At 68.3% G+C, this 57,671-nt stretch carries 52 protein-coding genes (2 of these 52 only partly in view); 33 read left to right on the top strand and 19 right to left on the bottom strand.

The genetic code is table 11. The annotated features are described in order from the left end of the window. Together OG474_RS14655 and OG474_RS14650 are read left to right on the top strand one after the other, a co-directional pair. A protein-coding gene (locus tag OG474_RS14655) for an amidohydrolase family protein (RefSeq protein ID WP_405062827.1) crosses the window boundary here: on the top strand, positions 1 to 570 show its 3' portion. It extends 348 nt beyond the left edge of the window; the window shows 570 of its 918 coding nt (coding positions 349-918); its start codon lies off the left edge, out of view; it ends in the stop codon at positions 568 to 570. Then, the gene (locus OG474_RS14650) at positions 567 to 1,127 is read left to right on the top strand and encodes a cysteine dioxygenase (RefSeq protein ID WP_405062826.1); all 561 of its coding nucleotides are present in this window, start codon (positions 567 to 569) and stop codon (positions 1,125 to 1,127) included. The genes OG474_RS14655 and OG474_RS14650 overlap by 4 nt, the downstream gene beginning before the upstream one ends. Here the strand turns inward: OG474_RS14650 and OG474_RS14645 are convergent. The 5 genes from OG474_RS14645 to OG474_RS14625 form a co-directional block, all read right to left on the bottom strand. Further along, on the bottom strand, positions 1,097 to 2,092 hold the full coding sequence (locus OG474_RS14645) for a GlxA family transcriptional regulator (RefSeq protein ID WP_405062825.1): 996 nt from the start codon (positions 2,090 to 2,092) through the stop codon (positions 1,097 to 1,099). The two genes, OG474_RS14650 and OG474_RS14645, sit on opposite strands and share 31 nt — an antisense overlap. 155 nt (positions 2,093 to 2,247) lie before the next feature. Further along, positions 2,248 to 2,883: a class I SAM-dependent methyltransferase gene (locus tag OG474_RS14640; protein ID WP_405062824.1), complete on the bottom strand. Its 636-nt coding sequence runs from the start codon at positions 2,881 to 2,883 to the stop codon at positions 2,248 to 2,250. 174 nt (positions 2,884 to 3,057) lie between these two features. Beyond that, on the bottom strand, positions 3,058 to 4,074 hold the full coding sequence (locus tag OG474_RS14635; protein WP_405062823.1) for a hypothetical protein: 1,017 nt from the start codon (positions 4,072 to 4,074) through the stop codon (positions 3,058 to 3,060). A gap of 635 nt (positions 4,075 to 4,709) precedes the next feature. After that, positions 4,710 to 5,801, bottom strand: a complete 1,092-nt coding sequence (locus OG474_RS14630) for a TIGR03118 family protein (RefSeq protein WP_405062822.1) — start codon at positions 5,799 to 5,801, stop codon at positions 4,710 to 4,712. A 73-nt stretch (positions 5,802 to 5,874) separates the two neighbouring features. Continuing rightward, the gene (locus OG474_RS14625) at positions 5,875 to 6,498 is read right to left on the bottom strand and encodes a hypothetical protein (RefSeq protein ID WP_405062820.1); all 624 of its coding nucleotides are present in this window, start codon (positions 6,496 to 6,498) and stop codon (positions 5,875 to 5,877) included. Between the two features lie 253 nt (positions 6,499 to 6,751). Here OG474_RS14625 and kdpF point away from each other — a divergent pair, with 253 nt between their 5' ends. The 7 genes from kdpF (at position 6,752) to OG474_RS14590 (ending at position 15,239) form a co-directional block, all read left to right on the top strand. Next, on the top strand, positions 6,752 to 6,841 hold the full coding sequence (gene kdpF, locus OG474_RS14620) for a K(+)-transporting ATPase subunit F (RefSeq protein ID WP_132405777.1): 90 nt from the start codon (positions 6,752 to 6,754) through the stop codon (positions 6,839 to 6,841). Further along, on the top strand, positions 6,841 to 8,502 hold the full coding sequence (kdpA, locus tag OG474_RS14615; protein WP_405062819.1) for a potassium-transporting ATPase subunit KdpA: 1,662 nt from the start codon (positions 6,841 to 6,843) through the stop codon (positions 8,500 to 8,502). The genes kdpF and kdpA overlap by 1 nt, the downstream gene beginning before the upstream one ends. A gap of 80 nt (positions 8,503 to 8,582) precedes the next feature. Beyond that, positions 8,583 to 10,595: a potassium-transporting ATPase subunit KdpB gene (gene kdpB / locus OG474_RS14610; protein WP_405064575.1), complete on the top strand. Its 2,013-nt coding sequence runs from the start codon at positions 8,583 to 8,585 to the stop codon at positions 10,593 to 10,595. Positions 10,596 to 10,609: 14 nt separating this feature from the next. Then, positions 10,610 to 11,239 (top strand): K(+)-transporting ATPase subunit C, encoded by a 630-nt coding sequence (kdpC, locus tag OG474_RS14605; RefSeq protein WP_405062818.1) that lies wholly within the window; start codon positions 10,610 to 10,612, stop codon positions 11,237 to 11,239. A gap of 13 nt (positions 11,240 to 11,252) precedes the next feature. Then, complete coding sequence (locus OG474_RS14600) at positions 11,253 to 13,814, top strand: DUF4118 domain-containing protein (RefSeq protein ID WP_405062817.1); 2,562 nt, start codon at positions 11,253 to 11,255, stop codon at positions 13,812 to 13,814. Further along, entirely contained in the window at positions 13,807 to 14,484 is a 678-nt protein-coding gene (locus OG474_RS14595; RefSeq protein WP_405062816.1) for a response regulator, read from the top strand. Before OG474_RS14600 ends, OG474_RS14595 begins: the two co-directional genes overlap by 8 nt. Continuing rightward, positions 14,481 to 15,239 carry a class I SAM-dependent methyltransferase gene (locus OG474_RS14590; RefSeq protein WP_405062815.1) on the top strand — a complete coding sequence of 253 codons (759 nt, stop codon included), beginning with the start codon at positions 14,481 to 14,483 and terminating at the stop codon, positions 15,237 to 15,239. The genes OG474_RS14595 and OG474_RS14590 overlap by 4 nt, the downstream gene beginning before the upstream one ends. Before the next feature lie 1,654 nt (positions 15,240 to 16,893). Here OG474_RS14590 and OG474_RS14585 read toward each other — a convergent pair. Then, positions 16,894 to 18,078, bottom strand: a complete 1,185-nt coding sequence (locus tag OG474_RS14585; protein ID WP_405062814.1) for a hypothetical protein — start codon at positions 18,076 to 18,078, stop codon at positions 16,894 to 16,896. 107 nt (positions 18,079 to 18,185) lie between these two features. Here OG474_RS14585 and OG474_RS14580 point away from each other — a divergent pair, with 107 nt between their 5' ends. Further along, complete coding sequence (locus OG474_RS14580; RefSeq protein WP_405062813.1) at positions 18,186 to 19,028, top strand: hypothetical protein; 843 nt, start codon at positions 18,186 to 18,188, stop codon at positions 19,026 to 19,028. A gap of 61 nt (positions 19,029 to 19,089) precedes the next feature. On the opposite strand, the gene OG474_RS14575 is transcribed toward OG474_RS14580, so the two are convergent. From OG474_RS14575 to OG474_RS14560, 4 genes are all read right to left on the bottom strand, one after another. Further along, positions 19,090 to 20,511 (bottom strand): aromatic amino acid lyase, encoded by a 1,422-nt coding sequence (locus OG474_RS14575; protein WP_405062812.1) that lies wholly within the window; start codon positions 20,509 to 20,511, stop codon positions 19,090 to 19,092. 45 nt (positions 20,512 to 20,556) lie between these two features. Further along, complete coding sequence (locus OG474_RS14570; RefSeq protein WP_405062811.1) at positions 20,557 to 21,396, bottom strand: hypothetical protein; 840 nt, start codon at positions 21,394 to 21,396, stop codon at positions 20,557 to 20,559. Between the two features lie 63 nt (positions 21,397 to 21,459). After that, positions 21,460 to 21,705, bottom strand: a complete 246-nt coding sequence (locus tag OG474_RS14565) for a type B 50S ribosomal protein L31 (RefSeq protein WP_405062810.1) — start codon at positions 21,703 to 21,705, stop codon at positions 21,460 to 21,462. Next, positions 21,702 to 22,805, bottom strand: coding sequence for a CobW family GTP-binding protein (locus OG474_RS14560; protein ID WP_405062809.1), 1,104 nt, complete (start codon positions 22,803 to 22,805; stop codon positions 21,702 to 21,704). The genes OG474_RS14565 and OG474_RS14560 overlap by 4 nt, the downstream gene beginning before the upstream one ends. A gap of 74 nt (positions 22,806 to 22,879) precedes the next feature. On the opposite strand from OG474_RS14560, the gene rpmG reads away from it, so the two are divergent. Together rpmG and rpsN are read left to right on the top strand one after the other, a co-directional pair. Further along, positions 22,880 to 23,047: a 50S ribosomal protein L33 gene (rpmG, locus tag OG474_RS14555; protein WP_132405751.1), complete on the top strand. Its 168-nt coding sequence runs from the start codon at positions 22,880 to 22,882 to the stop codon at positions 23,045 to 23,047. After that, entirely contained in the window at positions 23,047 to 23,352 is a 306-nt protein-coding gene (gene rpsN, locus OG474_RS14550; protein WP_405062808.1) for a 30S ribosomal protein S14, read from the top strand. The genes rpmG and rpsN overlap by 1 nt, the downstream gene beginning before the upstream one ends. Positions 23,353 to 23,580: 228 nt before the next feature. On the opposite strand, the gene OG474_RS14545 is transcribed toward rpsN, so the two are convergent. From OG474_RS14545 to OG474_RS14535, 3 genes are read right to left on the bottom strand one after another with little or no spacing between them, the layout of a single operon-like run. Continuing rightward, entirely contained in the window at positions 23,581 to 24,339 is a 759-nt protein-coding gene (locus OG474_RS14545; RefSeq protein WP_405062807.1) for an IclR family transcriptional regulator, read from the bottom strand. 23 nt (positions 24,340 to 24,362) lie between these two features. Beyond that, entirely contained in the window at positions 24,363 to 24,560 is a 198-nt protein-coding gene (locus tag OG474_RS14540; protein ID WP_405062806.1) for a hypothetical protein, read from the bottom strand. Beyond that, positions 24,557 to 25,447, bottom strand: a complete 891-nt coding sequence (locus OG474_RS14535) for a GNAT family N-acetyltransferase (RefSeq protein ID WP_405062805.1) — start codon at positions 25,445 to 25,447, stop codon at positions 24,557 to 24,559. The genes OG474_RS14540 and OG474_RS14535 overlap by 4 nt, the downstream gene beginning before the upstream one ends. 171 nt (positions 25,448 to 25,618) lie before the next feature. Here OG474_RS14535 and hutH point away from each other — a divergent pair, with 171 nt between their 5' ends. The 9 genes from hutH to hutI all read left to right on the top strand — a co-directional run bounded on the left by hutH (position 25,619) and on the right by hutI (position 35,946). Then, complete coding sequence (gene hutH, locus OG474_RS14530; RefSeq protein ID WP_405062804.1) at positions 25,619 to 27,169, top strand: histidine ammonia-lyase; 1,551 nt, start codon at positions 25,619 to 25,621, stop codon at positions 27,167 to 27,169. Positions 27,170 to 27,185: 16 nt separating this feature from the next. Beyond that, positions 27,186 to 28,841 (top strand): urocanate hydratase, encoded by a 1,656-nt coding sequence (gene hutU, locus OG474_RS14525; RefSeq protein ID WP_405062803.1) that lies wholly within the window; start codon positions 27,186 to 27,188, stop codon positions 28,839 to 28,841. Positions 28,842 to 28,976: 135 nt separating this feature from the next. Further along, positions 28,977 to 29,978, top strand: a complete 1,002-nt coding sequence (locus OG474_RS14520) for an ABC transporter ATP-binding protein (RefSeq protein WP_405062802.1) — start codon at positions 28,977 to 28,979, stop codon at positions 29,976 to 29,978. Then, positions 29,975 to 30,634 (top strand): ABC transporter permease, encoded by a 660-nt coding sequence (locus tag OG474_RS14515; RefSeq protein WP_405062801.1) that lies wholly within the window; start codon positions 29,975 to 29,977, stop codon positions 30,632 to 30,634. Before OG474_RS14520 ends, OG474_RS14515 begins: the two co-directional genes overlap by 4 nt. Next, positions 30,631 to 31,341, top strand: coding sequence for an ABC transporter permease (locus OG474_RS14510; protein ID WP_405062800.1), 711 nt, complete (start codon positions 30,631 to 30,633; stop codon positions 31,339 to 31,341). Before OG474_RS14515 ends, OG474_RS14510 begins: the two co-directional genes overlap by 4 nt. 21 nt (positions 31,342 to 31,362) lie before the next feature. After that, positions 31,363 to 32,295, top strand: coding sequence for an ABC transporter substrate-binding protein (locus OG474_RS14505; protein ID WP_405062799.1), 933 nt, complete (start codon positions 31,363 to 31,365; stop codon positions 32,293 to 32,295). Then, on the top strand, positions 32,292 to 33,479 hold the full coding sequence (locus OG474_RS14500) for an allantoate amidohydrolase (RefSeq protein WP_405062798.1): 1,188 nt from the start codon (positions 32,292 to 32,294) through the stop codon (positions 33,477 to 33,479). Before OG474_RS14505 ends, OG474_RS14500 begins: the two co-directional genes overlap by 4 nt. Next, entirely contained in the window at positions 33,476 to 34,786 is a 1,311-nt protein-coding gene (locus OG474_RS14495; protein WP_405062797.1) for a formimidoylglutamate deiminase, read from the top strand. The genes OG474_RS14500 and OG474_RS14495 overlap by 4 nt, the downstream gene beginning before the upstream one ends. Next, complete coding sequence (gene hutI / locus OG474_RS14490) at positions 34,783 to 35,946, top strand: imidazolonepropionase (RefSeq protein WP_405062796.1); 1,164 nt, start codon at positions 34,783 to 34,785, stop codon at positions 35,944 to 35,946. The genes OG474_RS14495 and hutI overlap by 4 nt, the downstream gene beginning before the upstream one ends. A gap of 54 nt (positions 35,947 to 36,000) precedes the next feature. On the opposite strand, the gene OG474_RS14485 is transcribed toward hutI, so the two are convergent. After that, positions 36,001 to 36,876, bottom strand: a complete 876-nt coding sequence (locus OG474_RS14485) for a DUF559 domain-containing protein (RefSeq protein WP_405062795.1) — start codon at positions 36,874 to 36,876, stop codon at positions 36,001 to 36,003. Positions 36,877 to 37,261: 385 nt separating this feature from the next. Here OG474_RS14485 and OG474_RS14480 point away from each other — a divergent pair, with 385 nt between their 5' ends. Continuing rightward, the gene (locus OG474_RS14480; protein WP_405062794.1) at positions 37,262 to 37,711 is read left to right on the top strand and encodes a phosphoribosyltransferase family protein; all 450 of its coding nucleotides are present in this window, start codon (positions 37,262 to 37,264) and stop codon (positions 37,709 to 37,711) included. A gap of 75 nt (positions 37,712 to 37,786) precedes the next feature. Here OG474_RS14480 and OG474_RS14475 read toward each other — a convergent pair whose 3' ends face one another. Then, positions 37,787 to 38,272, bottom strand: coding sequence for a GNAT family N-acetyltransferase (locus OG474_RS14475; protein ID WP_405062793.1), 486 nt, complete (start codon positions 38,270 to 38,272; stop codon positions 37,787 to 37,789). Positions 38,273 to 38,487: 215 nt separating this feature from the next. On the opposite strand from OG474_RS14475, the gene dnaK reads away from it, so the two are divergent. The 5 genes from dnaK (at position 38,488) to OG474_RS14450 (ending at position 43,475) form a co-directional block, all read left to right on the top strand. Further along, positions 38,488 to 40,356 carry a molecular chaperone DnaK gene (gene dnaK / locus OG474_RS14470; protein WP_405062792.1) on the top strand — a complete coding sequence of 623 codons (1,869 nt, stop codon included), beginning with the start codon at positions 38,488 to 38,490 and terminating at the stop codon, positions 40,354 to 40,356. Next, positions 40,353 to 41,024, top strand: coding sequence for a nucleotide exchange factor GrpE (gene grpE, locus OG474_RS14465; RefSeq protein ID WP_405062791.1), 672 nt, complete (start codon positions 40,353 to 40,355; stop codon positions 41,022 to 41,024). The genes dnaK and grpE overlap by 4 nt, the downstream gene beginning before the upstream one ends. Positions 41,025 to 41,042: 18 nt before the next feature. Next, positions 41,043 to 42,221: a molecular chaperone DnaJ gene (gene dnaJ, locus OG474_RS14460; protein ID WP_405062790.1), complete on the top strand. Its 1,179-nt coding sequence runs from the start codon at positions 41,043 to 41,045 to the stop codon at positions 42,219 to 42,221. Further along, positions 42,221 to 42,691, top strand: coding sequence for a heat shock protein transcriptional repressor HspR (locus OG474_RS14455; RefSeq protein WP_405062789.1), 471 nt, complete (start codon positions 42,221 to 42,223; stop codon positions 42,689 to 42,691). Before dnaJ ends, OG474_RS14455 begins: the two co-directional genes overlap by 1 nt. 247 nt (positions 42,692 to 42,938) lie before the next feature. After that, positions 42,939 to 43,475: a GNAT family N-acetyltransferase gene (locus OG474_RS14450; protein WP_405062788.1), complete on the top strand. Its 537-nt coding sequence runs from the start codon at positions 42,939 to 42,941 to the stop codon at positions 43,473 to 43,475. Here the strand turns inward: OG474_RS14450 and OG474_RS14445 are convergent. Next, on the bottom strand, positions 43,421 to 44,620 hold the full coding sequence (locus OG474_RS14445; protein ID WP_405062787.1) for a glycosyltransferase 87 family protein: 1,200 nt from the start codon (positions 44,618 to 44,620) through the stop codon (positions 43,421 to 43,423). The two genes, OG474_RS14450 and OG474_RS14445, sit on opposite strands and share 55 nt — an antisense overlap. Continuing rightward, a complete protein-coding gene (locus OG474_RS14440; RefSeq protein WP_405062786.1) occupies positions 44,607 to 45,815 on the bottom strand; it encodes a glycosyltransferase 87 family protein in 1,209 nt (402 codons plus the stop codon). The genes OG474_RS14445 and OG474_RS14440 overlap by 14 nt, the downstream gene beginning before the upstream one ends. A 143-nt stretch (positions 45,816 to 45,958) precedes the next feature. Between OG474_RS14440 and OG474_RS14435 the strand changes: the two genes are divergently transcribed. From OG474_RS14435 to OG474_RS14425, 3 genes are all read left to right on the top strand, one after another. After that, positions 45,959 to 47,827, top strand: coding sequence for a sensor histidine kinase (locus OG474_RS14435; RefSeq protein WP_405062785.1), 1,869 nt, complete (start codon positions 45,959 to 45,961; stop codon positions 47,825 to 47,827). Beyond that, positions 47,824 to 48,486, top strand: coding sequence for a response regulator (locus tag OG474_RS14430; protein WP_405062784.1), 663 nt, complete (start codon positions 47,824 to 47,826; stop codon positions 48,484 to 48,486). Before OG474_RS14435 ends, OG474_RS14430 begins: the two co-directional genes overlap by 4 nt. Positions 48,487 to 48,576: 90 nt before the next feature. Then, the gene (locus OG474_RS14425; protein ID WP_405062783.1) at positions 48,577 to 49,800 is read left to right on the top strand and encodes a hypothetical protein; all 1,224 of its coding nucleotides are present in this window, start codon (positions 48,577 to 48,579) and stop codon (positions 49,798 to 49,800) included. Between the two features lie 265 nt (positions 49,801 to 50,065). Here the strand turns inward: OG474_RS14425 and OG474_RS14420 are convergent, their stop codons facing one another. Then, complete coding sequence (locus OG474_RS14420) at positions 50,066 to 50,452, bottom strand: winged helix-turn-helix transcriptional regulator (protein WP_405062782.1); 387 nt, start codon at positions 50,450 to 50,452, stop codon at positions 50,066 to 50,068. 97 nt (positions 50,453 to 50,549) lie between these two features. Here OG474_RS14420 and OG474_RS14415 point away from each other — a divergent pair, with 97 nt between their 5' ends. Beyond that, entirely contained in the window at positions 50,550 to 50,939 is a 390-nt protein-coding gene (locus OG474_RS14415) for a RidA family protein (RefSeq protein WP_405062781.1), read from the top strand. A gap of 80 nt (positions 50,940 to 51,019) precedes the next feature. Here OG474_RS14415 and OG474_RS14410 read toward each other — a convergent pair whose 3' ends face one another. Continuing rightward, complete coding sequence (locus OG474_RS14410) at positions 51,020 to 54,658, bottom strand: S8 family serine peptidase (RefSeq protein WP_405062780.1); 3,639 nt, start codon at positions 54,656 to 54,658, stop codon at positions 51,020 to 51,022. Positions 54,659 to 55,057: 399 nt separating this feature from the next. Here OG474_RS14410 and clpB point away from each other — a divergent pair, with 399 nt between their 5' ends. Further along, complete coding sequence (gene clpB, locus OG474_RS14405) at positions 55,058 to 57,637, top strand: ATP-dependent chaperone ClpB (RefSeq protein WP_405062779.1); 2,580 nt, start codon at positions 55,058 to 55,060, stop codon at positions 57,635 to 57,637. 29 nt (positions 57,638 to 57,666) lie between these two features. Then, a protein-coding gene (locus OG474_RS14400) for a hypothetical protein (protein ID WP_405062778.1) crosses the window boundary here: on the top strand, positions 57,667 to 57,671 show its 5' portion. It continues 391 nt past the right edge of the window; only the first 5 of its 396 coding nucleotides appear in the window; its start codon is at positions 57,667 to 57,669; its stop codon lies beyond the right edge, outside the window.

Raw genomic sequence — 57,671 nt, 5'->3', positions numbered from 1 at the left:
GACAAGGGATTCCTGGGCTTCCAGCTGCCCGCGCACGTGCTCACCACGCCGGCCGGCTGGTCGGCGTACGGGGAGCTGCTGGCGATCGCCGAGGGATGGGACCGGCCGGTGCTCGTGCACCCCGGGATCGCCGACCCGGCCGGCGACGTACCTGGCTGGTGGGCCCCGGTGGTCGACTACAGCCAGCAGCTGCAGGCCGCTTGGTGGGCCTGGCACGCGTACGGCGGGCGTCGTGAGTTCCCGCGGCTGCGGATCTGCTTCGCCGCCGCGGCCGGCCTCGCGCCAGTGCACCACGAGCGGCTGTCCGCGCGCGGCGGCCGCCTCGGCACCATCGACACCAACCTGTACGTCGACACCTCGAGCTACGGCCCGCAGGGAATCGACGCGGTCGCGCGGATCCTCGGTATCGACCAGGTCGTGCACGGCACCGACCGGCCGTACGCCGGGATCGTCGACCTTCGCCAAGGCGCCGCTGCGACCGCAGTGATCCGCCACGACAATCCGAACCGGTTGCTGTTCGGGGGAGACCCCAGCGCCGGCCATCCATCTCCTGAGAGGGGAGTGCAGTGACTGCTCAGCCCATCGACGCACCCGTCGTCCCGGCACGTCATCCAAGCCGGTTCGTGGATCTCAACAACTGTCTGTCGCTGGACAACCTTCCGGGCCGCGACCTCGACCAGCAGGAGCTGACCGAGCTGGCGTCGTCCATCGCCGCGCAGCCGCACCTGTGGGAGGACAAGGTCGCCTACAGCGACGACGAGCGCGTCTTCGCCTCGCTGCATCGCGACGCCAACGTCGATGTCTGGCTGCTCTGCTGGACCCCCGTCAACGACACCGGCTGGCACGACCACGACACCTCCTCGGGTGCCGTGGCCGTCGCCAGAGGCAAGCTCGTCGAGCACAACCTCGCCATCGGCGCGGACTCGATCGAGACCGAGGTGGTCGCCGGCGACGTCTACGGCTTCGGCCCTGACCACATCCACCGCATGGTCGGCCTCGACAAGGGCAGCGTCAGCGTCCACGTCTACAGCCCGCCCCTGTGGCGGATGGGCCAGTACTCGGTCAAGGACAACGTCCTGCGCCGGGTCTCGGTCTCCTACGCCGACGAACTCCGCCCGATCGACTGAAACGCTTTGCGATAACCGATCGGGGAGGTCCGCACCTGACGGGTGAAGTGCTGGCGCATGTTGATCGCCGTACCGAAGCCGCAGTGCTGAGCGATCTCCTCGATCGGGATCGTCGTGGTCTCCAGTAGCTCCTGCGCATGCTGGATACGCTGCCGCAGCAGCCACTGCAGCGGCGTCGTACCGGTCTGTTCACGGAACTTGCGGTTCAGGGTCCGCGGACTGACGGTCGCGTACGACGCCATGTCGGCCAAGGTGATCGGTTCGGCGAGGTTCTCGCGGATCCACCGCATCGTCGGCTCCAGCGAACCGCAGTCCGGGCCGGGCTCCGGATGCACGATGAACTGCGCCTGTCCGCCGTCCCGCAGCGGCGGCAGCACGATATGGCGGGCCACCTCGGCCGCGACGGCCGATCCGAAATCCTTGCGGACCATGTGCATGCACAGGTCGAATCCGGTCGCCGCCCCGGCCGAGGTCAGGACGTTGCCGCAGTCGGCGAACAGGACGCTCGCGTCCACCTGAACCTCCGGGAACCGCTCGCCCAACGCGTCCGCCGACGTCCAGTGCGTGGCCGCGATCTTCCCGTCCAGCAACTCGGCCGCGGCCAGCACCAGCGCGCCTCCGCAGATCGACGCGATCCGCACACCTCGCGCATGCGCCTCCCGCAGCAGCGCCACCACCTCGGCCAACGGATGGCTCACGTTGTATCCGCCCGGCACGATGATCGTGTCCGCGGTCCGGGCGTCGTCCAGCGTGTAGGGCGCCGAGATCTGGAACAGCTCCAGCCCGCCCGGCCCCCACAGCGCGGTCCCGGGACGCTCCGCACACACGATCACGTCGTACAGCGGCGCGCCCCAGAACTCACCCGCAGCCTTCTCCAGCGCCCGCGCCGTCCCGAACACCTGAGCCGGAATCGCCACATCCAGCACAGCCGACCGATCCGACACCACCACCGCCACCCGATGCATGACCACAATCTATCGAACAACGGCATTCTTGCCACTTTCTCGTCCGGCCGGCGAACAGAACGATGGAGCCATGCTGATGCTCCTGCTCCAGATCGCCGTCTACGTCATCGGACTCCTCTTCATTCTTCTCCTCGGCTACCTCACCGACCGCCTGCTCAATCCCGCTGACCGATCCCGAAGAGCAGCGAACTCGACTGCACCAGCTCGGGATGAAGATCGGCGAGCCGCGAACACTCGAGCGCAGTCTGCAGCGGGTCGGGTTCGTGCGGACTGTCCGGTAGCGCCAGTCCCTGGTAGTGATCGTCGACCATCGGGCTCAACCAGCCGCCGGCCACGGTCAGCCCATGGATCGACACGGCGCGCAGACCGGCTCCCGTCAGCTCGGACCGCAACTGTGCCACCGTGTGGTACGCCGCATGTGCCCGCGGGGCCGCCGTCCGATTGACCGCGACCGCCGCCACGAACCCGCCGTACTTCGTCACCCGAATCGCTTCCCGCAAGGCGGCCCGGCGATCCGCGGCATGCACCAGCGAGTGCATCAGCCCGGACAGGAAAGCCGCATCGAACTCCTCGTCCTCGACCTGCCGTGCGACCGGATTCAGCATCCGCACGTCGTACCCGTCCGCCCGCAACCCCTTCGCATGAACTCCTGGGCCGCCGCCGATATCCGCTACCTTCGCCGGCGGCTCCGGCACGTACCGGCGCAGCAACTCCCGCACCCGCGCCAACTCCAGCCGCCCCTCGGCACCCGAACCGAACCGGCTCGGGTCACGTTCGTCATGAATCGTCATGACGAACAAGCCTCACCACATCTGCCCTCCCCGGGGAGGGCAGATCGCGGGGCATTCAGGGGCATCCCGGGGCAGATCGCCAATCCCCGTTGATCTCTCACCAAAGGCCCGCTCGGCCTGCTCAATGATCCGCAGCAGGCGGTTCCTACCAGCCCGGCATGTTCGAGGCCCTCGTCAGCAACTGAGGAAGCCTTTGAGCAGTTCGACATCCATCTCGTGGCCGAGGCCCGCGGTGACATGCAACGTCACCTCATCGCGGGCACCGGCCGCGGCATAGATCTCCTGCAGCTGCGCAAACGCCTCCGGCGCAGTGCTGTTGTACGCCGCCGACCCGTTCCCTGGCCCCGGTACGTCGAGTGCGCCGTAGTGCACGGCCAACCGGCGCGGCGCGTTCAACCCAGCGATGTCCGCCCGGTCGAACCACTCCAGGATCCCAGGCACACAATGCGCCGGCGCACTCCCCGCCTCCGCGAACACCGCCTCGAACGATCCCAACGTCCCGCTCGCAAAGATCCTCCGCACCCGATTGCTGAACACCGGATACGCACACGCGAGATCCCCGCCCCACGAGATCCCGACGACATCGCATTCCGTGTCGAGCCAGTCCTCCCAGCGCAGCAGATCCTCGACGGTGTCGCCCAGCAACGTCCGACCGCGCTGGAAGGTATCCGTGAGCAGCGTGTAGACCATGTGCTCACCCCACCGCCAGTAGCTCAGGCTCTCGCTCTCCCGCTGCGCCGCGAGATCACTGAGCACCCCGAACCCCCGCAGCTCCGGCAACAGCACCATATGCCCGGCCTTCGCGAGCTCGATCGCGAAGTTGTGGTGGTAGTCCTCATGCACCCCGTTGATCCGCAGGCACTCATCCACCTGCCCATGCCCGTGCAACGCCAGCACCACCCGCTGCCCGCCCGGATTCAGCAGGTACGCCGGCACCGACAACCCGTCCCCGACCCCCATCACCAACGCAACAACCTCAACCCCCTCGGTCGTCGTACGCCGAAGCTCCCGCACCTCGCCCGCCCGCACCCCGGCATCAACCGCGAGCACCTCCCCAAGCCGCGCCGCAGCCGCCTCCCGCCACTCGGCCCAGGCCAACCCCGCCCGCCCAAACCCCAACCGCACCTCCGGCCGAGGAGCCCGATACTTCAGCTCCAACTCCTCCGCCCGCACCAAGAAGTCGTAATCCATCCCCTCACCCTCCTCCCCAACCACCCATCCCTCACCCCATTTACACCCGGCACCCGGTCTCCGAAGCACAGGACATATACCTGTGCCACACGCCGTCGCCACGCTCCCCGCCGCCCTCTGGACCAGCTCAGCAGCCGTATACGTCCTGTCGTTCAGACGATGCATGCCTTGCCGATCCGGCCCCGTGCCTAGGCGTGGACACGATCCGCCGAGCGACAGGACCTGTCGGTCTGCCGGTGCCCTCGCTCCGCTCAGTGTCGACAGCGCGGCCGCCCAGGCCTCCGATATGTCCTGTTCTTCGGAGGATTCGTCGCTAACGACACGTGGTGGTGGCTCGGCGACCGGGCGCCAGGCGTGGGACCAGGGTCCAGATCGTCGGAGTGGGGACTAGTACGTGTTCTTGGCGACGGTGAGGTGGATTCCGGCGGTGACGGCGGTGACGGCGGTGACGGCGGTGACGGCGGTGAGGGGGTGAAGGGCGTCCACGGGGTGGGCGCCGGCAGCGACACCACTCCCGCTGCTGGGCGTGCTCTCAGGGCGGCCTTGAGCGCGGGTCGATCGTTTGTGACGGGTGGTGATGGTTGAACGGTGCTCAAGGCCGGTTCGGCCGCCGGCCTTGGCGCCGTTCGGACGGTTTACGGCTTGCGGAGGAGGCCTACCAGGCCGTGGGTTTCGTTGTTGGGGCCGGCTGAGAACCAGAGGGCGTCGGTGCCGCCGGTGGTGGCGGTGGCTTGGGTCAGGGCCCAGAGGCCGTCGATGGCCAGGGGCTTCCCTGCGGGGGTGCGGACCTGCCCCGCGGACTTGTAGCGGTGGTGGGACTTGGGCTGGAGGATGTTGATGCGGCCGTCGCCGAAGTTGCCGACGAGGAGGGTGCCTGCCGGCTGGCCCCAGGCGGTGGGGGCGAGGGCGAGGGCCCAGGGCGCGTTGAGGTCGCCGCGGGACGCTACCCGGGCGACGAACTTGCCGTCGACCGTGAATTCGTCGACGTAGCCGAGGCCGTGCCCGGCGGCGCTGCGGCCGGTCTTCTTGTCGACCTTGGCGTAGCTGACGAAGATCCGGCCGTCCAGGGCCTGCACGTTGAAGGGTGCGTAGGCCGCGGGGAGCGCGAAGTCACGGAAGGCCCACCAGGACTGCTTGACCGGCTTGAACGTGCTGTCGAAGACGTCGATCCGGTGCTGGGCGAAGTTCGCGGCGTACAACCGATCCCCGGTGCCGGTCGTTGCCAGGGCCAGGCCGGTGTAGGCGGCGCCCGGTGTGGTCGCCTTGATCTCGGCGGCCCCGACGAGCGGGCTCACCGGCGGTCCCCAGGCCGCGATCTGGCCGGTCAGGGTGGCGAAGATGAAGCGGGCCGGGGCACTGGCCGTCCCGTTGGTCAGCACGAAGCCGGTACCGGCGTTCGCCACCTGGCCGGTCGGCGCGGGCACGTTCACCCGGACGGTCGGCACCTTCGTGGGCGCGGCCGTGTAGAGGGTCGAGGTCGACGTACCGGCGTTGGACGTCCACAACGGCGAGGCTGCCCCGAGGGACATGCCCCACGGGTTCACCAGGTCCGGGTCGGTCAACGGGGCCTTGCCCGGCTGGTCGGAGACCAGGTTCACCTGCTGTACGGCGAGCCCGCCATGGGGCCCGCCGTACGGGTGTGCACTTGCTACCGGGGCGACGAGCCCCAGTCCACCCACGAGCACGGTCGCCAGCACTACGGGGCGACCCTTCAGACGAAACGACATGTCACTTCCTGTCGATCGAGGGACGGAACATCCTCGATACGTCGGCAGGTGCCGGCCGGTTCAGATCAGAAGATCAGGCCCAGGACTCCGCGTGGGTCGGGATGCCGTTCGGGGCGGAGAGCTCGGTGGTGATGTCCTCGGCGTCCGGGTCGAGGGGCTCGAACGGCGCTTCCGGTACGACGTACGCGCGGGCGCCGGCGAGCATCTCGATGCCGGGGAGCTCGAACCAGGCCTCGCCGACCTCGCGGCTGATCTCGAAGATGGCCTGCTCGGCGGTCTCGACCGGGTCGGCCTCGCCGCCTTCCTCGAGCTCGGCGGGGTGCCGTTCCTGGGCGGCGCGGCCGGCCTCCAGGAGGGTGTCCAGGTCGACGACGCGCAGGTCGAACCGGGAGACGACGCTGATCACGTGGTCCTCGTCGGTGTCCTCGTCCTCGTGACCCTCTTCGTCGTCGTCGAGGAGCAGCGGCGTGGTGCCGGTGTGCTCGAAGACGGCGTCGTTCCAGTCGGCGACGAGCTCTTCGAGGGCGGCGTTCTGCTCGTCCAGGGTGTCGTGGTTCTCGGTGCCGGTCATCGCCAGCAGCGCTTCGGTGTGCGCCTGGAGGCGCTCAGCGAGCTTGCGGCTGGCTTCGGCGAGGGCCTCGCGGCTCTCGGCGGAGAAGAACTGCTCGGCGGGGGCGGCGATGTCCAAATCAGTCACGGCGTAAGTATGAGGGCGGCCCGGCCAGGCGCGAAGTCAGGTCCGGGTTCAGGGGGCGTGAGAGACCTGTGAGAGCTCTGTCGGCGGGTGTGAGAGAGCTGTGAGAACCCTCCTGACCAGGCAGCGAGCGGTGTGCAGTGGAGCCATGAGCAAGAAACCCGTGAGGTGCAGTCGTGGCTGACGTGATCTACCTCGCCGTCACCGTCGTCGTGTTCGCGGCCGTCTGGTTCGCGCTGCGTGGAGTGGAGAAGTTGTGAGCGCCGAGAACGTCGCCGGTCTGGTGGTGGCCGTGGCCCTGGTCCTCTACCTGGTCGCCGCCCTGATCTTCCCCGAGAGGTTCTGATGTCCGACTCCGCCGCCGGCCTGTTGCAGGTCGGCCTCCTGGTCGCGTGCCTGGCCGTGGTCTACCGGCCATTCGGTGGGTACATGGCCAGGGTCTACACCTCCGACTCCGACCTCCGGGTCGAGCGGGGCGCCTACCGGCTCTTCGGTGTGGACTCGAAGGCCGACCAGACCTGGGCTGTCTACGCCCGTTCGCTGCTCGCGTTCTCCGCGATCAGCGTCCTCCTGCTGTACATCCTGCAGCGGGTGCAGAGTCACCTGCCGCTGGCGCTCGGCCTGCCGAACGTTCCGTCCGGTCTGGCGTTCAACACCGCGGCGTCGTTCGTGTCGAACACGAACTGGCAGTCGTACTCGCCCGAGGTGACGATGGGCCACCTGGTCCAGTTCGCCGGCCTCGCCGTACAGAACTTCCTCTCCGCCGCCGTCGGCATCACCGTCGCGGTCGCGCTGATCCGCGGCTTCGCGCGGGCCAAGACCGACCGGCTCGGCAACTTCTGGGTCGACCTGACCCGGACCGTACTGCGGGTGCTGCTCCCGATCGCGGTGATCGGCACGCTGGTTCTAGTTGCTCTTGGCGTTGTCCAGAACTTCTCGGGTGGTCACGAGGTCACCTCGGTGGTCGGTCAGGCGCAGACCATCCCCGGTGGGCCGGTGGCCAGCCAAGAGGTCATCAAGGAGCTCGGCACCAACGGTGGCGGCTTCTACAACGCGAACTCCGCGCACCCGTTCGAGAACCCGAACGGCCTGTCCAACCTGTTCGAGATCTTCCTGATCCTGCTCATCCCGGTCTGCCTGACCCGGACGTTCGGCGTGATGGTCAAGGACAAGCGGCAGGGCTACGCGATCCTCGGCGTGATGGGCACGCTCTGGGCGGCCTTCACGTTCTCCGCGACCTTCTTCGAGAACCAAGGAGCCGGTACGGCGACGCGGGCGGCCGGTGCCGCGATGGAGGGCAAGGAAACCCGCTTCGGCGAATGGGCCTCGGCGCTCTTCGCCAGCTCCACCACCGGTACGTCGACCGGCGCGGTGAACGCCGCGCACGACTCGCTCACGCCACTCGGCGGCGGTACGACGCTCTTCCACATGATGCTCGGTGAGGTCTCGCCTGGTGGTACCGGAACCGGTCTCTACGGCATGCTGATCCTGGCCGTGCTGACCGTGTTCATCGCCGGCCTGATGGTCGGCCGGACACCGGAGTACCTGCGGAAGAAGATCACCGCGCGCGAGATGAAGCTGGTCTCGCTCTACATCCTCGCCACGCCGACCGTCGTACTGGTCGGTGCCTCGATCGCGATGGGACTGGCCACGGCACGGGCGTCGATCTTCAACACAGACAGCCCGCACGGGTTCTCCGAGGTGCTGTACGCGTTCACCTCGGCCGGTAACAACAACGGCTCGGCGTTCGGCGGCATCAGCGCGAACATCCCGTTCTACAACACGGCACTCGGCCTGGTGATGCTGCTCGGCCGGTTCGTACCGATCGTGTTCGCGCTCGCGCTGGCGGGTTCGCTCGCCAAGCAGCAGCCGGTCCCGGTCACCCAGGGCACGCTGCCCACCCACAAGGCCTTGTTCGTCACGATGCTCGTCGGCGTCGTACTGATCGTGACCGGCCTGACCTACTTCCCTGCTCTTACTCTCGGACCCCTCGCGGAGGGACTGTGACTACCGTTGTGACGACCCCACCTCCTGCCTCTAACAAAGGCACAGCGGAGAAGGCGGTCGAGAAGAAGGCACCGTCGGGTCTGTTCGACCCGAAGATGCTGCTGACCTCGCTCCCGGATGCCGTGCGCAAGCTCGACCCGCGGGTGATGGTGAAGAACCCGGTGATGTTCGTGGTCGAGGTCGGCGCGGTCGCGTCGACGGTCATCGCGATCACCGACTCCAGTGTGTTCGCCTGGTGGATCGTGGTCTGGCTCTGGCTGACCGTCGTCTTCGCCAACCTGGCCGAGGCCGTGGCCGAGGGCCGGGGCAAGGCCCAGGCCGAGACGCTGCGCCGGGCCAAGACCGAGACCACCGCGCGCCGCCTCACCGAATCAGGGGAAGAAGAAGTCCCCGCCACCCAACTGCAGCTCGGTGATCGGGTCGTGGTCGAGGCCGGGCAGATCATTCCCGGCGACGGTGACGTGGTCGAGGGTGTGGCCAGCGTCGACGAGTCGGCGATCACCGGTGAATCGGCTCCGGTCATCCGCGAGTCCGGCGGCGACCGCAGCGCGGTCACCGGCGGGACCAAGGTGCTGTCGGACCGGATCGTCGTGAAGATCATGACCAAGCCGGGCGAGAGCTTCATCGACCGGATGATCGCGCTGGTCGAGGGTGCCTCGCGGCAGAAGACGCCGAACGAGATCGCCCTGAACATCCTGCTGGCCAGCCTGACGATCGTGTTCCTGATCGCCACGGTCACGCTGCCGACCTTCGCGAACTACGCGGGGGTGAAGCTCAGCGTGATCATCCTGGTGGCCCTGCTGGTCTGCCTGATCCCGACCACGATCGGTGCGTTGCTGTCGGCCATCGGTATCGCCGGCATGGACCGGCTCGTGCAGCGCAACGTGCTGGCGATGTCGGGTCGCGCGGTCGAGGCGGCCGGTGACGTGAACACCTTGCTGCTGGACAAGACCGGCACCATCACGCTGGGCAACCGGCAGGCGGCCGAGTTCATCCCGGTCGCCGGAGTGAGCGACACCGACCTGGCCGATGCCGCCCAGCTCTCCAGCCTGGCCGACGAAACCCCGGAAGGCCGATCGATCGTCGTACTGGCGAAGAACGGCTACGGGCTGCGCGAGCGGCACACCGGAGAGTTGCCGCACGCAACGTTCGTCGAGTTCACCGCGCAGACGCGGATGAGCGGCGTCGACGTGGACGGCCGACAGGTCCGCAAGGGCGCGGCCGGCGCGGTGAACGCTTGGATCAACAACCACGGCGGTACGACGGATCCGCAGCTCGGTGAGATCGTCGACGGCATCTCGGCCTCCGGTGGTACGCCGCTCGTCGTGGCCGAGGCCGCCGGCGGCACTGCTCGCGCACTCGGGGTGATCCACCTCAAGGACGTGGTGAAGGCCGGGATGCGGGAGCGGTTCGACCAGATGCGCGCGATGGGCATCCGGACCGTGATGATCACCGGTGACAACGCGTTGACCGCGAAGGCGATCGCCGAGGAGGCCGGGGTCGACGACTTCCTGGCCGAGGCGACGCCCGAGGACAAGATGGCGCTGATCAAGAAGGAGCAGGAGGGCGGCCGGCTGGTCGCGATGACCGGTGACGGCACCAACGACGCGCCCGCGCTCGCGCAGGCCGATGTCGGGGTCGCGATGAACACCGGGACGTCGGCGGCCAAGGAGGCCGGCAACATGGTCGACCTGGACTCCAACCCGACCAAGCTGATCGAGATCGTTGAGATCGGCAAGCAGTTGCTGATCACCCGGGGCTCGCTGACCACGTTCTCGATCGCGAACGACGTGGCCAAGTACTTCGCGATCCTGCCGGCGCTGTTCGCGGCGGCCTACCCGGGCCTGGACAAGCTGAACATCATGCAGCTGCACTCGCCGCAGACGGCGATCGTCTCGGCGATCGTGTTCAACGCATTGGTGATCGTTGCCTTGGTCCCCTTGGCGCTGCGCGGCGTGCGCTACCGGCCGTCCTCGGCCTCGGCGATGCTGCGCCGCAATCTGCTCGTGTACGGCGTCGGCGGGCTGATCACGCCGTTCGTCGGCATCAAGCTTCTCGACCTGGTGATCTCGTTGATCCCGGGTCTCCGGTAAGGGAGTAGTTGATCATGGCAAGCAATCTGCCCGGCACTGTCCGGCAGTTCGGGGTCGCGCTGCGCGCCCTGCTGGTGTTCACGGTGGTGCTCGGCATCGCCTATCCGCTGGTGATGACGGGGGTGTCGCAGCTGGTGTTCCACGGCAACGCGAACGGCTCGATCGTGAAGGTGAACGGCAAGGAGGTCGCCTCCGACCTGATCGGTCAGGCGTACACGATGGACAGCGGCAAGAAGGACGACAAGGGCGACGCGATCATGGTCGCGGACCCGAAGTGGTTCCAGACCCGGCCGTCGGCGGCGTCGTACGACGGGAAGGCGAGCGCGGCTTCGCAGTACGGGCCGAACAACCCGGATCTGCTCCAGCTGATCAACGACCGGCGGAACGAGATCGCCCAGCTGGAAGGCGTCGACCCGGCGCTGGTCCCGCCGGACGCGGTCACGGCCAGCGGGAGTGGACTCGACCCGGCGATCAGTCCGGCGTACGCCGCGCTGCAGATCAACCGGGTCGCGCGGGAGCGCGGGCTGTCGGTCCAGCAGGTGCAGCAGCTCGTGAAGGAGAACACCAAGGGGCGCACGCTGGGCTTCCTCGGGGAACCGACCGTCAATGTGGTGACGCTCAACGCCGCATTGGCCGCGAGCTGACATCATCGGGAGCATGGGCAAGCGCGGGCAGTTGCGGGTCTACCTCGGGGCCGCGCCTGGTGTCGGGAAGACCTACAAGATGCTGGGTGAGGGTCAGCGGCGGCTGGCCCGGGGCACCGATGTGGTGATCGGGCTCGTGGAGACCCACGGGCGCGAGCACACCGCGGCAATGCTCGAAGGACTCGAACTGGTACCGCGGCGGATCGTCGACTACCGCGGTGCCAGCTTCACCGAGCTTGATCTGGACGCCTTGCTGGCCCGCCGGCCCGAGGTCGCGCTGGTCGACGAGCTGGCGCACACGAACGTGCCGGGCAGCCGGAACGAGAAGCGCTGGCAGGACATCGAGGAGCTGCTGGCTGCTGGGATCGACGTGATCTCGGCGGTCAACATCCAGCACCTCGAGTCGATCAACGACGTGGTCGAGAAGATCACCGGCGTACCGCAGCAGGAGACGGTGCCCGACCGGGTGGTCCGGGCCGCGGACCAGATCGAGCTGGTCGACATGACCCCGGAGGCGTTGCGCCGGCGGATGGCCCACGGCAACGTCTATGCGGCCGACAAGATTGATGCTGCCTTGGGCAACTACTTCCGGGTCGGCAACCTGTCGGCCCTGCGCGAACTCGCGCTGCTCTGGCTGGCTGATCGGGTCGACGCGGGCCTGCAGCAGTACCGGGCTCAGCACGACATCGACTCGACCTGGGAAGCCCGGGAACGGGTAGTCGTCGCCCTCACCGGCGGGCCCGAGGGCGAGACGATCATCCGGCGGGCCGCCCGGATCGCCGCCCGCTCCTCGGGCGGGGACCTGCTCGCTGTTCACGTCGCCCGCTCCGACGGGCTGACCGGCGCCGACCCGAAACGGCTGGCCGAGCAACGCAATCTGGTCGAATCGCTCGGTGGGACCTATCACCAGGTGGTCGGCGATGACGTCCCGCTGGCTTTGCTGACCTTCTCCCGGGCCGAGAACGCGACCCAGCTGGTGCTGGGCGGTTCGCGGCGCTCACGGTTCGGGGCGCTCACCGGGCCGGGGATCGGTTCGTCGACGATCCGGGATTCTGGCGATATCGACGTACACATCGTCACGCATTCGCAGATGGGACGCGGCCGGTTGCCGCGGCTGCACGGCAGCCTGTCGCGGCGGCGCAAGATCCAGGGGTTCCTGCTGTCGATTCTGCTGCAGCCGATCCTGGCGCTCGCCCTGGACCTCGGCGGCGACCGGCTGAACCTGACGAGCGACGTACTGGCGTTCCTGCTGGCCGTGGTCGTCGTCGCGCTGGTCGGCGGGCTCTGGCCGGCGCTGGTGACCGCGATCGGCGGGTCGCTGGTGATCAACTACTTCTTCACTCCACCGACCAAGACCTTCACGATCGCCGAGGTGAACAACGCGCTCGCGCTGGCGATCTTCGTGCTGGTGGCAGCGCTGGTGAGTTCGGTCGTGGACCGGGCGGCACGCCGTACCAGACAGGCTGCCCGGGCGGCGGCCGAGTCCGAGACGCTGGCGACCCTCGCCGGGTCGGTGTTGCGGGGCGAGACCGCGTTGCCGGCGCTGCTCGAACGGGTTCGCGAGGCGTTCGGGATGACGAGCGCCTGCCTGATGGAGCGCATCGACAACGACGAGCTGACCGAGATCTGGCGACCGATCGCCTCCGCCGGTACGCCGACCTGCCGGCGACCGGAGGATGGCGACGCGGAGATCCCCGGCCGGGACGACCTGGTTCTCGTCCTGCAGGGACGGCAGTTGGCGGCGGACGAGCGGCGCCTGGTTGGAGCGTTTGCTGCGCACGCGGCTGCGCTGGTCGACCGGGCTCGACTGACCGAAGCTGCGGCCGAGGCCAAGCCGCTGGCTGAGGCGGACAAGCTCCGTACGGCGTTGCTGCGTGCCGTCGGGCACGACCTGCGGTCGCCGCTGGCCTCGGCCAAGGCGTCGGTGACTTCGTTGCGCAGTGCTGACGTGGAGTGGAGCGAGTCCGAGCGGTCCGAACTGCTGGAGACCGCGGATGAGTCGCTCGACCGGCTGTCCCGGCTCGTCGACAATCTGCTGGATCTGAGTCGCCTGCAGGCCGGCGTACTGCCTGTGTTCACCCGGCCGATGGCGCTGGACGAGGTGATCCCCGGCGTACTGGCTGAGCTTGGCGACGACGGCGAGCGGGTGGTTGTCGACATCCCGCACACGTTGCCGTTGATCGAGGCGGATCCGGCGCTGATCGAGCGAGTGATCGCGAACCTGGTCGCGAACGCGCTCCGCTATTCGCCTGCTGACCGTGGGCCGTTGGTAACGGGGAGTTCACTCGGCGACACGGTGGAGATCCGGGTGATCGACCGCGGGCCGGGGATTCCGCGCGAGGATCGGGATCGGGTGTTCGCGCCGTTCCAGCGATTGGGCGACACCGACAACACGGTCGGGGTCGGGCTGGGTTTGGCGCTGGCACGTGGACTGGCCGAGGCGATGCAGGGATCGGTGCAGCCCGAGGACACGCCCGGTGGCGGGTTGACGATGGTGGTGTCGGTCCCAGCAGCCACGGCTGCCGACGTACCGGTGCCTGGAGCGCGGGAACGAACGGGGACTAACGGTGACTAGGGTTCTGGTGGTTGACGACGAGCCGCAGATCGTGCGGGCGTTGCAGATCAACCTGAAGGCGCGTGGGTACGAGGTGCATCTGGCCGGCACCGGTACGGCGGCGCTGAAGGTGGCAGCGCAACATCCGCCCGAGCTGGTGATCCTGGACCTCGGGCTGCCGGATTTCGACGGGGTCGACGTGATTCGTGGGCTGCGGGGATGGACCGAGGCACCGATCCTGGTGCTGTCCGGGCGGACCGATCAGACCGACAAGGTCGAGGCGCTGGATGCCGGGGCGGACGACTACGTCACCAAGCCGTTCGGGATCGACGAGCTGCTGGCGCGGATGCGCGCCGTACTGCGGCGGAGCAACCTTGCGCAGGATGAGCCGGTGGTCGCTGTCGGTGGCATTCGGGTCGACCTGGCCGCGAAGCGGGTCACGTTGGAGACCGGTGAGGACATCCGGCTGACCCCGACGGAATGGCATCTGCTCGAGGTGCTCGTGCGGCATCCCGGCAAGCTGATGGCGCAACGGCAGTTGCTGACCGAGGTGTGGGGGCCCGGGTATGAGAGCGCGAGTGGAAACCTTCGCTTCTACATGGGTCAGTTGCGGCGCAAGCTCGAGGCCGATCCGGCGCGCCCAAAACATCTGTTGACCGAACCCGGGATGGGCTACCGTTTCGAGCCGTGACTACAACGGGGGACCCGCGCAGGGTCAATTACGCGAAACGTACCGCCGAGACCCAAGCAGCCTTTTTCACCAGACATCTGCGTCCGGGGATCAGCCTCCTGGACCTCGGATGCGGACCGGGATCCATCACCGTCGGGCTCGCCGAGCGGGTGCATCCGGGGCCGACCACCGGCTTCGATCTCCATCCCGGCCTGCCCGAAGGGGCAGATTCGGTCACCTTGGTGGAAGGCGATGTGACGAAGGGCCTTCCCTTCGAGGACGGCAGTTTCGACGCGATCTTCTCCAGCGCGATGCTGCAGCACCTGCCTGATCCACTGGCTGTCATGAAGGAAGTACGCCGCGTCGCGCGACCCGGTGCGGTCGTCGGTTTCGTCGACGCGGACTGGGACGGCCAACTGCTCTACCCGACGAATCCGTTGCTAGAGGCATCTTCCGAGGTGATGCGCCGGCTGCGGGCCGGTACGTCGCCGTTCGTCGGCAAGCAGTTGCGTTCGCTGCTGGTCGAGGCCGGCTTCGTGGGCTGCGAGAGCTACGCCCGCGTCGTCCACCACGGCACCCCGGAGGAGGTCGCCGGGGTCGGCACCTTCACCGCCAGCCTGATGTCCGGCCAGCGCGAGAAGATCATCGAGCAGAACATCGCCACCGGCGCCGAGGTCGACGAGATGGACCACGCCTGGCAGACCTGGTCCCAGGAGCCCGGCGGCTTCCTCGCCCGCTTCTGGATCGAAGCCGTCGGCTGGGCCCCAGAGGCCTAAACCCACAACGTCCGAAAGACCGGAGCACCCCGCGTCCGGATCTTTCGGACGTTACGAGAGGTGCTGCCGTAACGTCCGAAGATCGGAGGGCCCGTCTCCGGGTTTTCGGACGTTATGTGGGTTGGGTGTGGTCGTGGCCGGTTCACGGATGGTTGCTGCCGGTATTTGGCAGTGGGTATCCGTGGATCTTCCGCTTGGGGTGGTCAACCACTGCGGCCGGCGGGGTATGCGTGTGGCTGGTCGCCGTTTCGGCCGATTTACAGAGTCGGGTGGCTGGGCGGGTGGCTGGCTGAGGGGGGATGGTGCGGTCGGTGACCGCAGTGAACCTTGCCTGAGCTTCCGGGTTTCGGTTGCGGCCGCCGGCGAGGAGGTCTGGTAGCTGACGCGCCGCGGTGGTTGCAGGTCGGGTGCCTGGGGCGGGGTTCTGCGTTAGCAGGTGGATTTTCGTCACCGAGTGCCTGTTGTGATTTGGCGGCTGCTCTTCTCCGAACCGGTTTGGGGGAGCGGGATCGCGACGGGTGTTCGGTAGCGAGGGTTGAGGGCTTTGTCTGGACAGGAACCCCTCCTTCCCGAAGGTGCTCGTCCCGTCCCGCCGCTCGGATTCGGCCGGTGGCGTACACGGTGGCTGATCGCCGCTGCGGCCGGTATTACCTGAGACGGGTGGCTGGGGTGGTCTTCGGCTGAGGGGGATGGTGCGGTCGGTGACCACGGTTGCGGTTGCTTGAGCTTCCGGGCTGTGGTTGCTCCCGACGGTGAGGGGGCCTGTCAGCTGACTCGCCGCCGTGGATGCTCCCGACGATCAGGAGGCCTGTCAGGTGACCCGCCGCCGCGGTTGACCACTGCGGTTCAGGTCGCCTGCCTCGCCTGCCCTGGCCTGCGGAAATTTGGCTGGATATCCGTTCAAATGGGCCCTTCTCTGCTCAAAATTTGAGGGGAGAACCAGCAACTTGCGGGGAGATCCCCTCGTTTTCCGGGACCGCAACCGAAGCCCGTAAGCTCAGGCAGCGGACACGCGGTCACCGGCCTGGCCATCCCCCTCAGCCACAGGCGACGCCCGCCTAGCGCTTCAGTAAATCGGCCGCCGCGGCGACCAGCCACCGTGTACGTGTCCGGCCTGTCCGGTGCGGCGCGAATCGGGGGCACAGCTCGCTTTGCGGGGATCTGCTGTCACCCAAGCGCAAGGCCTGTGCCGCCCGACCCGTTAGATGGTGGATTTTCGTCGCGGGGTCCCCAAAATCCACCATTTAGCGCAAGGCTCATGCCGCCGGACCTGTTAGTCGGTGATTTTTTGGGTCTGGGTGACGAAAAGTTACCGACCAACGCACTCGAGCCGGACGCAGCACCCCCACCACCCGAACTGCAGCCCCCGCGGCGAATCAGCTACCAGACCTCCTTGCCGGCGGCCGCAACCGAAGCCCGGAAGCTCAGGCAACGAACACCTCGGTCGCCGACCGCACCATCCCCCTCAACTCAAGACTGCCCCAGCCACCCGACTCTGTAAATCGGCCGCAGCGACGACCAGCCACCGACTACGCCACCGGCCGCATCCGAGCGATGCCGCACCCGCACCCTGCATCCGAGCGACGCCGCACTCGCACCCCGCATCCGAGCGACGCCGCACCCTGCGCCCTGCAGCCCCGCATCTGCCGTCCGCTCAGTAGGGGCGGATGCCGGTGACTTCGAGGGCGACGACGTTGGGGTTGGCCCCGGCGTGAGCTCGACCACCGGCGCCGGGCCGGATCGCGAGGTGCACGCCTTCCAGATCGGTGTGGTGCGCCTTGCCGTCGAGGTTCTTGCCCATCCAGTCGCTGACTTCGGTGGACGACTGGCCGGTGGCGAGGTCGGCGGCGAGCTGGAGGTGGTTGCGGATCCGGTTGTAGACCGCGTCGGTGACGGCGCGGCCGAAGCCGACGTAGGCGTTCACGAACAGCGCGTTGGCGCCGACCTGCTGGCAGAAACCCTTGACCTCCAGCTTGGTGCCGCAGGGGCTGTACAGGTCGACCGAGTACGGCTCGGTTCCCTGCGCGCGCGTGCACGACGTGACGCCGTACTTGGATGGTGGTTTGCAGGTGAAACCCTTGCCACGCAAGGCTTTGGTGGCCGCGGGGACTGTGACCTTGGTCTGGCTCTGCACCTGAATGCTTGCCCTGGCGCCTTTGGCCGTCAGGGTGAGCTCGTGCGAGGTGCCCTTGGCGTTCTGACTCTGCGTCGCCGTGCCCCAGGTGATGGCCGGGGCCTTGGTGGTCGACGTACGAATGACTGTGGCGTCGGCAGTTGGGAGCAGGGAGTTCGCGACCGCGGTCACGGCGGCCTTGTAGATCCGGGTCGCGGCGGCGCCGTCGTCGTACGTGTTCACCTCGATGTGGGCGTAGGCGACCGAGCCGTTGGGGACCTGGAGCGTGACGCGCTGGTCGCCGTTGGGCAGGGCAGGGTCGGCGAAACATCTCACGACGAGCAGTGGTGTCGTGGCGGTGTCACTGCAGACGAAGCCGGCGCCGGACAGCGCGGTGGTGACGGTTCCCACGCTGACGCCGTCTGGTGCGGCTGGTGTGGTCGGCGTGCTTGTCGTGGGCTGCGTGCTCGTGGTGGTGGGTTGCGGTGCCGGCTGGTAGGTCGGCTCGTCGCCGCGGTTGCTTACCCAGACGAGGATGCCGGCGGTGATTGCGAGTAGTACGACGATCAGGCCGCCGATCAGCAGGCCGTGCCGCTTGGGCGGTGGTGGCGGCGGTGGTGGTGGCGCGCCCCATTGCTGCTGGTACGGCGGCTGCCACTGCGGCTGTTGTTGCCAGGGCTGGGGTTGCTGAGGCGGCGGACCCCAGTTGGGCTGGTCCGAGCTCATTCCACGCCTCCGTCCGATCCTGTCGGCTCAGAATGGCACAGCGTGCGGTTCGTGAATGTCTGTTTTCTTCAAGACGCAATAGTCGGCGCTGCGAGAGGGTATGCGGTATGGACATCTTCACCGCAGGTCGTGATTTCGTACGTCTCGAGGGTCGGCTGGTCGAGAACCGGCTGTTCGACACCGTCTTCGAGGGGGCTGACCCGGCGTTCGTCGTCGACGCGCTGCGTGGGTATCAGAACGCGGACGGTGGTTTCGGGCACGGGCTGGAGCCGGACAAGCGGTGTCCGGACAGCCTGGGGCTGGACGTGGAGACGGCGTTCGACATCCTGCTCGCGGCCGGTGCCCGGGACGATGAGATGGTCCGCCGGGCGGTGGACTGGCTGGCCTCGGTGGCGACTCCCGAGGGCGCGGTCTCGCTGGCCGCGCCGGTGATCGAGAACTATCCGCGGGCCGCGCATATGAGCGAGTGGACGTACGAGCCCAGTCTCAACCCGACCGCCGGCTTGGTCGGCCGGCTCTACAAGCTTGGTGTCGAGCACCCGTGGCGCTCGTTGGCCGGTGCCTGGTGTGCTGCTCAGTTGGCGGAGGGTCTGCCGACCGAGGCGCATTCGCTCCACGAGGCGTTGGAGTTCCTGGAGCACACCGGCGACGTCGACCTCGAACGCGTTCGGGACTGGCTCCCCAAGCTGTCGTACTTCCGCGCGGATGCGGCCGATCCGTCGTACGGGGTGACGCCTTTGCATCTCGCCTCGACGCCCGACAGCGTGTGGGCCGGCCTGTTCACCCCGGAGCAGCTGGAAGCACACCTCGACCGCCTGATCGCCGACCAGCAACCCGACGGCGGCTGGGCCATCACCTGGGAACCCCCAGGCCAGGCCGCCACCCTCGAATACCGAGGCATCGTCACCGTCGCCGCCCTCCGAACCCTCAAGGCCTACAACCGCCTCTGACCCTGACCGCCCAGCCCACCACCCGGCTATCCATCTGATGGCGGGCGGTGGGGACTGTGATTTAGGCGGATTCGGCGGGGTGTTCTACTTGGCGGTCGCCCCATTGGGTGAGGAGGCCGCGGGCGATTTCCAGGTCTTCGCGGAGGGAGCGGTCGGTGAGGTCGTCGGGGAGGGCGGCCAGGGCGTCGGCGAGCCAGGGGGCGATGGCGGCGGGGGCGAGGTCGTCGGGGGTGAGGCCGGCCAGGCGGACGGCGCGGACGGCGGTGACCAGTTCGCAGGAGATGACTTCGCGGAGGGCGTCCAGGAGCTGCGCGGTCAGTACGGCGGCTTGGGGCGCGAAGCTGGCGTGGTGCTCGGCGCCGCGGGACAAGGTCGCCGTACCGAGTGTCGCCGGCTGGGCGGAGGAACGGACGGCGGCCAGGGCGTCGTGGGCGACGTACTCGATCATCATCACGCCGGAGCTGGCCTCGGCGCCGCTCGCGAGGAAGCGGCTCAGGCCGGTGAAGTCCGGGTCGACCAGGTTGGCGACGCGGGAGGTCGAGAGGGTCGCGACGCTGTGCAGGCTGAGGCGGAGCGAGTCGAGCGCGAGTGCGATCGGCATCGCGTGCCAGTTGCCGTTGTGCAGCACGGTGTCGCCGGCCACCAACGGGTTCTCGGCGGACGCGTTGATGTCGATCCGGAGACTGTTGCCGAGGGCATCCACATGGTCGACGGCCGGACCGAGGACCTGGGCGAACGCGCGGAGGCCGAACGGGTCCTGGATCCGGGCCGGCGGGATCGGCAGACCTTCGAGCAGACCGCGCATCCGGCGGGCCACGCGGACCTGTCCGGGTTGTGGGCGGGCCTCGTGCACGCGGACGTCGTACACCTCGGCGTTGCCGCGCAGGGCGACGTGCGAGAGTGCGCCGACCAGCGGTACGACGTTGATCAGGGTGGCGGCTTCGACGTAGGCGAGGCAGCATTCGGCGAGCGTGAGGGCGTTGCTGGACAGCAGCGGGAGTGCGCTCGTGCCGTCGATGACATCGCCGAGGGCGAGACCGAGTTCGGCCAGCGGACCGAGGTCGCCGGTACCGATCGCGCCGCCGCGATGCAGATCGGGAAGCTCGTCATCGTTGAGCAGGGCAACAATCGCGTCGGCGACCGCCGGCTCGAGACCGGAGCCGCCGGCCGCCAACTGGTTGGCCCGGATCAGCAGGCCGAGCCGGGTGACATCCTTCGGGTACGACGTCGTACCGGTCGTGGAGTGTGAGCCGAGCAGGCGCGCGCCGTGCTCGGGGTCCGAGGTGAGGACGTCGCGGTTGGCGCCGACGCCGGTGGTCCGCCCGTAGACGGGCCGGTGACGAGCCACCTCGGCGACCGCCAGGGCCGACTCGTGCATCCGCTTCCGGGCATCGTCGCCCAGCCGCACCGCGGTCCGCCGCTGCGCCAACGCGACGGCTTCCAACGGCGCCAATCCACCCCCGGACAGCTCCACCGGCTCCATTGCCCCAGTGTGAGACCGCCCACGCCTCGCGGGTAAGCGCCGCGCCTACACCGGTGTCTGAAATCCGAGACGCTCGGGGAGGTTCAGGTCGGGGACGTCTAGCGCGAGGACGGAGAACGGCAGACCCGGGTTCGGGCGTTGGCCGAACTGCGCGTTCACGACCAGCAGGCGATCGCCGGCCAGCGCGAGCGTGCTCGGCGTGGCGAACCGGGGATCGGCGTACTCACCGATGGGGATCGCTTTGCCGTCGTCGGTGAGGCGAAGGGCGGAGAGGAAGTACGACGCGGTCTGCGCGGTCTCGCCGCGGTTGCAGACGCCGATCAACAGGTCGTCGATCAGTAGCAGGCCGTCGGCCGCGTAGTCGGTCGCGATGATCGTCGCCGTACCGTCGGGGTCGATCCGCCAGAGCACCTCATCGCCCTGATCGGCGACGAACAGTACGTCGTCCCGCGCGGTGATGCCGTTCAGATAGGACGACTGGGGGAGCGGGATCGGTACGGGTTCCGGGGCGCGGAGGTCGAACCGCCAGACGATCGGGTGGTTCGAGTCGGTCACGAAGCAGTGATTGCCGACGACCCAGATGTCGTTCAGGTAGCCGTCCACCGCTTGCTGCCAGACCAACTCGCGGGTCTGCAGGTCGAAGCAGTGCAGCAGGCCGGTCTTGCCGCCGCACACCAGGAGCTGGGCGTCGTCGTACAGGGCGAGGCCCAGAGCGACGGAGCAGGTGCCGGGCGGGAGCCAGACCTCGGCGGTCTCCTTGGTCAGTTCACCGCGGAAGATCGTGCCGTCCGCGCTGCTGCCGACGAAGAAGTCGCCGGCCGGGCCGAGCGTGATGCCCTCCGGGTAGACCGCGTCGCCGGGGACGACGTACTGGGAGATCGCCATGACGCGGAGGGTACAAAGCGAAAGGGCCCACCCGCCCCGGGTGAGCCCTCGCGCCGCTTGTGTTTACAGCTGGCCGTAACGCTTCTTGAACTTCTCCACGCGGCCCTGGGTGTCCATCACGCGCTGGTTACCCGTGTAGAACGGGTGGCTGGCGGACGAGATCTCCACGTCGACGACGGGATACGTGTTCCCGTCGTTCCAGACAATGGTCTCGTTGCTCGCGCTGGTCGAACCGGTGAGGAAGCTGAAGTTGCCGGACTTGTCCCGGAAGACGACCCGGCGGTAATCGGGGTGAATGTCCTTCTTCATGCTGCACTACTTCCTTCCAGATAAGGGGCGAACGGATCGGTCAGTGGATGAACCGCTTCGTCCGCACGTAGGACACAACCGTCGAGGCGTGCCCGTAATTCCCGGGTGTCCAGACCGACTCCGGTGATGGAGAGGTACGACGCCCGGTCGCCGTACTCGGGATGCCAATCGAGAGCCGATCGGGCCTGGTGCTGCTGGCCGACGCCGGCCCAGCGGTCCGCGGGCAGATCGGCCAGCCACGGACCCAGTACGCCGATCGAGATGTTGGTGCCGAAGCTGTCCCAGCTCAACCGATTGCGGTGCTGGGTCGCGATCCAGACCGTCCCGCGGCCACGCGCCGTACCGGTCACTAGATCCTCGAGAACCTCGTAGAGCCGCTCGGGGTGGAACGGGCGCGCGGACTGCCAGACCAGCGTGCTGACCAGCTCGTCCTCGCGGATCGGTGCAGTAATAGAGCCCGGCTCGGTGCGAGTCTCGGCCGCATCCGGGTCGTGCAACCGGACGGCGAGGAGGCCGTCAGGTGTGGTCTGCACCCGCGCCTGCGGGTTGATCGCCTCGATCAGGGCCTTCGTGGTCGCGTCGTCACTGCTCAGTACGACGGCGTCGGCGTACTCGAGTTGGCGGGCGACGACCTCGGCGATGACCCGACCGTCCTCGGCGGCGGTCGCGATCCCGCGGTCCTGGATGAACTGGTCGCCGGTGAGGTCGGCGACCACGGTCGTGGTGTCGGCGGTGGCGATCACCACGTCGACCCGGAGCTCGGCCTCGCGGGCGATCTCCTCCGCCACGGACTGCGAGTCCCCGGCTCCAGGCACCGACACGATCGCAACGTCGTACCGGTCGACGGCGGCGATGCTGTTGAGCAACTCGACCAGCGTCCTGCGCATCGCGCACGACACACAGGGATGCCCCATCCGGATCGTCTCCTGGTCGATCACCCCGGTCGCCGTCCGCGCGATCCGCACGACATAGCCCGCGCCGAGGCTGCTCACGTCGTACTCGACCAGGACGCCGTTCGGGCCCGCGGCGGCCAGCAGGTTCGATCCCACGGCCCCTCGGAACTCCTCGTCGACGCCGGTCAGCAGGGTCACCGGCAGCATCCGCACTCCTACCTTATTGAAAATGATTACCAGTACAAGGTACACTGTGTGCCGTACTTGAGGAAAGGAACAGCATGGCCAAGCACAACGAACTCCGGCCGATCGTCAAGCTCCGTAGCACGGCGGGGACCGGCTTCACCTATGTAACGCGGAAGAACCGCCGGAACAATCCCGACCGGCTGGTCATCCGCAAGTACGACCCCAAGCTGCGCCAGCACGTCGACTTCCGCGAAGAGCGCTGATGGCCAAGACAAGCAAGATCGCCAAGAACGAACAGCGCAAACGGATCGTCGCCCTGTACGCCGATCGTCGCGCCGAACTCAAACGCGTCATCGCGGCCCCCGCCTCCTCCTTCGAGGAGCGCACGGCCGCCCAGTTGAAGCTCCAAAAGCTCCCCCGCGACGCCAGCCCCATCCGCATCCGCAACCGGGATGTCGCCGACGGCCGCCCCCGCGGCTACCTCCGCAAGGCCGGCATCTCCCGAGTCCGCTTCCGCACCATGGCCCACCGAGGCGAACTCCCCGGCATCACCAAGTCCTCCTGGTAACACCCCCGACCCGCCGCGACGTGGATGCCGCGGCCCCCGACGACCCTCCGAGCTCAGGTGGCTCGGAGGGTCGTCGTACGTCTACCGGAAGCGACCTGGGATGACGCCGACGTCGAGGTCCCCGCCATCCACCCTCCTGCGCCGCGTCTTTGTGCACCCACCAGTCGTTTTCGGGCTGCGGAAATGGTTGGTGGGTTCTCAAAGTTGCGGTTCGTGCTCAAGGGCGGGTCAGCCGTGCAGTCTGCGGGTGAGGGCGTTGGCGGCTTGGCGGAGGCGGTGGGTCAGGTGGAGGCGGTCGGCCGGGGTGAGGGTGTCGGTGCGGAAGGTTACGGAGATGGCGGCGGCGGGGTGGCCGGCGTGGTCGAGGGCGGCGGCTGCGAGGGAGGCCAGGCCGGGGGTGATGTGGCCTTCTTCGTAGGCGTAGCCCTGGCGTTTTTCGTCCGCGAGGAGACGTCTTAGCTGGGTCAGGGATTCGGGGCCTTGGTCGGTCCGGCGGACGAAGGACTCGGGGGTGGGGAAGAGGGCTCGGACCTGGGCAGGCGGCAACTCTGCGAGGAGGGCTCGGCCGGAGGCGGTGAGGGTGGCGGGGAGGCGGACGCCCACGTCGGTGACGAGGGTGACGGGGCGTGGGGGTTGCTCTTTGAGCAGGTAGACGAGTTCGCGGCCGTGCAGGACGCCCAGGTGGGCGGTCTGGCCGATCTCGGCGACGAGCTGGCCGAGCAGCGGGCGGGCCAGGCGTTCGAGGGGGTCGTGGCGGAGGTAGGCGGAGCCGATCTCGAAGGCGGCGACGCCGAGGCCGTACCGCTTCTCCTCGGGGAGGTGGACGATGAAACTCTCGTCCATCATTGCCCGGAGCAAGTGGTACGTCGACGAGCGTGGCAGGCCGACCGCGGAGGCGATGCGCTCCATCGGTACCGGCCCGGGCTGGGTCGCCAGGAACGTCAGCACCCGCAGGGTACGGGTCGAGGCGGGAACGTTGCCGCTCACAACGGCAGGGTAACCGGCCTGTCTCAGATTCCGGACGATTGCCGAGCCGAATTCTTTCGCGGCCGTCGACGGACCCACCACCGCAACAATTCGCCGGCGGTCGCGAAGGCGAACAAACCGCCCGCGATCGCCCAGTCGAAGGAGTCGTCACCGGAGAGCAGGAAGCCGACGCCGAGCGACAACCCCAGGAAGAACAGCAGGGTCAGCGCGAACCGGATCACAGGTCCTTCTCCGCGGTCCACGCCGAGCCCGACTCGCGGTATCCGAGCCATCGATTGACCGCGAGCATCGGCACGTTCGCCGCGTCGTTCCCGGTCAAGGCAGTCACCATCCCAGCATCCCGGGACGCCGCCAAGGCGTGCGACTTCACGATCTTGGCCAGCCCGCGGCCCCGGGCGGACGGCACAGTTCCGGTCAAGTTGGACCAGATCACTCGCCGGTCCGGGTCGACGGTGGTCGACACGAAGGACTGCACGTCCTCCCCGTCGACCACGGCAAAGCTCAGGTCGCGCCGCAGGTCGGGGTGGTTCCACGCTCGCGCCAGCCACTCGTCGTACCCGCCGCCGCTCGACAGGCCGCTCGGGTCGTCATCCCGTACGGCGACCTCCGCCTCGTGCAGTCGTTCCGGCGACAGCGCGTCGTACGTGACGAGCCGTAGGCCGTCGGGCACGGGAAGCGGATCCGGGGCAGTGCTCAGGTCGGCCTGCGAATGGCTCATCCGCCGGCCGATCGTGAAGCCGTGCTTGGTCGCGAAGTCGAGCGAGTCGTCGTTGGCCACCGTCAGCAGTCGCGCGGCGCCGGCCGCGGCGGCCCGGTCGACGACACGCGCCACCAAGGCGGTGCCGATCCCATTGCGGCGTACGGCCGGAGGAACCTGTACGGCGATCCGCACCCGCGGCGCCTGATCAGCCGGATCGGGGAGGTGGAGGTTCGCGTAACCGACCACCTCGGACCCGGCGACGGCGATCAGTACGATCCGGCCCTGGTTGTTGCGGAGTTCGGCCTCGATCCCGCGTGCGGTCTTCACCAACTGCGGCATCGCGGCCGCCCAGACCGCCGCGATCCCGGCCGCATCCCCCGGCTCCGCCGTCCGGATCTCGAACACCATCCACCCACCGTAGTCGCGCCCAGGGTCCACAGGCCTTGAGCACGGTTCAGTCATTTCGCGGCGAAAAAGGTGGTCGAGTCGTGCTCAAGGCGAGCGATATGTCTCAGACCCGAGACAGAACCCGCGTGTCACCGGCTGTCGGCAAGCCGGTCCAGGGGGTCCAATGAGCGGGTGGAACAGACCAGCAGCACGGTGATCGTCGGAGTCGGCCCGCTGACAGCGGCCGAGGTCGTCGCGGTGGCGCGGCACGGAGCCCAGGTCCGGATCAGCGACCAGGCGCTCGAGGAGATCGCGAAGTCGCGGGCCGCGATCGAGGCCCTGGCGCACGCGGACACCCCGCACTACGGCGTCTCCACCGGCTTCGGTGCGCTCGCGACGCGGCACATCGCGCCGGAGCTGCGGGCCCAGCTGCAGCGCAGCCTGGTCCGATCGCACGCCGCCGGCTCGGGCCCCGAGGTCGAGACCGAGGTCGTCCGCGCCCTCGCGCTCCTCAGACTGTCCACTCTCTCTACCGGGCGCACGGGTGTGAAGGTCGAGACGGCTCAGGCGTACGCCGGTCTGCTCAACGCGAAGCTCACTCCGATCGTGCACGAGTACGGCAGCCTCGGTTGTTCCGGCGACCTCGCCCCGCTGTCGCATGTCGCGCTCGCGGTGATGGGTGAAGGTCAGGTCCGCGATGCCGACGGCAACCTTCGCGACGCCGGCGAGGCCCTGCAGGCTCACGGCCTCCAGCCGGTGGTCCTGGCTGAGAAGGAAGGACTCGCGCTGATCAACGGCACCGACGGCATGCTCGGCATGCTGGTGCTCGCGCTCGCCGACCTCGACCGACTCGTGAAGACGGCCGACATCGCCGCCGCGATGAGCGTCGAAGGTCAGCTCGCCACCGACCGCGTCTTCGCCGCCGAACTCCACGCCCTGCGTCCGCAGGTCGGCCAGGGTGTGTCCGCGGCCAACCTGCGCACGATCCTCACCGACAGCGGCATCGTCGCCAGCCACCGCGGCCCCGACTGCAACCGCGTCCAGGATGCTTACTCCTTGAGGTGTTCGCCCCAGGTCCACGGTGCCGTTCGCGACACCGCGGCCCATGCGGCCACTGTCGCCGAGCGCGAACTCGCCTCCGCGATCGACAACCCCGTCGTACTGCCCGATGGCCGGGTCGAGTCCAACGGCAACTTCCACGGCGCTCCGGTCGGCTACGTGCTCGACTTCCTCGCGATCGCGGTGGCAGACCTCGCGAGCATCAGCGAACGCCGTACCGATCGCTTCCTCGACGTCTCCCGCAACCACGGTCTGAACGCCTTCCTGGCCGACGATCCCGGCGTCGACTCCGGGCACATGATCGCGCAGTACACGCAGGCCGCGATCGTCTCCGAGCTGAAGCGCCTCGCCGTACCGGCCAGCGTGGACTCGATCCCGAGCAGCGCGATGCAGGAGGACCACGTCTCGATGGGCTGGTCGGCCGCGCGCAAGCTCCGCAAGTCGATCGACGGGCTCCAGCGGGTGCTCGCGATCGAGATCCTGACCGCCGCCCGCGCACTCGATATGCGCGCACCGCTCACCCCGTCGCCCGCCACGGCCGCCGTACGGGATGCCCTTCGGGTGTACGTCGAGGGTCCCGGGACCGACCGTCACCTGTCCCCGGAGATCGAGCACTCCGTCCGCTTGGTTGCCGACGGCACCTACCTCACCATCGCCGAGGCCGTCACCGGCCCGCTCCTCTAGAAAGGCTGGATCACCCATGTCCGGACCCCGTCCTGTACGCGCCGCCCGCGGTACGACGCTGACCGCTCGCGGCTGGCAGCAGGAAGCCGCGCTGCGGATGCTGCAGAACAACCTCGACCCCGAGGTTGCCGAGCACCCCGACGAGCTGGTCGTGTACGGCGGTTCCGGCAAAGCGGCCCGGGACTGGAACTCGTTCGACGCGATGGTCCGCACGCTGACCACGCTGAAGGCCGACGAGACCATGCTGGTCCAGTCGGGCCGGCCGGTCGGCGTCATGCAGACCCACGAGTGGGCGCCGCGGGTGCTGCTCGCGAACTCGAACCTGGTCGGCGACTGGGCCAACTGGGAGGAGTTCCGCAAGCTCGACGCGCTGGGCCTGACCATGTACGGCCAGATGACGGCCGGGTCGTGGATCTACATCGGCACCCAGGGCATCCTGCAGGGCACGTACGAGACCTTCGCCGCCGTGGCCGCGAAGAAGTTCGGCGGCACGCTCGCCGGGACCGTCACGCTGACCGCGGGACTCGGCGGCATGGGTGGCGCGCAGCCGCTGGCCGTCACGATGAACGACGGCGTCGCGATCTGCATCGACGTCGACTCCACCCGGATCGATCGACGGATCGAGCACCGCTACCTCGACGTACGGGCGTCTTCTGTCGACGAAGCGCTGACGCTGGCCGAAGAGGCGCGTAAGGCGCGGCGGCCGCTGTCGATCGGTGTGCTGGGGAACGCGGCCACGATCGTGCCGGACCTGCTGCAGCGCGGCGCGCCGATCGACATCGTCACCGACCAGACGTCGGCGCACGACCCGCTGATGTATCTGCCGGTGGGCGTCGACTTCGACGACTGGGTGACCGCCCGGGAGAAGGACCCGGCCGGATTCACCGAGCGCGCGCAGGAGTCGATGGCTCGGCACGTCGAGGCGATGGTCGGCTTCCAGGACGCCGGCGCCGAGGTGTTCGACTACGGCAACTCGATCCGCGACGAGGCCCGCAAGGCCGGGTACGCGCGGGCGTTCGAGTTCCCCGGGTTCGTTCCGGCGTACATCCGGCCGTTGTTCTGTGAGGGCAAGGGCCCGTTCCGGTGGGCGGCGCTGTCGGGGAACCCGGCGGACATCGCCAAGACCGACCAGGCCATTCTCGACCTGTTCCCGGACAACGAGCACCTGACCCGCTGGATCAAGATGGCCGGTGAGCGGGTCGCCTTCCAGGGCCTGCCGGCGCGGATCTGCTGGCTCGGTCAGGGCGAGCGGGACAAGGCGGGCGTGCGATTCAACGACATGGTCGCCTCGGGTGAGCTCGAGGCGCCGATCGTGATCGGCCGGGACCACCTGGACACCGGCAGTGTGGCCTCGCCGTACCGCGAGACCGAAGGAATGCTCGACGGCTCGGACGCGATCGCGGACTGGCCGTTGCTGAACGCGATGGTGAACGTCTCGTCCGGCGCGTCGTGGGTGTCGATCCACCAGGGCGGCGGCGTCGGGATGGGCCGGTCCATCCATGCCGGTCAGGTGTCGGTTGCCGATGGCACCGATCTGGCCCGGCAGAAGCTGGAACGGGTACTCACCAACGATCCGGCCATGGGCGTGATCCGCCATGTCGACGCCGGCTATGACAAAGCTGGCCGCGTCGCCGCCGAACGCGGGGTCCGGATTCCGATGCAGGAGTCCTGACCGGCTGCGACCGGTCAATTCCCTACCGTTATGGTGCACTTTCCCGTGGACCGAGATTCCGGCTCATCCAGAGTTTTTGGGGGATCGGTCCGCTAGGGTCATTCGGGCGACGGACGACAAGCGCGAAGGGGCGCCATGATCGAGTTCGAGGACGTCACCAAGAGGTATCCGGACGGCACAGTGGCCGTCGACAACTTGTCCCTGCGGATCCCGAGCCACCAGATCACCGTGTTCGTCGGCCCGTCGGGCTGCGGCAAGACCACGTCGCTGCGGATGATCAACCGCACCATCGAGCGGACCAGCGGGACGATCTCGATCGACGGTGAGGACATCAACAGCAAGGACGCCGTGACGCTTCGCCGCGGCATCGGCTACGTGATCCAGAACGCCGGCCTGTTCCCGCACAAGACCGTGGTGGAGAACGTCGCCACCGTGCCGAAGCTGCTGGGCTGGGACAAGCGCAAGGCACACAGTACGGCGATGGAGCTGCTCGAGCGGGTCGGTCTCGACCTCAGAATGGCCGAGCGCTACCCGGCCCAGCTGTCCGGGGGCCAGCAGCAACGAGTCGGCGTGGCCCGCGCGCTCGCGGCCGATCCGCTGATCATGCTGATGGACGAGCCGTTCAGCGCGGTCGACCCGATCGTGCGCGACCAGCTGCAGGAGGAGTTGCTGCGGCTGCAACGCGACATCGGCAAGACGATCGTGTTCGTCACGCACGACATCGACGAGGCGATCAAGCTCGGTGACAACATCGCCGTACTGCGCGTGGGTGGGAAGCTGGCGCAGTTCGCACCGCCGTCGGAGTTGCTGGCGAACCCGGTCGACGACTTCGTCGAGAGCTTCATCGGCAAGGACCGCGGTTACCGCGCTCTGACGTTCGTGACGGCCGACGAGTTGCGACTGAGCGACGTACCGGCTGAGCTGAAGGTGGCCGCGGACGGTTCGCCGGTGGGCTGGGTGAACGGCGCGGCCGGGCTCGAGCCGGTGGGCGCGACCTTCCAGCGGGGTGACTCGTTGCGCGCCGCACTCGACGCCGTACTGACATCGCCGGTCGGCAAGGGCGTCTGCGTCGACGAGACCGGCAAAGCGGTCGGCGTGATCGAGTACGCCACCCTCACCGAAGCTTTGACCTCATGACCTGGGTAGGGGACAACTCGCAGCTGATCTGGGATCAGCTGCGCGAGCATCTCTATCTTTCGCTCCTCCCGATGTTCCTCGGCCTGCTGATCTCCTTGCCCCTCGGGTACGTCGCCACTCGTTACAGCTGGTTGGCGAATCCGCTGGTGGCGCTCGGCGGCGTGCTCTACTCGTTGCCGTCGATCGCGCTGTTCATCGTGCTGCCGGCGATCCTCGGCACCGGAATCCTCTCGCCGATCAACATCATCGTGGCGCTGACGATCTACGCGGTGTCGCTGCTGATCCGGAACGTGATCGACGGACTCCGCTCCGTGCCCGAGGACGTGCTGCAGGCCGCAGTGTCGGTGGGCTATGGAACGCTGCGAAGAGTGCTGACCGTCGACTTCCCGATCGCGATCCCGGTGATCTTCACCGGGCTGCGCGTCGTCACGGTCGCGAACATCTCGATGGTCAGTGTCGGCGCGATCATCGGCATCGGCGGGCTGGGTGAGCTGTTCACGCTGGGCTTCCAGCAGGACTTCCTGACCCCGATCGTCGTCGGCGTCGTGCTGTCCCTGCTGCTGGCGCTGGTGTGCGACATCATCCTGGTCGGCCTACAGCGGCTACTGACGCCGTGGGCCCGCGCTGTCGCCCCCGTGAAGGAGACGATCGCATGATCCAGGGCCTGTTCGACTTCCTCGGCGACTCGGTCAACTGGTCGGGTTCCGAAGGAATTCCCACCCGGCTGGTCGAGCACCTGACCTACACCTTCCTGTCGCTCGTGATCGCCGCGGTGATCGCGTTCCCGATCGGTCTGCTGATCGGTCACACCCGACGTGGTGCCTTCGTCGCGATCAACACGGTGAATGCCTGGCGGGCGCTGCCGACCCTCGGTCTGCTGACGTTGATCGTGCTGCTGATCGGCATCGGCCAGGTGCCGGTGATCATCGCGCTGGTGGTGCTCGGCATCCCGCCGATCCTCGCCTCGACGTACGCCGGAGTCGCCGGAGTCGACCGGAACACGATCGACGCGGCCCGCGGGATGGGCATGACCGGGCGGGAGATCCTCACCAAGGTGGAGATCCCGATCGCGATGCCGCTGATCATCTCGGGACTGCGCAGCGCGACGCTGCAGATCGTCTCCACGGCGACTGTGGCGGCGTTCGTCGCGCTCGGTGGGCTCGGGCGGTACGTGATCGACGGGCTGGGCGTCCGGGACTTCCCGCAGATGCTGGCCGGCGCCCTGATGGTCGCGGTGCTCGCGATCGTGCTCGACCTGGCCTTCGCCCTCATCGGTCGTTATGCGGTCTCCGCCGGGCTCACCGGCAGACTGCGCAAGAACGTCAATACCTCAACGGCGCCGGCACCGGCCGGCGTGAACTGAGAACGGACCCTGGAGGATCCCGTGTTCAGAAGAACCTTCATCCGCAGTGCCATCGCCGCGACGGCCGTGCTCGGTCTCGCGGCCTGCGGAAACGGTGGCGGTGACCCGCTGGCGGGCGGTGGCGACGCCGGCGGTTCGGCCCCGGCCAAAATCGACTCGATCACGATCGGCTCGGCGAACTTCGCCGAGAGCCAGGTGCTCGCCGAGATCTACGGCCAGGCGCTCGAGGCCAAGGGCATCAAGGTGACCAAGAAGCTCAACATCGGCGCCCGTGAGGTCTACATGGCCGCCATCCAGGACAAGTCGATCGACCTGCTCCCGGAGTACACGGGCGCGACCCTGGTCTACTTCAAGAAGGACGCCCCGGAGAACGAGGCCGAGGCCGTCTACAAGGCGATCCCCGGCGTGCTGCCGAAGGGCCTCGAGGTGCTGGACAAGTCGCCGGCCGCCGACGAGGACGCGATCGTGGTCACCAAGGCGACCGCCGACAAGTACAACCTGAAGTCGATCGCGGACCTGAAGCCGATCGCCAAGGACCTGGTCGCCGGCGGCGGTCCCGAGTTCAAGACCCGCAAGGCGGGCGTGGCGGGCATGAAGGACGTGTACGGCATCGAGTTCAAGTCGTTCAAGCCGCTCGACCCGGGCGGTCCGCTGAGCAAGAAGGCCCTGCTGGACAACACGATCCAGGTCACCCAGTTCTTCACCACCCAGTCGACGATCAAAGAGAACAACTTCGTCATCCTGGAGGACCCGCAGCACATCCACCTGCCGAACAACATCGTTCCGCTGATCCGCACCGACCACAAGAGCCCGGACGTCGCGGCCACGCTGAACGCCGTACAGGCCAAGCTGACCACCGACGGCCTGACCGATCTGGTCAAGCGCATCGACGACGGCAAGGAGAGCGCCGACGCGGTGGCCAAGGACTGGCTGTCGAAGAACCCGCTGTCTTGAGTTTCGAGAAACTGTGGGCGGACCAGTCCGCCATCGGGCGTGACGCCGAGACCGGCGGCTACACCCGAGGCGGCTGGACCCCGTCCGAACGTGAAGCGACCACCTGGTTCCTCGACCAGTGCGCGGCCCGGGACCTGTCCGTCGAGTCCGACGGTCTCGGCAATCTGATCGCCTGGTGGGGTGTTGCGGACCGGCCTGGTGTCGTGACCGGTAGCCACCTCGACTCCGTGATCGACGGCGGCGCTTTCGACGGTCCTCTCGGGGTGGTGTCGGCGCTGGCGGCTGTTGATCAGTTGCGGCGCGACGGCTTCACCCCCTCCGTGCCGATCGGGGTCGGGGCGTTTGTGGAGGAGGAGGGGTCCCGGTTCGGGATGCCTTGTCTGGGGTCTCGGGTTGCTGCTGGTGTGCTTCCCGCCGAGAAGGCGCTGGCGTTGTCGGATCGTCAGGGTGTCACCTTGGCGGCGGCTCTCGAGGCTGCGGGGACCGACCCGGCCGGCGTTGGACCTTCGCCGTTGCTCGAGCGGATGGGGACGTTTGTCGAGCTGCACGTCGAGCAGGGGCGCGGGTTGACCGCGCCCGTCGGCGTTGCGAGCTCCATCTGGCCGCACGGGCGGTACCGGTTCACCTTCGAGGGTGAGGCGAACCATGCCGGCACCACGTTGATGGAGGACCGGCACGACCCGATGCTCACCTACGCGATGACCGCGCTGGCCGCGAACAAGCAGGCCCGGCTCGCCGGTGCGCGCGCCACGTTCGGTCGGCTGTCGGTCGAGCCGAACGGGACGAACGCCGTACCGTCTCGGGTGATCGCTTGGCTGGACGCTCGAGCTGCTGACACTGCCACGCTTGAGTCGTTGCTAGCGGCAATCACTCGGCAGGCGGTCGAACGAGCCGAACGCGACGGTACGACGGTGGCCGTCGTACCGGAGTCGGTGTCGCCGATCGTCGATTTCCCAGCTGGGCTTCGGGACCGGTTGGTCGGCGTACTGGACGGTGCGCCGGTGCTGCCGACCGGGGCCGGGCATGACGCCGGGGTGTTCTCGGCGGCCGGGATTCCGACCGCCATGCTCTTCGTTCGCAATCCGACCGGCATCTCGCACTCGCCTGCTGAGTTCGCCGAAGAGGATGACTGTCTGGCCGGCGTCGAGGCGCTGGCCGCCGTACTGAAGGATCTCGCGCAGTGACGTCGTACTGGTGCTCGACCGCCCTCCTGCCCACCGGCGTCGCCTCGGGGGTCCTGGTGACCGTGGCCGACGGCCGCATCACTGCGGTCTCGGTCGGCGCGGAGCCCGGCGACGCCGTCAGGCTGGGCGGCTTGGTGCTGCCTGGGTTGGCGAATTGCCACAGCCACGCCTTCCACCGTGCGCTGCGCGGGCGGACGCAGACTGAACGCGGGACGTTCTGGACTTGGCGTGAGCAGATGTACGCCGTTGCGTCGGCGCTGACTCCTGACACGTACTACGCCTTGGCGCGCGCCGTGTACGGCGAGATGCTGCTGGCCGGGATCACCGCGGTGGGGGAGTTCCACTACCTGCACCACGCGCCGGGCGGCCGCCGGTACGACGACCCGAACGCGATGGGCGCGGCGCTGATCGCGGCTGCGCGGGACGTCGGGATGCGGATCACGCTGCTCGACACCTGCTATCTCGCGGGGGGAATCGACCAGCCGCTCAACGAGGTTCAGCAGCGGTTCAGCGATGGTGATGCTGCGTCGTGGGCTGCTCGGGTCGCTGCTTTGAAGGGCGCGGACGACGTCGTGATCGGAGCGGCGGCGCATTCGGTGCGCGGGGTTCCGCAGGATCAGCTGGGGGCGGTTGCTTCCGCGTTTCCCGACGTACCGCTGCATATTCATCTGTCCGAGCAGGTCGCGGAGAATGCGGCTTGCCTGGAGGCTTACGGGCGGACGCCGTCGCAGGTGCTCGATGAGGTTGGGTTCCTGAGTGGGCGGACGAGTGCTGTGCACGCGACGCATCTGACGCCGGTCGATGTCGGCCTGCTGGGGAGTTCCGCGACGTACTCGTGCTTCTGCCCGACCACCGAGCGCGACCTCGCCGACGGCATCGGCCCGTCCGTGGCGCTGCGCGATGCGGGATCGCGGTTGACTCTCGGGTCGGACAGTCATGCGGTGATTGATCTTTTCGAGGAGATGCGCGCGGTCGAGCTGGACGAGCGGCTGGCGTCGCAGGAGCGCGGTCATTGGTCCGCGCCGGAGCTCTTCGCGGCAGCGACCGTGGACGGGCACCGGTCGATCGGTTTCGCCGACGCCGGGGTGATCGAGGTGGGCGCACGCGCCGACCTGGTCGCAGTACGGCTCGACAGCATCCGTACGGCGGGGACCGGCGGGACCGTGGAGACGGCGGTGTTCGCGGCCTCGGCGGCGGATGTGGCCGACGTCGTCGTGGACGGCCGTCATCTGGTTGCTGATGGCAAGCATGCGAATCTGGATGTACCCGCCGAGCTGGCGGCGTCGATCGGAGCGGTTACGACATGAGTTCTTTGCTGGTGACCGGGATCGGTTCGCTGGTGACCAACGATCCGGCGCACGGCGGGCTGATCGGCGAGATTCTCGATGCAGCGCTGGTGGTTGCGGGTGGCAAGGTCGCGTGGGTCGGCTCGCGTTCTGATGCGCCGGAGGCCGACAACGCGATCGATGTGGCTGGGCGGGCGGTGATCCCGGGGTTCGTCGATTCGCATTCGCATCTGGTGTTCGCTGGTGACCGGGCCGAGGAATTCGCCGCGCGGATGACCGGGACGCCGTACTCGGCCGGCGGGATCCGGACGACGGTGGCGGCCACCCGGCAGGCGACCGACGAGCAGCTGACCGCCAACGTCGCGCGGCTCGTCACCGAGATGCGGCGGCAGGGGACGACCACTGTCGAGATCAAGTCCGGGTACGGGCTGACGGTCGCGGATGAGGCTCGGGCGCTGGAGATCGCGCGGCAGTTCACCGACGAGACGACGTACCTGGGCGCACACGTCGTGCCGGCCGACTACGCCGACGACCCGGCGGGGTACGTCGACCTGGTCACCGGGCCGATGCTCGACGCGGTCGCCGGGCACGCCAAGTGGATCGACGTCTTCGTCGAACGCGGCGCCTTCGACGCGGACCAGGCCCGGACTATTCTGAAGGCCGGGATCGCCCGCGGCCTGCAACCGCGAGTCCACGCCAACCAGCTCGGCGAGGGCCCCGGGGTTCAGTTGGCCTGCGAGCTCGGCGCCGCTGCCGCTGACCACTGCACCTACCTCACGGACGCCGACATCGACGCCCTCGCCCAGACCGGCGTCGTCGCCGGCCTGCTCCCGGCCATCGAGTTCTCCACGCGCTCGCCGTACCCGAACGCCCGCCGCCTCATCGACGCCGGCGTCACCGTAGCCCTGGCCACCGACTGCAACCCCGGCTCCGGCTACTCCTCCTCCATCCCCTTCTGCCTCGCCCTCGCCGTCCGCGACATGCACATGACCCCCGCTGAAGCCCTCTGGTCCGCCACCGCCGCCGGCGCAAAATCCCTCCGCCGCACCGACATCGGCTACCTCACTCCCGGCGCCCAAGCCAACTTCGCCGTACTCGACGCCCCCACCTACCTACACCTCGCCTACCGCCCAGGCGTCCCGCTGGTCCGGCAGACCTACGTGGCCGGGAGGCCGGTGTAGCTCCCGCACTGACCAAGCACCAGATCAGGCCGTGCGTTCCGCTCGGCGGACCGTTCAGGCGGCTCGCAGGATGCGGTTGGTCAGTGGGGGAAGTCCGCTTGCCTGCCGCACCACCTCAACCACCCACTCCGGGTCGTACATGATGTCCTCCCAGCTGAACCGGAGGACCCGCCAGCCCCGAATCGTCAGGTTCACGTGCCGCCGGCAGTCCTTCACCAGCGCTTGGCGGTGGCCGTGATGCTCGAACCCATCGGCCTCCAGCCCGAGGCGTATCCGCAGATTCGCGAGGTCGATCCGCGCCGAGAATTCCCTGTCCCGGACCAGCACCTGGGGAACGAAGTCTTCGAGTCCCGCCTCGATCGCGATGGCCCTCAAGGCGGACTCCAGCACAGATTCGGCACGCCTGTCGGCCAGCGCGGCAACCCGCTGGATCCGTCGTCGATGCGGACCACGGACCATCGCCGCGGCGGCCAGTAGCTCGTCCTCGCTCAGACCACCGGAGCGCAGGGCCGAGTCGGCCACAGCCAGCGCCTCGGAGAGCGGCAGCGTGCGGATGCAGTCGAGCACCGTCCGCGCCGGCGTGGTGACGTCGTCGAGGACTGGGACGTCGGCCCAATGCAACGTGCACGGAAGGCCCGTTCGCCGACGGACCTGCTTGGGGCGCAGGGTGACGTGTGGGAGCAGTGGCTTGCGGATTACACCGAATCCCCAGTGCTGCGCGGCACTCAGATGCGACACAACACCCCCGTGGCTACGTGCTGCGGCCAAGGCCGGCGGCGCCTGCGGGAGCGTGTAGACGCCTTTCCCCACCCGAAGGATCTCGCCGCCGGTCAACGCACCGCGGATGGCCCGGGCTGGGACCAGAGCGCGCAGCTCGCCGAACGTTGCGACGCCCCCGCGTCTGTTGAGCACCTCGACGATGTCTGCCATCCGTCCATCATGGGGACTCGGGACCCGCGACGTCGGGCGTTATCCACAGGCGGACCGCCGGCACTGATCAACCATCGTCTGGGACCCGGAGACCAGCTCCCCCGAGCGTGAGGCCGTCCTGAGTGGGCGACTTGATCAGTGGGGGCGGTTCACTCCCCACCCCCGGAAGGTCGTCGCGGCCGGTGCCCCCCGCGGGGACCTCGCCTGGGCTGCCACCTGAGTGGTGGCGGCCCGCCAGAAACTCCAGTGCGCCGGGTGGGCCTCTTCCGCCACCCTTGAACCCATGGACATCCAGGAGCGGTTGCAGGGGGCTTTTCGGTGGCGGGGGGATCGGGGGGTTTGAAGGTGGTCGGCTGACGTCACGGGGTGGTGGCGGGACGGGGGGTTGTTGCGGGAGCTGGGGCCGGCATTGGCGGGGCTCTATGCAGAGGTGCCGCATGCGGAGGTGCCGACGGTGGTGATCGGGCCGGTTTCGCGGGGGTCGTTGGTGGGGGCGTTGACCGCGGCGGCGTTGGGGGTCGGGTTCGTGGAGATGCGGAAGAACTCGGCGCCGGCGATGGACAGTGATCGGTGGGTACGGCGGACTACCGGGCCGGACTATCGCGATCGGCACGTCGAGTTCGGGTTCCGGCGGGGGTTGGTGCGGCCGGGGGATCGGGTGTTGATGGTGGACGACTGGGCCGATACCGGGATGACTGCGCGGGCGGCGCGGGAGTTGGTGGCTGATTGCGGCGCGCGGTGGGTCGGGGCGGCGTGCATCGTCGACGGGTTGACGGATCCGCGGCTGCGGCACGATCTGCCGCTCCGAGCGCTGCTGGACGTCCGCCAGCTCTAGGGCCCGCTGCCCCCGCCAGGGCTTGCCGTCCCCGCGTATGCCTGCCGCCCCGGCTTGGGGCGGCAGGACCGGGGATTAGGGGGTGAGTTCTTTGGCGAGGAGGGCCATGGTGCCGCCGCTGGGGTTTCGCTGGCTGCCGACCTGGGTGTAGCCGCGGGCCAGGTGGAAGTCGAGGCCGGAGGTGTCGGGGAGGTCGGAGCGGACCCGGGTGACGACGCGGGCGAAGGGCTGGGCGGAGCGTTCGATGGCGCGGTAGACGGTGGAGGCGATGCCTTGGCGGCGGCGCTCGGCGTCGACCACGATCCGGTCGATGAACAGGAACCGGTCGCCGTACGTCGCGGCGAACCAGCCGTACTCCAGTCCGTCGTACGCCGATCCCGGGGTGAAGGTGAGGACGAAGCCGAGCGGCCGGCCGCCGTCCTCGACGACCACGGCGTGGGCCGCGATCAGGCGGAGCCAGTCGAGGCGGTCGAGACCCAGCGGGTCGACCAGTCCGGCCGCGGTGGCGTTGAGGGTGAGCACCGAGGCGTAATCGGCTGGGACGAGCGGGCGGAGTTTCACCTGGTCAGAGTCCCATGGAAGGCCTATTCCGTGGGAGGGGTTCCCCTGGCCCTACCCCGGCCGTAACCCCGAAATCGGGGATCGGCCTTGGGAATGACCCGGGGCTCGTGCAATGTTGAGTCAAGTGAACTCAAGTTTGTTCAGTCACGGATTTGAATACCGGGCGACCGAACGGCAACATTGAGTCTGTATCACTCAACTCGTGGAGGTAAAGCATGGCCCGCGCGGTCGGTATCGATCTCGGTACGACGAACTCCGTCATCGCCGTACTGGAAGGTGGCGAGCCCACCGTCATCCCCAACGCCGAGGGAGCGCGCACGACGCCCTCGGTGGTGGCATTCGCCAAGAACGGCGAGGTCCTGGTCGGCGAGGTGGCCAAGCGCCAGGCCACCACGAACGTCGACCGCACCATCCGGTCCGTCAAGCGCCACATGGGCGAGGACTGGTCCGTCGACATCGACGGCAAGAAGTTCAACCCGCAGCAGATCAGCGCCTTCGTGCTGCAGAAGCTGAAGCGGGACGCCGAGGCGTACCTCGGGGAGCAGGTCACGGACGCGGTCATCACCGTGCCGGCCTACTTCTCCGACGCGCAGCGCCAGGCGACCAAGGAGGCCGGCGAGATCGCGGGCCTGAAGGTGCACCGGATCGTCAACGAGCCGACCGCGGCCGCGCTGGCCTACGGCCTCGACAAGGGCGCCGAGCAGACCATCCTGGTCTTCGACCTCGGTGGCGGCACGTTCGACGTGTCGCTGCTGGAGATCGGTGACGGCGTCTTCGAGGTGAAGGCCACCTCCGGTGACAACCACCTCGGTGGTGACGACTGGGACGCGCGGATCGTGCAGTGGCTGGTGACCCAGTTCAAGAACAAGAACGGCACCGATCTGTCCGGCGACAAGATGGCCATGCAGCGGCTGACCGAGGCCGCCGAGAAGGCCAAGATCGAGCTGTCCAGCGCCGCCGAGACCAGCATCCACCTGCCGTACCTGAGCCTCACCGACTCCGGTCCGCTGCACCTGGAGGAGAAGCTCTCCCGGGCCGAGTTCCAGAAGCTCACGTCCGACCTGCTCGAGCGCGCCCGCGCGCCGTTCAAGGCCGTCATCAAGGACGCCGGCGTGGACGTGTCGAAGGTCGACCACGTCATCCTCGTCGGTGGCTCCACCCGGATGCCCGCGGTCGCCGAGCTCGTCAAGGAGCTGACCGGTGGCAAGGACCCGAACAAGGGTGTGAACCCGGACGAGGTCGTCGCCGTCGGCGCCTCCCTGCAGGCCGGTGTGCTGAAGGGTGAGGTCAAGGACGTCCTGCTGCTCGACGTGACCCCGCTGAGCCTGGGCATCGAGACCAAGGGTGGCGTGTTCACCAAGATCATCGAGCGCAACACCACGATCCCGACCAAGGGTTCGGAGATCTTCACCACCGCCGAGGACAACCAGCCGTCGGTGATGATCCAGGTCTACCAGGGTGAGCGCGAGATGGCCCGCGACAACAAGTCGCTCGGCAACTTCGAGCTGACCGGCCTGCCGCCGGCGCCGCGCAACGTGCCGCAGATCGAGGTCACCTTCGACATCGACGCGAACGGCATCGTGCACGTCAACGCCAAGGACCTGGCCACCGGCAAGGAGCAGCGGATGACGGTGACCGGTGGCTCCGCGCTGCCGAAGACCGACATCGACCAGATGGTCCGCGACGCCGAGCAGTACGCCGAGGAGGACCGGCTGCGCCGCGAGGCCGTCGAGTCCCGCAACCAGTCCGAGGGCCTGGTCTACCAGACCGAGAAGTTCCTGTCCGAGAACGAGGACAAGATCCCGGACGACGTCAAGACCGAGGTCAAGGACGGCGTCGCGGAGCTGAAGAAGGCGCTCGAGGGCACCGACGACGACGCGATCAAGGCCGCGTCGGAGAAGCTGTCGCAGTCCAGCCAGAAGATGGGCGCCGCGATGTACGCGAACGCCCAGGCCGCGGGCGGGTCCGAAGAGGGCGCGCCGGCTGACGACCAGGCCAAGGCGGACAACAACGACGACGACGTGGTCGACGCCGAGATCGTGGACGAGGACCGGCCGCAGGACAAGAAGGCGGACGACAAGTGACGGATGGATCCACTGGTAGCGAGTTCGGCGACGGTGACCCCGTCGTCCGCGACAAGCGCCGGATCGACCCGGAGACCGGAGAGGTGCGGGAGCCTGCTGAGACATCAGCTGGGGCTCCCGCGGGAGCGGGAGTTCCGGACGACATCTCGTCGCTGACGGGTCCGTCGGCCCAGGAGGCCCTCCTCACCGAGGCCCTCTCGGAGCGTACGGCGGACCTGCAGCGGCTGCAGGCGGAGTACGTGAACTACAAGCGCCGGGTGGACCGGGACCGGGAGGCGAGCCGTGAGCTCGTCATCGGTTCGGTCCTCACTGAGCTGCTCGGGATCCTCGACGACGTCGGCCGGGCCCGTGAGGCCGGCGAGCTCGAGGGCGCGTTCAAGGCGGTCGCGGAATCGCTGGAGCGGGTCACCGAGAAGCTCGGCCTGGAGAAGTTCGGCGAGAAGGGTGATGCCTTCGACCCGCGCATCCACGAGGCGCTGCTGCACAACTACTCCGACGAGGTCGACGGTCCGACCGCGACCATGGTGATGCAGCCGGGCTACCGGCACGGCGAGCGCGTTCTGCGCGCGGCGCGCGTGGCGGTCTCGGAGCCGACGGAGAAGCTACCGGACGCACCGGCAGAGAACACGGCAGATGACGAACAGGCCGCGGACAAGCCCGCGGAGTAGCGGGAGGGGAGGCGTCGGATGAGCACGAAGGACTGGATAGAGAAGGATTTCTACAAGGTCCTCGGCGTCTCCAAGACCGCCGAGCAGGACGAGATCAAGAAGTCGTACCGCAAGCTGGCGCGGAAGTACCACCCGGACTCCAACCAGGGTGACGCTTCCGCGGAGGCGAAGTTCAAGGAGGTCTCCGAGGCGTACGACGTCGTCGGGGACGCCAAGAAGCGCAAGGAGTACGACGAGGCGCGGCGGCTGTTCGGCAGCGGCGGCTTCCGGATGCCGGGCGGTGGTCAGCAGGGCGGCGGGTTCAACTTCGACGTCGGCGACCTGTTCAACCGCGGCGGCAGCGGTGGCGCGGCCGGGGCCGGTGGCGGTCTGGGCGACATCCTGGGCGGCATGTTCGGCGGTGGTGGCCGGTCTTCGACCACCTCGACGACGGCGCGGCCGCGGCGCGGGCAGGACATCGAGACCGAGGCGACGATCGAGTTCGCCGAGGCCGTGAACGGTGTCACGGTCGGGCTCCGGATGACCAGTGACGAGCCCTGCAAGACCTGCCGCGGTACCGGAGCGAAGTACGGGACGGTGCCGAAGGTCTGCCTGAAGTGCGAAGGCACGGGTATGCAGACCTCGGTCCAGGGCGGCGTGTTCGCCATGACCGAGCCGTGCACCGAGTGCAAGGGTCGCGGTCTGGTCGTCGACCAGCCGTGCGAGACCTGCCACGGCTCCGGCCGCGGTCAGTCGAGCAAGACCATGCAGGTCCGGATCCCGGCCGGGGTCCAGGACAACCAGCGGATCCGGCTCAAGGGCAAGGGCGCGGCGGGCGAGCGGGGTGGCCCGGCGGGCGACCTCTACGTCACCGTGCACGTGCACGCGCACCGGGTCTTCGGCCGCCAGGGCGAGCACCTGACGCTGAACGTCCCGGTGAGCTTCACCGAGGCCGCGCTCGGCGCTGAGATCAAGGTGCCGACGCTCGACGGGCTGCCGGTCACGGTCCGGATCCCCGCCGGTACGGCGAACGGCAGCAAGCTGCGCGTTCGGGGCAAGGGTTCGGCACGGCGGGACGGCACCAAGGGCGACCTGCTGCTCACACTGGAGGTTCAGGTTCCGCACGAGTTGACCGACGAGCAGCGCACCAAGCTGCAGGAGTTCAACTCGGCGTCGGACCACCCTGATCTGCGGGCCGGGTTGTTCGGGAGCGCCTGATGGCCTCAGGAGCGAAGGGCCGCCCGTTCAGCCAGGTGCCGACCTGGGACGACCGCACCCCGATCTACGTGATCTCGGTGGCGGCCCAACTGGCCGGCATGCACCCGCAGACCCTGCGGCAGTACGACCGGCTCGGACTGGTGGTTCCGAGCCGGGCGTCCGGCCGCGGCCGGCGCTATTCGGCGTACGACGTGGCGCGGCTGAGGTATGTGCAGCACCTGTCCCAGGAAGAAGGCGTGAACCTGGCGGGAATTCGGCACATCCTCGCGCTACAGTCGGAGGTAGAGGATCTGCGTTCCCGGGTGAGCCAGCTCCTGGCAGAGGTCCAGCGGGGGGTCGGCGTCTCGCGACGCAGCACCGCCAGCCGGGTCTTCTCGGCCGGTCCCGCCGGCGACGTGATCGCCATGGGCCGCCAGCAGACCACGACGCGCTGGATCCGGACCCAGCCGCTGGAGCTCGGGCCGCGCTGATCCGCCGGCGCACAACAGAACCACCGGAGGTCTCCGAACCCCACCCCTCGGGGCGCTCCGGATCCGGTGGAGGCCGTCGATCCCCCCTCGACGCCTCCACAGCCGGAGTCGTACCCTCCCCCGGGACGTCTTCGGCCCCCGCGGGGTGGTCCGTTTCCGGGCCACCCTGCGGCTCTCTGTCCGGTCCCAGGATCCTCGTTCACCTTCCGGACACCCGCGCGGGCGAAGTCCGACGTACGCTGGCGAGGTGACGCTGAGCCTGCAGACCGACCGGCTGCTGATCCGGGACTGGGAAGAAGACGACGCCGAGGCCGCGCTGGAGATCTACGGATCCGCCGACGTGGCGCAGTGGCTGTCGCCCGCGATCGACCAGGTGACCGACGTGGCCACGATGGGGATGATCCTGACCGCCTGGATCGAGGCCCAGCCCAACTTCGTCGTACCGGCCGGGCGGTGGGCCGTGGTCCGCCGGGAGGACAACGAGGTGATCGGCGGACTGCTGATCCGCCTGCTCCCGCCGTACGAGGAGGATCTCGAGATCGGCTGGCAGTTGCGGCCGTCGGCCTGGGGCAACGGCTTCGCCACCGAGGCGAGCAAGGCGTTGATGGCCTGGGCGTTCAAGACGGGCGACGTCGACGAACTCTTCGCCGTCGCCCGGCCGAACAACAAACGCGCGATCGGCGCCGCCCGCCGGCTCGGTATGGAGTGGGTCGGCGAGACCGACAAGTACTACGACCTGAATCTCCAGGTGTATCGGCTGCGGGCCTCGGAGTTCTCCAACTGAGCTGTCAGTCCGAAGGCGATCAGCGCCACGGCGCAGAGCAGGTAGGAGTCCGCGACGAGAGTCTGCGGGCCGCTGTAGTCGAACTCCCGATCGCCGCCGAAGGGTAGCCAGCGTGGCAGTCCGGCCAGGAAGACGGCGACCCACAAGGCGGAGAACGCGGTGCGCAGTGAGAGCAGCTTGCCGCGGTGATGCCAGGCGAGGGCCGCTGCGGGGAGCGCCCAGACCCAGTGGTTCGTCCACGAGATGGGTGAAACCGCCAGGCCGGTGAACGCGGTCACCACGACTGCCTCGAAGCCGAGGCCGCGATCGTGCAGGCGGCGTGCGACGAACAGCCCGGCGGCCCCGACGATCATTGCTTGCAGCAACCACAGCTGGCTCGTCATGGGTGAGTTCTCGGTCAGGCGGGCGACCGCGCCGCGGATCGACTGGTTGCTGATGTAGTGCGGCGGCCCCACCCGGCTCGGGTCGAAGATGTACTTCGTCCAGAAGTCGGTCGTCGAGCTGGGAGCCAGCAGGAACGCGAAGACCATGGTGAATGCCGTTGTCACACTCGCGACCAGCGCTTCGCGGTACCGCTTGGTGATCAGCAGGAAGACGATGAAGATGCCCGGCGTCAGTTTGATGCCGGTGGCAACCCCGACCAGGATGCCGCGGTAGCGCCGCGGGATCAGCCCGAGCAGGTCCACCATCAGCAGCGCCATCAGCACCAGGTTGATCTGGCCGAGCCGGAAGGTCGACTGCACCGGTTCGAACAGCAAGGCAGCGAAGGCGAACAGTACGCCGACCAGCGGCGGCCAGTTGAGCTTCTTGGCCGTTGCCCAGCCGATCACCAGCAGTGCCAGGGCGGACGCGAACGTGATCAGCGTGCGGGCGAAGGGCAGGCTGATCGCGAACGGCGAGAACACCATCGCGGCGAACGGCGGATAGGTGAACCCTAGGCCGATATCGGGGTAGTAGCTGAGGTGGGCGGTGTAGATGTCCTGCCCGTTGACCAGCCCACGGGCCGCCGCGTAGTAGATCCCGAGGTCGTCCATCCGAGCGTTCCACGGGTGCCAGCGCAGCAGACAAAGCACCGGAAGAATCGTTGCTGTCAGCACCAGAATCAGGTTCCGATGCCGAACCCCCGCCTTGTCAGCCGTGAGCATGACGATTCCGCAGCGAGAAGGCAGCCGCGCCGACCATGACTACCGCGCAGATCGCGTAGGAGTTGCCGAGGTAGAGGTCGATGCCGTGGTGGTGCAGCTCGCGGTCGTCCATGTACGGCGCGAGCCAGGGCAGGCCGATCCCAAAGGTGATCGTTGCCAGCGCCGCGAGTCCGGTCCGGTACGGCGCGTTCGCGCGGGACCAGAGCAGCGCGCAGGCGGGGAGCGCCCACACCCAGTGAGCCGTCCAAGAGATCGGCGAGATCAGGACGCCGATGGCAGCGGTCAGCAGGATGGACTCCATCACGAGGCCGCGGTCGTACGCACGCCGTACCGCCAGGAAGCCGACGGCCAAGGTGGCGAGGACTGCGATCACCCACACCGGACTGATGCCCTGCGCGCCGCCGGAGAGGCGGTCGATGACTCCCCGCAACGCCTGGTTGGTGACCAGCGTGCTCGAGCCGGGGCGGGTCGGGTCGAAGATGTACGTGCCCCAGAACCTGCGGGCCGCGTCCGGCATCGCCAGGAAGCCGACCACCATCGTCGCGACGGTCGCCGCCGAGGCCGTTGCCGCCTCGCGGTACCGCCGCGTCACCAGCAGGTAGATGATGAAGATCCCGGGCGTCAGCTTGATCCCGGTCGCGATTCCGATCAGTACGCCGCGGAACCGCCGCGGCAGGTGGCCGAGCAGATCGATCATCAGGATCGCGACCAGCATCAGGTTGATCTGGCCGTAGTGGAACGTGGTTCGCACCGGCTCGAGGACGAGACCGACCGTGGCCAGGGCGATTCCGGCCGCGACCACCCGTTGGGTCGACCAGAGCGGCCGCAGCGCGCGGAAGGTGACCGAGCCGATCACCAGCAGGGCAACGCCGGAGAGCAGCGTCATCACCAATCGACCGGCTCCGGTGGACAGCAATCCCAGTGGAGCCATCAGAAGCGCGGCGAACGGCGGATAGGTGTAGCCAAGCAGATCGGGGGAGACGTGGTGCGCGGTGTAGATGTCCTGCCCGTGCAGAACGGCCTGCGCGGCAGCGACGTACACGCGCAGGTCGTAGTAGTCCTTGGCGGGCGACCAGAGCGCCACACAAAGGGCCAGGAACGCCCCTGCGGCCAGGCTCAGCACGAGGATCGGGCGCCGGACAATACTGTTGCTTCGAGCCCCTTCAACGACAGGGCGAACGGGACTGATCGTCATGCCTTCGACGATCGCCGCCGGGCCCCTGCCGCCACATCGCCCTCAGGTGCCGACCGTGCTCACCGCGCGGGATGACACGCCGCCGCCGGGCGTCACTCCTGAGAGTGACGTCCTCCGGACCTGCCCCGTACCACAATGGCAGCGTGAAGGAGTTGTGGACCGATCGCCGTGCGCTCGGGGTGGATGCCGTGCTTGCGGTCGCCGCCCTCGTCAGCCTGCAGGTGCAAGCGGCCGATGTGGACACCAGGGGCTGGCCGTACGCGCCGCTGTGGCTGCGGATGACCCTGATGGTGCTGCCGGTGCTGATAGCGTTTCGCCGCTTCGTGCCGACGGTCGCCCTGCCCGGCCTCCTCTTCGGGGCCTATCTGGCAGGTCTCGTCGGTCAGCCGCAGCAGTTCCTGTACGCCGGTGCCGTCCTCGCCGCGTGGTCCATGGCCGGCCGGTGCCGAGTGGGGACCACGGTCGCAACCGTCGTCGTGCCCGCGGTGTTTCTGGTCGTGGTGGACCAAAGCCGCGACACCATCCTGCTCGAACGCCTCTACGGGTTCGCCGACTCCTTCCTCCAGGACTCGGAGGTGCCGATCGGTCTCGGTCACAGCGGCGTCCCGTGGAACGACTGGTACACGGTCGAAGGCAACGAGTGGTCGTGGTTGTTCTCGGCCGGGATCGTGCTGCTGACGCTGGTGTTCCTGGTGATCCGGCGAAAAGCTCAGGTTGTTCCCGCGCGGCAACGCTGGGCCGAACTCTGGAAGTTTCTGTGCGATCCGGCGTGGGGGCGGGATGTCCTGCTGGCGGTCGCCGTCTTCGGACTGATTCTGACCGAGGTCGCGCAACAGGTGTTCCGAGGCGCCTGGTGGAGTGCGCCAGGCTGGATGCCGTACGGCGTCGCTGCCGCCGGACTGACCCTCGCGTTCCGCCGGTGGCCGGCGATCCCGGTCGCCGTACTGGCCGTGGCGAGTCTCATCGCCAACTGGCAGTCGTACAGCCCGGTGTTCAGCCTTTATGCCGCCTTCGGCCTGGCGCTGTACTGGTTCGTCGTCAGCCCGAAGCGCGCTCGGAGTCTGCGCTGGACGTTGCCGGTGGCAATCGGTGTGCTGGGACTACTGACGTTGATCACGCGGGTGATGCGGGTGCGGTACCTGCAGGTGATCTTCCCGATGATCAAGAGCAAGGGTTGGGACTACACGTACGACGGAGTCCTGCACAACAGCACCTACGACGGCATCGCGCAGAACGTCTGGCCGTACGCGCTCTCGCTCATCCTGCTGATCCCTGTACTCGCGGCGATCGGGGTCCGGCAGTACCGGCGGAACCGGGAGGCGAGCCGGCGCGAGGCCGAGCTGGAGCAGGTCGCGGAGGAGCTCGAGGCCGAGCAGGTCGTCCTCACCGAGCGCTCGATCATCGCCCGCGATCTGCACGACGTGGTCGCGCACGCGGTGAATCTGATGGTCATCCAGGCGGAGACCGGGCCGGATCTCGTGCGGCGCGGGGAGGCCGACGTACTGGCTGGGTTCCAGCGGATCGGGGATGCCGGGCGGCGGGCGTTGAGCGAGCTGGACCGGTTGTTGTCGACCTTGCGCGACGAGGACGGGATCGCCGATCCGCAGCTGGCTCCGCAGCCGGGGCTCTCCGATCTGTCACAGTTGGTCGCGGATGTGTCGGAGGACCACTTGCCGATCGAGCTGGACCTGCAGGGTGATCTCGAGAAGCCGCCGGAGGGCCAGCAGCTGACGGCGTACCGGCTGGTGCAGGAAGCGCTGACCAACGTGATCAAGCACGCGAAGGCGACCGGGGTCCGGGTGACGGTGCGGAGCGAGGAGACTGGGGTGCGGGTCGAGGTGACCGATGACGGGGTCGGGTTCGACGTCGCGGCTGCGCGTCGCGGTAATCGGCACGGGCTGGCCGGGATGCGCGAGCGCGTCCGGATCGAGGGCGGCACGCTGGACATCCGCAGTACGCCGGGCGCCGGGACGACTGTGGACGCGTGGATCCCGGTGGGAGGCCGCCGGTGAACGACCGGCCGATCAAGGTGATGGTCGTGGACGACCAGGACCTGGTCCGGGACGGGATCGCGATGATCCTGGACGGGCAGCCCGATATCGAGGTCGTCGCGCAGGCGGTCGACGGGGCGGACGCGATCCGGAAGGCTGGCGCGATCCTGGATCTGGCCGTCGTACTGATGGACGTCCGGATGCCGGTGATGGACGGGATCGAGGCGACCCGGCAGCTGGCCGGTGGGCCGCGGGTGCTGATCCTGACCACGTTCGACCTCGACGAATACGTGTACGACGCGTTGCGGGCCGGGGCGAGTGGCTTCCTGCTGAAGCGGTCGTCGCGGGACGAGCTGATCAACGCGGTCCGGGTGATCGCGGCCGGCGACGCGCTGCTGGCGCCGCCGGTGACCCGGCGGCTGATCGACCGATTCGCCGACACGCGGCTGGATCCGGCGGTCGCGGAGCGGATCGACGTACTGACTGCCCGGGAACGCGAGGTCCTCGTGTTGGTTGCCAAGGGCAACTCAAACGCGGAGGTCGCGGAGGAGCTGCATCTGACCGAGCACACGGTGAAGACGCACGTGAGCCGGATGCTGGCCAAGCTCGGGCTGCGGGATCGGGTCCAGGCGGTCATCCTGGCGTACGACGCGGGGCTGGTGACCGCGGGCCAGCGGTGAATCGTGGTCAGTGGTGAATAGTGGACAACGGTGAGAAGTGGCCACTGTGAGTCGTTGACGGCGAGGTTCGGCCGCTTGAAGACTGCCGAGGTGTCTACATTTGCCGCCCTTCTGATCGCCTCGCTTCTGACCGCGCCGACCGCTGACGCGCCGACCATCTACTACGTCGATGCGGCCGCGGGGAACGATGCCGCCGTCGGCACCAGCGCCGCCACGGCCTGGAAGAGTCTGGCCAAGGTCAACGGTTTTGGGTTCCAGCCTGGTCAGCAGGTTCTGTTCAAACGGGGTGCCTCGTGGGTGGGGACTCTCGAGGTGTCCAGGCCCGGGATCACTGTTGGGGCGTACGGTTCTGGGGCGTTGCCGAAGATCGGTGGGCCGGTGCTGACCTGCGTGAACGTCACGGCGTCCAACGTCTTCATCGGTGATCTGCGGGCCAGCGGCTGCAACTGGGCCGGCTTCGAACTGTGGGGCAGCAACATCGTCATGGACACCGTGCAGACCGACAACAACGCCGCCGGCGTCTCGATCACCGACGAGTCGGCCGGCAACGAGATCCGCTGGAGCACGATCGTCGACAACAGCAAGATGAGCGTCGACGACGACACCCATCCCGACGACGACTCCGGTGCCTTCGGCATCCTCGTGCGCGGCGACGACAACAAGATCCGCCACAACACGATCAGCGGCAGCTTCCACACCAGCCACGACTACGGGTACGACGGCGCCGCGGTCGAGATCTTCAACGGTGACCGGAACTTCATCGAGTACAACAAGACCGCCGACAACGACACCTTCACCGAACTCGGCCACGACCCCGGCGCGACGGCCGACGACAACGTCTTCGCCTACAACTCGGTCACCTCGACCAAACCGTCCGGCACCTTCCTCATCACGCGTGGAGCCCAGAGCCACATCGGCCCGGTACGGCGCACCCTCGCGATCAACAACTCCGTCAACCTCCCGAACGGCGACGGCTGGAGCTGCGACCAGGGCTGCGGCCCCGGCATCCTCAAACTCCGCAACAACATCGTCAAGGTCGGCCAGAAGGTCGGCTACGACGACTCCTTCGACACCCACAACCCGGCCGATGCGGCCGACGAGGACCGCGGCGTCTACCAAGGCGCGGTCTACCAGTTCACCCTCGGCGCCCACTCGGTGAAGGCCGACCCTCTCTACACCTCCGCCACCGACCTCCGCCTCAAAGCCGGCAGCCCCGCCATCGGCCGCGCCGAGAACCCCCACTACGAGGAAGACCTAGCCGGCAAGTCCCTCATCGGCCTCACCACCTGGGACGCCGGCGCCTACCAACGCTGACCTGCTCGCTTACCGGTGGCGGGGGCTGTCCTGATTGACTGGCCGACCTCGTACGCCACGTGGCTGGGCACTTTGCCTGGGCAGGAACCCCTCCGCCCCGAAGGTGCTCGTCCCGTCCGGCCGCTCGGATTCGGCCGGTGGGGTAGACGGTGGCGTATTGGTCCGTGGAGCGGACCTGCGCCACTGATCAACTGCGGTCGTCAGACTGGGCTCAGGCGTGGCGGGCCGACTCTGAGGGCAGTTGGTCAGTGCTGGCAGTCCGCTGTTAGTTGTCGAAGGTTTGGCGGGCGGTCTCGATGTGGTCGAAGTACTTGTGGGTCCAGGCGCACATGCTGTCGACGGTGGCGCGGAGGCCCTGACCGGCCGGGGTGAGGGTGTACTCGACCTTGGGTGGGACGGTGGGGTAGACCGTGCGCTCGACCAGGCCGTTGCGTTCGAGCATGCGCAGGTTCTGGGTGAGCATCTTGTGGCTGATGCCGTCGACGCGGTTGCGCAGTTCGCTGAAGCGGAGGATGTCGTCGCCCAGCGTCTCGATGATCAGGAACGCCCACTTGTTGGCGACGTCGGAGAAGATCTCCCGCGCCAGTGAATCCGCCCGGCCGAGATCGGCCTGTTCCTCCGCCGACAGGCCGCTGACCTGCTTGGTTCCCATCTGGTGCCCCAATCACCGAAAAGTGCGTTCTTCCGTAGCGTCCCACACTCTCCTACGGTTCCTGAGTAACCACAAGAGAGTACGAGAGGGGTCTTCCATGGCCGTCACACTGATCAATCCCACCGGCCTGCCGGAGCTCGACGTCTACCACCAGGTCGCGATCGGGACCGGGACCCGGCTGGTCTTCATCGCCGGCCAGGTCGCGTGGAACGCCGTACCGGACTTGGCCGCGCAGGTCGAAGAGGCCTACCTGAACGTCGGTACGGCGCTCGCCGCGGCCGGAGGTTCGTTCGCCGATGTCACCCGGCTGACGTTCTACGCGGTCGACTGGAACCCCGAGAAGATGCCCGAGCTGCTGGACGGCATCGCGCGCGCCGCAGCCAAACTCGGTATCACCCCGACCCCACCCGCCACGCTCATCGGAGTCGCAACACTCGACGTGCCCGAGCATCTGGTCGAGATCGAGGCAACCGCAGTCCTCAACTGACCGGGCCGACAATCGCAGTTGGTGGGTGGTGCAGGTCCGCGTGCCGAAGGGGGATGGCGTGGAGGCCATCCCCCTGCGGTTTACTTCAGGCCGTAGGCGGCGGTGATTTGCTGGGTGAGGCTGTTGCCGTCGGCATCTTTCGCGGTGAGTCGTAGGGACGGGGTCTTACCGGTGGTGGTGGTTGGGTGGGTGATCGTGGCTTTGTAGTGCGGGCCGGTTCCGGTGATCGGCAACGGGGTCCAGTGGTTGCCGTCGTAGGAGATCTCGAGTTTCGGGCGGGCGAACTTCGCGGTGCTGCCGGAGCCGAACTGGTGGCGGAGGCCGAGGTCGATCGTGATCGGCTGGCCGGTCCGCACCTGGTTGTGGCCGTCGGCTTGCGGGATGTCGAGGTCGGCGAGGATCAACGGCATCTGCTCCTCTTCGCCACCCTTCGAGCGGAACTTCCACTGCGATTCGACGGTGGTGGAGTACTTGAACAGCTCGGCGTCCGGGCTGTTCTTCAGGTCGATCGTGTACTCCGCAGCCTCCGCCGGGACCTCCACAAATCCCCCGGGTGCGGTGTTGTCGGAGTAGATCTCCGAGCCGTTGCGGTGGACGACGATCGAGGTCTCGCCGGTTGTCGACCACCACGGTGAGTACTGGTCCGGCCCGTGGCTGATCGTGCTGATCGTCATCTCCAGCCCGCCGCCGTAGCGACCGACGCGGGCGAAGCCGCCGACGTCCGCGTCCGGGAGGCCGCTGTTGATGACCGGAGTCAGCCAGCGCTCGACCGACTTCCCCCCAGCCTTGTAGACACGCGGTGCGCCGGTCACGGTCGGGTCGGCGTTCTCGCCGTCGAGGATGATCTGGCCGGTCCACGTGACCCCGTTGGCCTGCACGTACGACGTCCGCTTGGCCGGGGTCGCGAAGTACGGCGGGATGAAGCTGTTCAGGTTGGCCCCGGCCGGTGTGGTGGCGCTGCGCGTCTCGCCGGTCGGGAGGCCGGTCTGGGTGCCGAAGGTTTCCTCCACCGTCGCGAGCTGATCGCGCTTGACCGTGAGCTCCGTGTCGACCGGAAGGCGGTTCGCCCAAGGAACGGCCAGGTCATAGACGTACGGCGTCACGGCCTGGCCGGTGACCCGGACGGTCGTCGGCTGCTTGAGCAGGCGCTGAGCGTTGACCCGGGAGATGCGCATGGTCGGGACCTTCACGTTCCCGTTGGTCTCGTAGGCCCAGAAGGCGTTCATGCCACCATCGCCGGCCACGGCCGGGTTGTAGAGCATGACCGCGGCCGCGCCCGCCTTCTCGGCATTGTCCGCGAGATCGCCGTTGTAGATGGTCCCGTCGGCGCCGATCAGCGCGAGCTTGCCCTTCGCCCCGACCAGCTCCGCCGGCGTACCGGTGCCGCCGTCGAAGACCTGTAGGTCCTTCCGGCCGGTGAACCGCGGTCCGAAGTAGAAGTCCAAAGCGGTGAACGACGCGCCGCCGACGATCTGGGCCTGGTACGGCGGTAGTTCGAGCCGCTCGCCCAATCCGAGCTCGGTGGTACCGGTCGGCTTCGCCGCCGTCCTCGTGGCCGCGAAGATCCGCCGGGTCCCGGTCTGGCTCGCTCCCTCGGTACGACGCCAGTTCGGCACCTGTCGTACGTGCGACAGGCTGACTTCGCGGGGTGCTGCGTTGCCGGGCTGGCCCTGGGCGCGCAGGTCGAGCGTCTGGGTCTTGCGTCCGTCGAGGGTGATCGCAGTGGCCTTGCTGATCTCGAACTCGTCGCTCAGCACCAGGTCGAACCGCCCGAGGGCGTCGTCGGTGGCCGAGGCGATGAGGAAGGTCGAGGCGTCGTACTTGCCCGGCGCCAACCGCACCTTCGCGGTGCCGTTCACCAGCGGGACGCTGTGCGAGTCGCCGAGGTCGGGCTGCGGGCCGTCCAGGCGGTTGATGGCCAGGTCGCCGTTCGCCGGGCTGCCGTCGTGGCTGATGCCGGTGACGGTCAGCTCGTAGACCTCCGGCTCGGCGTACCAGCCGATGGCGGTCACGAGCGGGTCGGCGCCATCCGCGGTAGCCGTGATCCGGCCGGCGAACTTGCCCGCACCAGCCTTGGCGCGGTCGGTCGTCACGGTGACCTTGGTTTCGCCGTTCGCCGGTACGACGATCTGCTCCGCGCTCAGCTTGGTCGACGTCAGATCGACCGCCAGCTTGAGGGTTACCGGCGTACCGGTCGGGTTGCGGTAGGTCAGCTCGCGGGTGACGACGTCGGCCTGCGGATACGGCCAGGCGAGGCGGCCCAGCTCGAGTTCGCCGATGTCGACCGTGACGTCGGCGGCTGTGGCCTGGTCGGCGTCGACTCGGCCGGCGCCCTGGAGATCGAGGCCGCTGCCGGGCTGCGGGTCGGCGGTCGAGATCAGTCGGGCCTTGAGTGCGTCGTTCTTCCAGTCCGGGTGCGCCTGCGCCAGCAGGGCCGCCGTACCGGCGACGTGCGGACTGGCCATCGAAGTGCCGGACAGGGTGGTGTAGTTGTCGTCGACCGGTTCGCCGCGGCTGGTCCCGGCCGCGCGGGCCGCGACGATGTCGGTGCCTGGCGCGGAGAGCTCGGGCTTCAGCGAACCGTCGCCCAGGCGCGGGCCCTGGCAGGAAGTGTTGTTCGGCAGGCCGTCACGCTGAAGGTTGCCGACGGCAAGCGCCTCATCGGCCGCGGCCGGAGTGCTGACACTTCCGGGGCTCGGTGGATAACAGTTGCCGGCAGCAATGACGAAGAGGACGCCGCTCTGCTTGCTGATCCGGTTGACAGCCTGGGAGAGGTCGTCGGTGCCGTCGCTCGGACCGCCGCCGAGGCTCAGGTTGACGACCGAGGCGCCCTGAGCGGTCGCCCATTCCATGCCGGCGATGATGCCGGAGTCGTAGCCGTTGCCGTCGTTGTCCAGCACCTTGCCGTTGAGCAGCGTGGCGTCCGGAGCGACGCCCTTGTACTTGCCCTGCGAGGCTGCGCCGTTGCCGGCCGCGATGCTCGCGACGTGCGTGCCGTGGCCGTTGTGGTCGACCGCGTCTCCCGTTTCGCTGAAGTCCTCGGCCGCCGCGATCCGGCCGGCGACATCGGGGTGCGTCGGGTCGATTCCCGTGTCCAGTACGGCGATCTTGACGCCCTTGCCGGTGAATCCACGCTGCCAGGCAGCGGGTCCGCCGATCTGCGGGACGCTCTGGTCGAGGCTCGCCTTCACGCGCCGGTCCAGCGTGACGCGGGTGACCGTCGAGGCGACGCGAGCAGTCTTGCCCGGGGCAATGGACTGCCAGAAGGCCGAACCCTTCGAGACCCGGGTCGCGCGGGCGCCGAGACTGGCGAGCACCCGGCCCCCCGTCGTACCGGGGACTGCGGAGCGGGCGGTCTTCGACGCGCCGTACCGGATGATCACCGGGGTGCTGTCGGTGGCGCCCTCGGCGATCAGGGTGGTGACGTCGAACAGCGTGCGGTCGAGGCGGCCGTCGGTGACGTCGGCCGCGGCGGCCGTCGGTACGACGTACGTGTGCCCGTTGATGGTGCTCGTGAGGGCCGAATCCGATGTGCTACCCGGGCCGGGGACGAAGGCCGTTCGGACCTGGTTGCCGGGGACTGAGGTGACCCGGACCTGGTCGCCGGTGATCAGGGTGACCGTCGACGCGGTGGGCTTGGGCTGGGGACGGAGCGGCGGCGACGCGGCGGTGGCGGCGGTCGCGCCGCCCAGCGTCAGGCTGAGGCCCACGAGGGGCACGAGCCAGCGATGGGGTTGCAAGAGTGTTCCTCCAGAGGCAGGCGGTCTCCCGGGCGGGGAGGTCTCACTGGCAATGACGGAACGAAACCCGCAGAAGTTCAAGACTAGACCAGTATTGGACCACTTCCCCTGGGTCGACCCGGAGAGATCCCCTAGAGTTGAGTGGAATGGACTCAAGTTTGGCTAGGTTGTACCTAGTGGAGTGTCGTGGCTAAATCTCGGCACTGGCGGCGCCCAGGCACGCACCTCGCGGCGTTGGAGGGAAAGCCACGATGGAAAAACATCGAGGCTTCCCCTCCGCCTTGCGATGCACGCACCTGGACACCGCCAGCACTCGAGCTTTAACCACGACACTCCACTAGTGACTGTTTTTTGCTCGAAGGAAGGACTGGGAACTCCATGGATGTTCAGCGGTTGACGACGCTGGCCCGCGAAACGCTGTCGGTCGCCATCCGTCAGACCTCCGCGGCGGGCAATCCGACCGTGGAACCGATTCACCTGCTGTCCGCGCTGCTCGCGCAGCCCGAGGGGACCACGATCGGTCTGCTCGAGGCCGCCGGCGGTGAAGGGGACGCCGTACGCCGCCGGACCACCGAGCAGGTGAACCGGCTGCCGAAGGCCAGCGGGGGAAGCGTGCAGGCGCCGAGCCTGTCGCCGAAGACGGGTGAAGTGCTGAACCAGGCTGAGCAGCGGGCCCTCGGGCTCGGGGACGAGTACGTCTCCACCGAGCACCTGCTGATCGCGCTGGCGACCGTCGACGGTCCGGCGAAGAGTGCGCTCGGGGTGACCCCGGAGGCGCTGCTGCAGGCGTTCGACACGATGCGTGGCAGCCGGCGGATCACGTCGCCGGAGGCCGAGGGAACCACCAAGACGCTGGAGAAGTACGGCGTCGACCTGACCGAGCGCGCGCGCGAGGGGAAGCTCGACCCGGTGATCGGGCGTGACTCCGAGATCCGGCGCGTCGTGCAGGTGCTGTCACGTCGTACCAAGAACAACCCGGTGCTGATCGGTGAGCCCGGCGTCGGCAAGACCGCCGTCGTCGAGGGGCTGGCCCAGCGGATCGTGGCCGGTGACGTGCCCGAGTCGCTGCGCGGCCGGCGGCTGATCAGCCTCGACCTCGGGGCGATGGTCGCGGGCGCGAAGTACCGCGGTGAGTTCGAGGAGCGGTTGAAGGCGGTGCTGACCGAGATCAAGGAGTCCGACGGTCAGGTCATCACCTTCATCGACGAACTGCACACCGTCGTCGGCGCCGGTGCGACCGGTGACGGCTCGATGGACGCGGGCAACATGCTGAAGCCGATGCTGGCGCGTGGTGAGCTGCGGATGATCGGCGCCACGACCCTGGACGAGTACCGGACGCGGATCGAGAAGGACCCGGCGCTGGAGCGCCGCTTCCAGCAGGTCTTCGTCGGCGAGCCGTCGGTCGAGGACTCGATCGCGATCCTGCGTGGGCTGAAGGAGCGGTACGAGGCGCACCACAAGGTGGCCATCTCCGACAGCGCGCTGGTCGCGGCCGCGACGCTGTCGAGCCGCTACATCAGCGGTCGCCAGCTGCCCGACAAGGCCATCGACCTGGTCGACGAAGCGGCTTCCCGGCTGAGGATGGAGATCGACTCGTCCCCGGTCGAGATCGACTCACTGCGCCGTACCGTCGACCGCCTCAAGATGGAGGAGCTCGCGCTGTCCCGCGAGGAGGACGCCTCGTCGCAGGAGCGGCTGGAGCGGCTGCGCGCCGACCTCGCCGACCGCGAGGAGGAGCTGCGCGCGCTCGAGGCCCGCTGGGAGCGGGAGAAGTCCGGTCTGAACCGGGTCGGTGAGATCAAGGAGCGGATCGACGAGCTGCGCGGCCAGGCCGAGCGCGCCCAGCGCGACGGCGACCTCGGTACGGCGGCCCGCATCCTGTACGGCGAGATCCCCGAGCTCACGAAGGAGCTGGAGGAGGCCGACGCCGAGCCGTCCGTGATCGATGCTCCGGAGGCGATGGTCGGCGAGGAGGTCGGTCCGACCGAGATCGCCGAGGTGATCGCGATGTGGACCGGGATCCCGACCGGCCGGCTGCTCGAGGGCGAGACCGGCAAGCTGCTCCGGATGGAGGACGAGCTCGGTCAGCGGCTCATCGGTCAGAAGGAGGCCGTGAAGGCGGTCAGCGACGCCGTCCGGCGGGCGCGGGCCGGCATCTCGGACCCGGACCGGCCGACTGGTTCGTTCCTGTTCCTCGGGCCGACGGGTGTGGGTAAGACCGAGCTGGCCAAGGCGCTGGCCGACTTCCTGTTCGACGACGAGCGGGCGATGGTCCGCATCGACATGTCGGAGTACAGCGAGAAGCACAGCGTCTCGCGGCTCGTCGGTGCGCCTCCCGGCTACGTCGGGTACGAAGAGGGCGGCCAACTGACCGAAGCGGTACGGCGACGTCCGTACTCGGTGATCCTGCTCGACGAGGTGGAGAAGGCGCATCCCGAGGTCTTCGACATCCTGCTGCAGGTGCTCGACGACGGCCGGCTGACCGACGGCCAGGGCCGCACGGTCGACTTCCGCAACGTGATCCTGATCCTGACCAGCAACCTGGGTTCGGCGTACCTGGCCGACATGTCGCTGGACGAGAAGGTCAAGCGCGACCAGGTGATGGCGGTGGTCCGGCAGTCGTTCAAGCCGGAGTTCATCAACCGGCTCGACGAGATCGTCCTGTTCGACGCCCTCGGCAGTGAGGAGCTGACGAAGATCGTCGCGCTCCAGATCACCGCCCTCCAGCGCCGCCTGACCGACCGCCGGATCACCCTGAACGTCGACGAAGGCGCGATGGAGTGGCTCGCCCTGACCGGCTACGACCCGGTCTACGGCGCCCGCCCCCTGCGCCGCCTGGTGCAGTCCGCCATCGGCGACGAACTGGCTCGAGGCATCCTGAACGGCATCATCCGCGACGGCGAAACCGTCCGGGTCACCCTCAACGAGTCCAAGGACGCCCTGGAAGTCACCGCCTGATCGCTTGCTCGGTCTGCAAAGATCGGGGAGTGTT

Source organism: Kribbella sp. NBC_01505, assembly GCF_045040285.1.
Classification (GTDB): Bacteria; Actinomycetota; Actinomycetes; order Propionibacteriales; family Kribbellaceae; genus Kribbella.
The sequence above is the reverse complement of the archived record's forward strand: the minus strand, read 5'-3'. Positions and strand labels throughout refer to the sequence as shown.

Coding starts and splice junctions, on each gene's coding strand:
- rpsN (WP_405062808.1), top strand. CDS start 23,047: ATGGCCAAGACAAGCAAGATCGCCAAGAACGAACAGCGCAAACGGATC.
- OG474_RS14535 (WP_405062805.1), bottom strand. CDS start 25,447: ATGGTGTTCGAGATCCGGACGGCGGAGCCGGGGGATGCGGCCGGGATC.
- hutI (WP_405062796.1), top strand. CDS start 34,783: ATGAGTTCTTTGCTGGTGACCGGGATCGGTTCGCTGGTGACCAACGAT.
- dnaK (WP_405062792.1), top strand. CDS start 38,488: ATGGCCCGCGCGGTCGGTATCGATCTCGGTACGACGAACTCCGTCATC.
- clpB (WP_405062779.1), top strand. CDS start 55,058: ATGGATGTTCAGCGGTTGACGACGCTGGCCCGCGAAACGCTGTCGGTC.
- OG474_RS14635 (WP_405062823.1), bottom strand. CDS start 4,074: ATGGATTACGACTTCTTGGTGCGGGCGGAGGAGTTGGAGCTGAAGTAT.
- OG474_RS14570 (WP_405062811.1), bottom strand. CDS start 21,396: ATGGCGATCTCCCAGTACGTCGTCCCCGGCGACGCGGTCTACCCGGAG.
- OG474_RS14600 (WP_405062817.1), top strand. CDS start 11,253: ATGGGCAAGCGCGGGCAGTTGCGGGTCTACCTCGGGGCCGCGCCTGGT.
- OG474_RS14440 (WP_405062786.1), bottom strand. CDS start 45,815: ATGACGATCAGTCCCGTTCGCCCTGTCGTTGAAGGGGCTCGAAGCAAC.
- OG474_RS14580 (WP_405062813.1), top strand. CDS start 18,186: ATGGACATCTTCACCGCAGGTCGTGATTTCGTACGTCTCGAGGGTCGG.
- kdpA (WP_405062819.1), top strand. CDS start 6,841: ATGTCCGACTCCGCCGCCGGCCTGTTGCAGGTCGGCCTCCTGGTCGCG.
- OG474_RS14630 (WP_405062822.1), bottom strand. CDS start 5,801: ATGTCGTTTCGTCTGAAGGGTCGCCCCGTAGTGCTGGCGACCGTGCTC.
- OG474_RS14455 (WP_405062789.1), top strand. CDS start 42,221: ATGGCCTCAGGAGCGAAGGGCCGCCCGTTCAGCCAGGTGCCGACCTGG.
- OG474_RS14520 (WP_405062802.1), top strand. CDS start 28,977: ATGATCGAGTTCGAGGACGTCACCAAGAGGTATCCGGACGGCACAGTG.
- OG474_RS14560 (WP_405062809.1), bottom strand. CDS start 22,805: ATGCTGCCGGTGACCCTGCTGACCGGCGTCGACGAGGAGTTCCGAGGG.
- dnaJ (WP_405062790.1), top strand. CDS start 41,043: ATGAGCACGAAGGACTGGATAGAGAAGGATTTCTACAAGGTCCTCGGC.
- hutU (WP_405062803.1), top strand. CDS start 27,186: ATGTCCGGACCCCGTCCTGTACGCGCCGCCCGCGGTACGACGCTGACC.
- OG474_RS14585 (WP_405062814.1), bottom strand. CDS start 18,078: ATGAGCTCGGACCAGCCCAACTGGGGTCCGCCGCCTCAGCAACCCCAG.
- OG474_RS14565 (WP_405062810.1), bottom strand. CDS start 21,705: ATGAAGAAGGACATTCACCCCGATTACCGCCGGGTCGTCTTCCGGGAC.
- OG474_RS14510 (WP_405062800.1), top strand. CDS start 30,631: ATGATCCAGGGCCTGTTCGACTTCCTCGGCGACTCGGTCAACTGGTCG.
- OG474_RS14640 (WP_405062824.1), bottom strand. CDS start 2,883: ATGACGATTCATGACGAACGTGACCCGAGCCGGTTCGGTTCGGGTGCC.
- kdpC (WP_405062818.1), top strand. CDS start 10,610: ATGGCAAGCAATCTGCCCGGCACTGTCCGGCAGTTCGGGGTCGCGCTG.
- OG474_RS14445 (WP_405062787.1), bottom strand. CDS start 44,620: ATGCTCACGGCTGACAAGGCGGGGGTTCGGCATCGGAACCTGATTCTG.
- OG474_RS14485 (WP_405062795.1), bottom strand. CDS start 36,876: ATGGCAGACATCGTCGAGGTGCTCAACAGACGCGGGGGCGTCGCAACG.
- OG474_RS14645 (WP_405062825.1), bottom strand. CDS start 2,092: ATGCATCGGGTGGCGGTGGTGGTGTCGGATCGGTCGGCTGTGCTGGAT.
- OG474_RS14575 (WP_405062812.1), bottom strand. CDS start 20,511: ATGGAGCCGGTGGAGCTGTCCGGGGGTGGATTGGCGCCGTTGGAAGCC.
- OG474_RS14515 (WP_405062801.1), top strand. CDS start 29,975: ATGACCTGGGTAGGGGACAACTCGCAGCTGATCTGGGATCAGCTGCGC.
- rpmG (WP_132405751.1), top strand. CDS start 22,880: ATGGCCAAGCACAACGAACTCCGGCCGATCGTCAAGCTCCGTAGCACG.
- OG474_RS14420 (WP_405062782.1), bottom strand. CDS start 50,452: ATGGGAACCAAGCAGGTCAGCGGCCTGTCGGCGGAGGAACAGGCCGAT.
- OG474_RS14415 (WP_405062781.1), top strand. CDS start 50,550: ATGGCCGTCACACTGATCAATCCCACCGGCCTGCCGGAGCTCGACGTC.